Below are 57,671 nucleotides of genomic sequence, written 5' to 3'. Positions count from 1 at the left end.
AGTATATTCTCTTCAAGTAATTTCCTCCCTTGTTAACTAATTGTTTGTTACAATAGCATATTCGAACAAATTTTCTTGAGTATCAATTTATTTATACAGCATATTCTAACCATAGGAAATTAAAATATACAATTGCATCATTAGCAAAAATCACCTCGGAATACTTATAAATAGATCATCTTATTTTATTTATATCAGGAATAAATTTGAACGCCAATTGGTTTGTCCGACATATTTTTACATAATTATATCCAAGATTGACATAAATATGTACCAAATTGTTCACAAATTATCTTTAATCTATCCATAATTTGAACATAAATATTGTCTATAATAAAACCAGAAAGTGATAAAATTTTTCACTCTCCTCCTCCCTACATTATATATAACAAGAGGGTGTCTTTAAAAAGACACCCTCTTATTTTATTCGTAAAGAATGTCCATGCATCAAAAGCAGATTTATGTTTATAAAATTTTCAGTTCTTCATTCTTTTTTTATATTCTCTTCACAAAGTCATCACATTTTATTCTTATAATGAGAGCATAGATCGTGATAAAACACTTTCTACTCCCACCCTATTATACGCTAGTTATACAACTCTCCTGTTGTATAACACAACAAAAAAACCTGCTTATGCAGGTTTTTTTGAGTTCAGTGTGTTTTTCACTGAACAATCGCCGTAGGCGATATTGGGTTAACGAACATTTTGGCTTTTTCAAAATGTGAGTGATCCTAAAACCTGCTTATGCAGGTTTTTTTGAGTTCAGTAATGTTTTAAGCCAATCCAAAAAGACGGGACATAAGTTCCCTACACACACTCGTTGAAGTATATATCCCTTTTATAGTTTGCCTGATTTATACATAAATGTTCGTATCAGACAAACTATGCAAGGAATAAGTTCTCCAAATAGTACATTTAAGGAAATCCTATGTCCCATCTTTTTATTCGTTTCTTCGTCCGCAGTGATTTTATATATACTTAGTTTACTCCATTACTTTTACCGGTTCTGCGATTTCCTCACTTAGTTCCGGAAGCTTGGATATCCTTACTAATTGTATCATTTTGTTCATAGTCTCAAGGATATTAAACCGGTATCCTGCATATTCTAAAATTGCTTTTTCCCCATCCTGTGGAATTCGATCTAATATAGAAATTAATAATCCGTTTAATGTATCAAAATCTTCATGTTCAATGGAAATATGTAACTCATCCTCCAACTCCTCAAGGCTGATTGAACCATTGACAACATAGGAATCATCTTCAACGGATATTACCATCTTTTCGTCTTCATCATATTCATCTTGGATATTACCAACAATTTCTTCTATAAAATCCTCCATTGCTACAAGACCCGCGGTTTGGCCATATTCATCGATTACAATAGCCATATGGATGTTCTTTGACTGCATGTCATGAAATAACATATTAATATTTTGTGTGTCTGGTACAAAATATGGTTCTCTTGCTATCTCATTCAGGGACTTTGACTTAAGCTCCTCCGATATGTATGCACAAATCACATCCTTAAGATGCAAAATCCCAATAATATTATCTCGATTTCCTTCATATAAAGGATATCTGGAATAATTCTCTGAAAGCATAAACCGAAGGGCTTCTTCAACTGTCATTTCAGCACTTACAGCAATAATCTTCTTTTTCGGTGTCATAATATCCTGCGCTTCTTTTTCATCCAATTCTATGATATTCGATATCATCTCTACCTCACCGGCATCAAATACGCCCTGTTCACGGCCCTCGTTAACCATAGAAATGATTTCTTCCTCAGTCACACTTTCGGACAACTCAGAGGGTTTGACTCCGAATATAAACAAAATGATATTCATGGTTTTTTCCAATAACCATACAAACGGACGGAATAAGAAATTTAATGCTCTTAGTAATCCCATCACATGATAGGATATGGAATCGGCATGTTTTATCGCGATTTTCTTAGGTAGAACGGTTCCAAACAAAGTAATTAGGAAAACCAGAAACACCGTAATGAAAACATAAAAAACCGGTGTAATAATATTACTGTCTATTTTTATACTACTTTTTATGATCATTTTATCGATCCAAGGCAGGAAATGTACTACATAAAAAACACCAGCCAAAATACCTGTACCGTTTATAACCAGTTCTGATACATGGATATACTTATCAGGTGTTTTAAGAACTTTTAGAAGAGTAACCGATTTTCTATCTCCCCCTTCTGCCTTCTTTCTTACACCATTTTCATTGACATTATATAAAGCTGTACTTAAACTTGTTATAATTGCTTTTAATATGATTAATAAAGATATAATTGCTATTCCCGATAAGGGGTTGCCTTCGTCCATTGTAAAGATGACTCCTTCTTTCTATTTTTATCTAAAATATGTATCTAAAGAAAAACTAATAATAAGGGCTTTATCAATTTTCTTTAATACATCCCGATCCAAATGACAGACTTTTTCTTTTAACCTGGATTTGTCAATTGTCCTTACCTGCTCAAGTAATATAACTGAATCCTTTACGATCCCATATTTATCTGCATCCAGTTCCACATGGGTGGGAAGTTTGGCTTTATTCATTTTTGATGTAATTGCCGCACATATAACAGTAGGACTATGTTTATTACCTGTGTCATTTTGAATAATTAAAACTGGCCTGACACCTCCCTGCTCAGATCCTATTACAGGTCTCAAATCAGCATAAAAGATATCTCCTCTTTTTATTACCACTTTACTCACACTCCAATATTAGGCTTAACCTTATTATTGCCAGTTTCTTCGTGTGTATTCCATAAAGTGTTATTTGTTCCATAATATTATTCGTACTTTATTTCTGAGTAAACTCTGGGTATTCGTTTTCCAACGGTACATACTAATTCATATGGGAAGGAATGAGACCACTTTGCCAGTTCCTCCACACTGATATATGCCTCCTGATCCTTTCCAAGAAGTGTAACCGTATCCCCCTGTTTCACATCCTTAATATCTGTAACGTCTACCATAAACTGATCCATACAGACTCTTCCGATCACCGGTGCATACTCACCATGTATGATTACCTTTCCGGTGTTTGATAAATTTCTGGAATAACCGTCTGCATAGCCAACCGGGATTGTAGCAACTTTTGTTTTTCGATTTGTTACAAAAGTTGCTCCATAACTAATACCGACTCCTGCTTCTACTTCTTTTACATATATCACACGGGATTTCAGTTCCATCGCAGGACGTAGTTTTATTTCGTTTTTGTTAACCCATTCCGATGGATAAATCCCATAGGTAGCAATACCGCATCGAACCATATTCAAATCAGCATCAGGTGTTTCAATAATTCCTGCGCTGTTAGAGGCATGTTTCATTGGAATATCGATCTGTTCTTCTTTTAGCAGTTGATCAAATTCATTAAACCTTTTTAATTGGTTCAGGGTGTATATTTTATCTGTCTCATCTGCTTTAGCAAAATGGGTAAATAAGCCTTCCATTTCTAACCCTCTTAGTCTAGCAATACGTTTGATTTCAGTAATGCTGTTCGTAGAATCTGAGAACCCTAATCTACTCATCCCGGTATCTATTTTTATATGAATTTTAACTTTTTTTCCCTGTTTTACAGCTTCCTCAGATAGTGCCTTTGCCATATCATATTGGTAAATTGTCTGGGTAACATCATAGGATACCACCAAATTGATAAGCTCCTGGGGCGTGTAACCAAGAATTAAGATGGGTTTTGTAATTCCTGCCTCCCTGAGCTCAATGGCCTCTTCAATGATAGCAACTCCATAGGCATCAATTTGATCATTTAATGCCATTGCAATTGGAACAGAACCGTGTCCGTAGGCATCCGCTTTTACGATTACCATTAATTTTGTTCCATTATTTATTTTCTTTTTAATCTGGGAAATATTGTGACGAATGGCATTTATATCAATATTAGCCTGAACTCTATAATAGTTTGTGACTTGTGTATTCTGTCGGTACTTATTGTTTATTGTATTCTTAAATTCAGAAATATGTTCTTCCATAATATGAGCATCCCCTTCTAGAAAACGTTTACTCTTTTCTTATGATGCATACTAATTCTTTAATACTTTATTGATAGCTTCTACTATATCATCGGCCATAAGGGAATACGGTCCTTTTTCTTTACAGGCTTCATCTCCTGCCAATCCGTGAATATAAACTGCCAAGCAAGCTGCTTCAAAGGAGGGCATACCTTGGGCGATCATAGCTGCAATCATACCGGTCAGAACATCACCGCTACCGCCTGTAGCCATTCCGTTATTACCGGATATATTAATGTATTTTTTATTTTTATGAGCCACAACTGTTCTTGCATCTTTTATAACATGTATCAACTTACTATTATAAGAACATCTTCCTGCAGTGTCAATGATATTATCTGTTATAAATGAAACCTCTTCTCCCAAAATCCGGGATAATTCCCTGAGATGCGGGGTTAAAATCGTTCCATCTGCCAATAAATCATTTACTAATTCAAGTCTTTTTTCTAGGTCATTGCTTTGTTTATCCAACCAACGGGCAAGTATATTAAGTCCATCCGCATCAATGATAACCGGCACTTGGGCCTCATTTATAACGATGGATAACAATTCATTTGCCTTTTCTGATTGACCTAATCCCGGACCGATTACAATAACAGATGCCCATCTCAATGCTTTCAATATTTCTCTGTTCTGTTCACTCTTTTGCATATCATTTCTGTCATAAGCTTCAAATAATGCTTCCGGTAACAATGTCTGAATAATTTCACGGTTATCCGCGCAGGTAAGGACCTTAACAAGTCCAGCCCCCATCCTATATGCTGCCTTAGCGGATAAGAAAGCAGCTCCACTAACTCCCTTACTTCCGGCTATCACAAGAACCTTACCATAAGTTCCTTTATGACTGTAATTGCATCTGATAGGAAGCTTAGCTAAATCCTCTGCTTCATAATAGAATGCATCCGGCTCTGTCTGTTGGATTGCTGCTTCGGGAAATCCGATATCAGCAACGGTAATCCTACCGGCATATTCGGCACCGGGATACAATAACAATCCAAGTTTTTGTACTCCGAAGGTAATTGTCTCATCAGCCCGGACAGCCATGTTTAACACTGCGCCGGTATCAGCCGATATACCGGAGGGTATATCAACGGAAAAAACCAAATTCTTCGTCTGGTTAATTTCCTGAATAATGTTTTCATAGATACCTGTAACCGGCCTGGAGAGACCGACACCGAGGATTGCATCAATTATTATATTATATTCATGGAGCTTGTTGCTGTTTTCAAAAGTTATTCCCAAATTCTTGGCAATTTCTATTTGAACCTTAGTTTGCTCCGTCGCTTTCTCTTCATCAAAAAGTAAAAGAATAGCAACATGATAGCCCTGTAAATACAGAATTCTACCTGCTGCAATTCCATCACCGCCATTATTACCGGGACCACATACTGCCAAAATTCGGCTTGATTTATCTATCCTCTCTTTAATTCGTTCAACAGTTTGAAGCGCTGCCCGTTCCATTAACACAAGGGCCGGTATTTTAATTTCATTGACCGTAATGTCATCCATATGTTTTGTACTCTTAGAATTTAAAGCAAATTTCATACTCCTGCCTCCGTTTCTCCTATGACAAAAGCATTCGCATAATCCTTCGTATTGGATATGGACACATGAATTGTGGCGACTTTTTGTTCCCTTGCAAGTTCAGCTGCTTTCCCATAAAGGGTTACAAACGGTTTTCCAAGTTCATTACGAAGTACTTCAATGTCCGATAGTAAAATCCCTCTAAAACCCGTTCCAAGCATCTTTGAAACCGCTTCTTTCACTGCAAAATTACCCGCCGCCTTATAACGGTCGGCTTTTATCATTTTAACTTCCTCTTGTGTAAAGTATTTGTTAAGAAAACTTTCTTTTTCGCAGGCCTTTAAAACCCGATCCACTTCAATTAGATCTACTCCGATTCCGGTAATCATCCCTGTACCGCTCTTTCTTTTCCTTTACTACTACATTATCCTATTTATGTTCCTGGTCAAATATTTCCATTACTTCAGCACCCAGAAGATTATGCATATTGGTATAAATCAGATTGTTTTTCTCTTCCAGATCTTGCTTTAACAGTATTTTTTCCTTAAGTTCCTCTCGAATTTTGGTAATCCATTCCGCTACCTTGGTTAGCTCAGTTTTGTTATGATTTAGTCGTTCATAGCAGACAGCCATACTCTCTACCATTAATTCTTCATTAACTTCTTTGATCTGATAAGGAATTTCTGATAATTCATCCATGGCTTTCTCAATCTTATCATTTAGTTCTTTGATAAATTGTTTGTTCTTATCCAGTTTTTTTTCCTTTGCTTTCCCAAGTAAATCCTTACCAATATCCATATTAACTACGATATCTTTTAATAGACTGCTTTTTAGCTTTTTCATGTCTTTTATGTCATTAACCAGCTTACCTTGTTTTTTCAGGAGGGTATTTACCCTTTGCTCCAGTTCCCTTATTTTTGCATTTTTTGCTTCGTTCGGGAATACTTCATGCCACCTGGAATCTAAAGTAAGAATAGGTATCTTCTTATTCTTTACGACGGCGTTATAATCAAATTTCTTCTTTTGTTTACCCATATAGGTAACCGCCCTTCTCTTTTTCCAATTGTTTTATTCCTCATCCTCAGGATTGTCCTTTGAAGACAATCGATAAGACAGTTTCATAAGACTCTCAGCCAAATGAACATTTTCTACAGTAACTTCTTTTGGAATTTGAAGATCTGTGGGAGCAAAGTTCCATATCCCCTTGATACCCCACTTTGCTAAATCGGCTGCCAGTTGTGCTGCTTTTGTTTTCGGAACGGTAAGAGCTGCGATATCTACTGAATTAGTACTGATAAATTCTTCCAAAGTATCGATATCCATAACTTCAACTCCTCTGATGGACACACCGATTAGCCTCGGATTTACATCAAATAAGCCTTTCACAAAAAAACCCCTACGCTCAAAATCAACGTAGTTAGCTAATGCTTGTCCCAGATTACCTGCTCCTATAATAATTATATTATAATTTTTGTCAAGTCCAAGTATTTTTCCTATTTCAGAGTGGAGATATTCAACATTATAACCATAACCCTGTTGACCAAAACCGCCAAAATTATTCAGATCCTGTCTAATCTGAGATGCTGTTACCTTCATTTTCTCACTTAATTCCTTAGAAGAGATACGAACAACATCCTTCTCTAATAAATCTCCTAGGTAACGATAATATCTTGGTAATCTATTAATAACTGCTTTGGATATATCTTTTTTTTGCATGGATTTAACCTCCTTCTCAGTATATTCTATTACCATATATTATATTGGATTGTTAAAGATAAGTCAATGTATCTTTACTTTACTTGCCGGGGGAGTATGTGCTAAAATAATTCTTGTTATGTATAATGAGAACCCAGAACATCTCAGTTAGGAAATACACTCCTAGAACCAAATCAAAAGCCAATAAATATCGATTGGTACGATATACTTTCCGGTTAGTTTGCCCCGGTAAATGCCAGTGACATTGATATTAATATATACGAATAATAAAATCTTAACACATAGAAAAAGGAATGAACCTATATGATCTTAGCATGTCAGAATATAAGTAAGACCTTTGGTACAACTCAGATACTGCAAAGTGTCTCCTTTCATGTAAATGAACGGGAAAAAGCTGCTATTGTCGGTATCAACGGAGCAGGAAAATCAACATTATTGAAAATCATTATGGGGGAACTTTCTCCTGATGAAGGCGAGATTATACTATCCAAGGGAAGCACCATAGGTTATTTGTCACAACATCAGAATCTATCCTCCGATCATACTCTCCACGAAGAGATGTTAACGGTAAAGCAGGATATTATCAACCTGGATATGCAAATCCGAGCATTGGAACTGGATATGAAAAATGCCGAAGGCGATAGACTAAATCAGCTGTTAAGCACCTATACCCGCCTTATGCATGATTTTGAAACCCAAAACGGTTACGCTTATCAAAGTGAAGTTACCGGTATATTAAAAGGTCTGGGCTTTTCAGAAGAAGATTTTAGTAAAAAAGTAAATACCCTGTCCGGAGGACAAAAAACCAGAATCGCCCTTGGTAAACTGCTGTTATCCAAACCCGATATTATTCTGCTGGATGAGCCAACCAACCATCTTGACTTAGTCTCCATTGCATGGCTGGAAACCTTTCTGCTTAATTATAACGGTGCCGTGATTGTGGTAGCCCATGACCGTTATTTTCTTGATAAAGTGGTTTCCAAGGTGATAGAACTGGATCATACCAAAGCGACCACCTTCGAGGGCAATTACTCTGCTTATGTTGATAAAAAAGCGATGGTACAAAATGCTTTATTGAAGCAATATCTTAACCAGCAAAAAGAAATCAAACATCAAGAAGAGGTTATCGCCAAGCTACGCTCCTTTAACCGTGAGAAATCCATCAAGCGGGCAGAAAGCCGCGAAAAATTGCTGAATAAGATTGAACGGGTCGATAAACCCACGGAACATACACAGATGCACTTTAGTCTGGAACCCAGAGTTATTAGCGGTAATGACGTTCTAAGCATAACCGGATTATCAAAATCCTATGGAAACTTAAAATTATTTTCTGATCTTAGCTTTGATATTAAGCGGGGGGAAAAGGTTGCTATCATCGGTAATAACGGGACCGGTAAAACCACGATATTAAAAATTATTAACGGACTTGTTGCTGCTGATGCAGGAGAAATCAAATTAGGTTCTAAAGTCCAAATTGGTTTTTACGATCAGGAGCATCAGGTACTTGATCCTGACAAGACTTTATTTGATGAACTACAGGATACTTATCCCCACCTTGATAATACAACCATACGAAATATTTTAGCTGCCTTTTTATTTACCGAAGACGATGTCTTTAAAAGAATTAAAGATATTAGCGGTGGTGAAAGGGGCAGGGTCTCCTTAGCAAAGCTGATGCTTTCCGAGGCTAATCTACTTATCCTTGATGAGCCCACTAATCATCTGGATATCGTCTCGAAGGAAATCCTTGAGAATGCTTTAAACCATTACAGCGGAACCGTGTTATATGTATCCCACGACCGTTATTTTATCAATAAGACCGCTACAAGGATTATGGATCTGACTGAGCAAACTTTACTTAACTATATCGGTAACTATGATTATTATCTGGAGAAAAAACCGGAGATAGAATTGGCCTATCTTGGTAAATCAAAAGATAACCAATCAGTATCTACAGCCAATAAAACCGGAGCTTTTGGTTTTCCTGCTACTACTCTATCTTCCATAGCATCACCTGATTTAGGTTCAGATACGGACTCTATCAGTGATAATAAGCTTACTTGGCAGCAACAAAAGGAAGAACAGGCCAGACAAAGAAAAAGAAAAAGCGATCTAAAAAAGACAGAGGATGAAATTCATCTGATTGAAACGAGAAATGAAGAAATAGATCTTTTACTTACAAAAGAAGAAATCTATACTGATGTTTCTAAGTTAATTGAACTAAATAATGAAAAGAAGGAAAACGAAGCACGGCTGGAGGAGCTGTTAGAGCAATGGGAGCTTCTTGCCGGCGAAGAGTAAATCACTTCTGAGTAATAATATCGCTAGATTTCTATGCTTTCCTAAACTTTCATCGTTGTAAGTTGACTAAGTACTAAGATGAACTGTAAGTAGCTAAATATAACGCTTGTTATTCTAGCAAATAAACTGAATAAAAGATAATAATTCCGAAACCTTAAGTGGCTGTTTCAAAATGAAGATTTTGAAACAGCCACTTAAGGTTTACAGACCCTGTTCACTTATATTTTTAATTGTATTAATAATATGCTCATGAGCCAAAGCCTCTGCCAGTTCACCGTCACGCTTGATAATTGCATCAAGGATTGCTGCATGCTCTTCTCTGGATTTTGCCGCCCGGGAGGGACGGGATAACGTAACTTTACGGACCCTTTCAACATAATGATGGAAATCAGAAAGTACATGATCCAGTATTTTGCTTCCGGAAGCTTTGTAAATCAAATCATGAAATTTATTATCCAGTTCCACCAATTGATCATAATGATTTTTTTTTGCATGGAATTCAGATAAATATAATATTTCGTCCAATGCTTCTATCTGCGCTTGTGTAATATGTTCACAAGCCCATTTCGCACACAAGCCTTCAAGGTAAGATCGAATAATAAAGATATCCTGGATATCCTTTGAGGTAATACCGGTTACATAAGCACCCTTATTAGGGATAATCGTAACCAGACCCTCCAGCTCCAGTTGTCTTAAGGCTTCCCTGACCGGTGTCCGGCTGACACCCAACTCGGCACCGATGGTATTCTCCTTTAGTTCTTCATTCTCTTGATAAACACCTGACAGGATATCCTCTCTGATTTTATTAAAAACCCTGCCTCTCAAGGAATATTTATCCGTCACCTCTTTGTGAAGATATAAATCTTCCAAGGATTTCCCTCCTCATAAATGTCTGAAGTTTATTGGAAAAACCCCAAACAAAAGCTGTGAATTATATTAATTCATATTAGAGATTGTTTCCATTAAGTAATCTGCAAACGCAGCACTGGTAGCACCGGTGTTTCTTCCTGTTATTACCAGCTTCTTTTCTTTTACCGTACAGATTTCAAGAGCACGATAAAGCTTATCTGCTTCTTTGTTATATCCGATATGTGCAAGGAGCATAGCACCTGCACGGATTACGCTGCTGGGATCTGCATAGATATCCCTGCCTTCATCCACCATACGGGGAGCTGAACCATGGATTGCTTCGAACATGGAATATCTTTTACCGAGATTTGCACTTCCTGCGGTTCCAACGCCACCCTGGAACTCTGCTGCCTCGTCAGTTAAGATATCACCATAGAGATTCGGAAGAACCAATACCTGGAAGTCTTTTCTTCTCTTTTCATCTACCAGTTTTGCTGTCATGATATCGATATACCAGTCATCCGCCTCGATCTGTGGATATTCCTTTGCTATCTCACGGAAGATATCCAAGAACTTACCGTCAGTTGTCTTAATAATATTAGCCTTTGTTACAGCAGTTACTCTTGTCTTACCGTTATTCTTAGCGAATTCAAAAGCGGCTCTGATAATTCGTTCGGTTCCCTGAGAAGTTACAACTGTAAAATCCACACCTAGATCTTCGGTTACATGAACACCCTTGCTTCCGACTGCATAAGCTCCCTCCGTATTTTCACGGAAGAATGTCCAATCGATACCCTGCTCAGGAATTTTCACCGGTCTTACGTTGGCGAACAGATCCAATTCTTTTCTCATAGCCACATTAGCACTCTCAACATTGGGCCAAGGATCACCTTTTCTAGGTGTTGTAGTAGGGCCTTTTAGTATAACATGGCATTTCTTTAATTCTTCCAAAACTGCCGTAGGAATTGCTGCATTTTCCGCTGCTCTTCGCTCTATGGTAAGACCATCAATTACTCGGAATGCTACTTTACCTGCTTTTACATCATCTGCAAGTAAATATTCTAATACTCTTTGAGCCTGACCGGTAATCGCGGGACCAATGCCGTCACCACCGCATACGCCGATGATGATCTGATCCAAAGCTTTATAATCAATGAAATCACCTTGGGCTTTCATCTGCTCTACTCTTTGTAACTGCTCAACCAGTAACTGTCCGAATTTTTCCTTTGCTGCTTCAATTCTCTCTGTTGTTATCATAATAATCCTCCAATTCATTTTTTTAAGACAAGACCTTCCTTTACATATCCCTGGTGATTTGTAATTCTGATTTCCTTTCGGATAGTACTTAGCTTGTTTTAAATCCATGTAAAATCTAATGACTACCATATGGAGTTATTAATTCATCCGGAGGCGTCTAACCATTACATGCTTTGACTCCTAGCTAAGACACATTACAAGGGAAGCTATAAATTCAGCTTGTCTTTTTCATTCCTGTCAAGTGAATTGGCCTGCCAATCCATCCTGTTTTCTTCGAGTTTCTTATCTGACAAAGTATCGTTATTATTGTATGTCTTTCCCTATATCTTGTCAACCTTTGAAGAAGTTAACTTTTAAAAAGTTACTATAATAGGAAAACGAATAGTAAGTTAGCGAAAAAATCATTGAATATACAATCCCAGCTCTTCTTGAGCAACCTGAATGATTTCAATTAATTCATCATCGGTTATCACAGTTACCCGTCCTGTTTCATACTCTTTATCAACCCAGGCTTTAATATTCGCTACAATCGGATGTCCCTTATCTACAGTCTTTTCCCCTTTTAATTTAAAGAAGGTATTAATCCAATGGGCAATGCCTGCAAGACCGGAGGTATTAGATACAGCAACCAGCACTGGCCGGTTAAGGAATTTCTCCGTATCGAATATATTATAGATTTCTTCATTTTTTAACAGTCCATCCGCATGGATGCCTGCCCGGGTAACGTTAAAATTCTTCCCGACAAACGGAGTTCTTGACGGTACCCTATAACCAATTTCATTTTCAAAGTACTCAGCCAGCTCTGTAATCACAGTGGTGTCCATACCGTCTAAAGTTCCCTTAAGCTGTGCATATTCAAAGACCATGGCCTCCAAAGGTGTATTACCGGTTCTCTCACCGATACCAAACAAGGAGCAGTTGACACCGGAAGCACCGTATAACCAAGCCGTAGTGGAATTGGTGACCGCCTTATAAAAATCGTTATGTCCATGCCATTCTAACCATTTGGACGGAACATTGGCATGGGTTCGGATACCATAAATGATACCCTGCACCGATCTAGGAATGACGGCTCCGGCAAAATTCACTCCATATCCCATGGTGTCACAGGCTCTAATCTTCACCGGAATATTATATTCCTCGCTAAGTTTCATCAGTTTTGAACAGAAAGGGATTACAAAGCCGTGAATATCGGACCTGGTGATATCCTCCAGATGACAACGGGCAGCAATTCCGGTCTCCAGACACTCTCTGACAATATTCAAATAATGATTCATTGCCTCGCCTCTGGTCATCTTCATTTTATAGAAGATGTGATAATCGGAACAGCTTACTAAGATACCGGTTTCCTTTAAACCTATCTCCTTTACCAGTTCAAAATCCTTCTTACTGGCTCTGATCCAGGAAGTAACCTCAGGAAATTCGTATCCTCTTTCTAAACAACTGTATACAGCATCCCTGTCTTTTTTGCTGTACAAAAAGAATTCACTTTGGCGGATTAATCCCTTAGGTCCTCCTAAGCGATGCAGATAGTCATACATGGTTACTATCTGCTGCGTTGTATAAGGTGCTCTGGATTGCTGTCCGTCTCGAAACGTAGTGTCCGTAATAAAGATTTCCTCCGGCAAGTGATGTGGAACAATTCTGTCATTAAATGCAATCTTAGGTATCTCGTCATAAGGAAATAAATTTCTAAAGGTGTTTGGCTGATCCACTTCCACCAGCGGATAAATCGGCTCTTCTAATTGAAGAAGATTATTATGCGGATTTATAAATACTTTTCTTTGATCCATATGCAACGCTCTCCATTATAATTAAAATTTGTTTTATTGTATACAATTATACTTGTATTGTCAACTATGATTTTCATTACTTTTCCATCCCACACGGAGTAAGCAGACAGAAGCCCCTAATCCAAAGGATATCCATAGGGAGGAGGATAATTCACAGCTCTGTTGTTTACTTCTTTGCTCGTATTCTCCGATATTGTTTTCTAAATGGGCCGACCTTGCAAAAATATTGTTTTGCGGAATGTAATTAAGCATTAAGGTTATCAGAAAAAGCATCACAATCACGGCCAGTTTTATTTTATTATGATTTTTTCGAAACATAATCTTTCACCGACTTTCTAATTTTCAACAAATAACGCTTTTCATATTTACGGTATCTATAATAAATTGGTCTACCATTGTTAGCTTTATTTAATATAGCTCCCAGGATAAGACAGCCTGTCTTTGTTAGCTGATTTTTAATACGTAAAACAAGTTTTGGAGAGCCGCAATTCGCTTCAATCACCATAATTGCACCATCACAATTCTTTGCTATCACCGCACTATCAATGACACTACCTAAGGGAGGCGAATCGATAATAATATAATCATAAGCTTGTTTCAGATGTTCCATTAACTTTAGAAAAAAGTTATTTTGTAGGAGCTCGGAGGGATTCGGTGCTACAGGGCCGGCAAAGATAACGGATAAATTCTTAATATTACTTAGATAAATCACATCTTCCTTCGAGTAGATACCGGAAAGATAATGCGTCAATCCCCGAACGGCTCGGTCTATATGATATCTGCCGGCAAATACGGATTTCCGCAAATCAGCATCAACAAAAACCACTCTCTTCCCATCCTCAGCCATGGATATAGCCAATCGGAAGGAAACCTCCGTCTTACCCTCACCCTGCAATGAACTTGTTATTACAATTGCCTTAATCTGCTTGCCACAGAAAGCAATGTTCGTTCTGATTGCTTTATAAGCCTCGTTTGCTTCATAATCGATTGGCTTAATATTCTCAAAATTGACCCTGATAGGAACCCCCACAATATACTTCCTTTCAATTTATAACGCTACTTATTTTCAATAATTTACATTTTTTAACAATTTATATTATAACAAAGTCAGCCATAAAGTCAATAATGATTACCATTTATTTACATAACCTATACATTTATTGTACGCATTTATTTACAAAAATCGCATTTGTTTCGGTATTAATCACTTCAGTTTTAGTAACTAACTTTAAAGAACACTTCTGTTCGCCTAGGCATAACCATATCAGTAACATAACCGTCAAACAGTGTATCAGGATAAAATCATATTCTCTGTTTAACTATTTTGAAACAGCTCCATTTTTATTTTTTTGATATATGATAAAACAGGATATAGGGTCTCCCCACACACTTGTTGGAGTACACCTCCCTTACTTAGTTTTCCTTCTTCGAACATAAATACTCGTATAAGGTAAAACAAACAAAGTAAGGGAGGTGTTCACCAAATAGTATATTGAGGAAACCCTATATCCCGTCTTATCTTTCAAGCTATTATTACTATAACAGCTACATTTTTTATACCATCTATTATTTTTATTTATTATAATACATTTACAATAATCTCATAGAATACCGGAACCAGTACCGCCGGTAACAGATTACCGCATTTAATCTTTTTCCCAAATATCATATTAATTCCGATGCCAAAGATTAAGATAGAACCCACGAAGGAAATATTCGCGATTAAACGATCACTTAAGAAGGGTTCAATATAAGTAGCTGATAATGTTATAATACCCTGGTAGACTCCAACCGGCAGTACGGAGAAAAATACTCCGATACCCAGAGTGGATGCAAAAAATATGGCAACAACACCATCGATAACGCCTTTTGCTAAAAGCATATTAGGATCACCGGACAATCCGTCCTGCAAAGATCCTATGATCGCCATCGCTCCGATGCAAAATAGCAAGGAGCTGCTTACAAAACCTTCGACAAAACCATGTCCTTTTTCACCTTTTACTTTGAGTGTTTTTTTTATCCACTCCCCAAGATGATCAAGTCTTAATTCCACATCAATAATTTCCCCGATAAAAGCACCTAAGGCCAAAGAAACGATCATTAACATAATATTTTCGGAGCTGAGACTATTGCCTTTTACGATAAACAGACCCTGAAGAGCACCACTGATACCGATGAACATTACCGCAAGTCCCAGAGCATTCATTATATTATCCTGAAAGCGCTTCTTTAAGCCCTCTTTTAATACAATGCCAATCGTCGAACCGATTAAAATAAATGCTATATTACCTAATGTACCTAATCCTACCATAGTTATTTTACTGCCAATTAACCCGAATACGGTGTATTTATTGTATTGTCTCATTCCTCTCCACCAAACCAAATATCTGCTGTAATACAAATAAATGAGATATTACTCTAATCAGCATATCCTCCTTTAATATATCATTATGTCATGAAACACTTTCGTTCTGTATTTAGCCGAACCTGATAACGTTACTACCATTTATAGCACCATTTCTTAATAGACGCAAGTACAAAATAATAAAGCATCGTTACATTACACCAGTCCTGTCGTCTGTTCCACTTCCCGCAGAGCGTAAATCGTCTTCTCCATTAATTCATCCAGTTCCCACCCTAACATCTGTGCCCCATTTGTTATAACCTCCCTCGAACAGCCTGCTGCAAATTTGGGGGTCTTAAACTTTTTACGTACCGAGCTAAGCTCCAGATCCATCGTGCTTTTTGAAGGACGCATGATGGCAGCGGCACCAATTAAACCGGTTAATTCATCCACCGCATATAGTACCTTTTCCATCTCATGATCCGGTTTTATATCCACGCAGATTCCGTATCCATGGCTGGCCGTTGCACGAATGAGTCTTTCATCCAAACCTCGTTCTTTCATAATCTGTTGAGATTTCACACAATGCTCGTCCGGATACATGCCAAAATCAAGGTCATGGAGTAATCCTACCAGACCCCAGAACTCGGTTTCTTCCTCATATCCTAATTCTCTGGCAAAGTATCTCATAACTCCTTCTACTACCCTTGCATGTTTTAAATGAAATTCTTCTTTATTAAATTCTGTCAGCAGCTCCCAAGCTTCCTCTCTGGTCGGCAATTTTCCCATATTAAATCATCCTTTCATAATATATTAATATAAATGATTTGACTTAAGTTTCAAAAGCACCTTCAGTGCTTTCCGGCTGGAAGGTAAGGCTATGCAAGTTTACTTGCAATATCCTTATCTTCCATTCAGAAAATGTAAGCAGTACTTAGAAACTTAATTCGTATTTTTTAAATCAAAACAAATATTTAGAATATAGTAGCTGATACATCACTGCAATGTATAGAAAAAAGTATGATAAAATCATTAGCTATCTCTTATATGTTCTCATACGGCAACTTATGATGAGTTTAACAAAACATAGGAAGCCAGTATGAAAATTCATACACTGTGATATTTCGTAACTTAAATGATTTTAACATACTTTTCAGTAAAATGAAATGTGCGAAGCTATCATAAAATGAATTATACAATCCCAGTAATATCTTTAATCACTTCTCCGGCAATAATAAGTCCTGCCACAGAAGGTACGAAGGAGGTACTTCCGGGAATTTGTCTCTTCTCGGTGCATTTGCGCTCCGCTCCCGGAGGGCAGATACAGCCAACCTTACAGCTATTTGACATATCTTCTATGGGTTTTCTGGCTGGCTCCTTCGAATAAACCACTTTTAATTTCTTAACCCCCCTGACCTTAAGTTCCTTCCTCATCACCTTTGCAAGTGGGCACATAGAGGTTTTATAGATATCAGTCACTTCAAACCTTGTTGGGTCTAACTTATTACCCGCACCCATACAGCTTATGATTGGGGTGTTTTTATCCTGTGCTCTCAGTATCATCTCGATCTTGGCAGATACGGTATCGATTGCATCCACTATATAAGTATAATCAGCAAAGTTAAATTGATCCGCAGTTTGGGCACTATAAAAACACTGATGGGTAGTTACTGTTGCCTTAGGATTAATCTCTAAAATTCGCTCTTTCATAACCTCCACCTTATACTTACCCACTGTTTTTCTTGTGGCTATAATCTGTCGGTTGATATTCGTAAGGCACACTTTATCATCATCGATTAAATCAAAGCTGCCGACGCCGCTGCGGGCTAAGGCTTCCACCGTATAACCACCCACACCCCCTATACCAAATACCGCAACTCTTGCACTGCCTAACTTCTCCATCGCTTCCTTACCTAACAACAGCTCAGTACGGGAAAACTGGTTTAACATGCTGAACCTCCCTTCGTATCATAATCATCAAGAAAATGATACTGCATTGTCTTATCATGATATCCGATTATCGTATCCAGATTCACATTATGGATACTTCGGAATATATTCATATCAATACTTGCATTAGTTTGTCTGAATTTTTTGATTAAAGCCTTCATCTCCTGCCGCTTCGAACCACCGCCACCATTATCACAGAGCGTACAGTTCTCGGTCAGACGGCAGGCACATTGAATAAACTGAAGTTCATTATACTGCTTCCAAGCCAGAATGTCCGCTTCCTTAACCATATAAAGTGGCCGTATAAGCTCCATTCCGGGATGATTGGTGCTATGAAGCTTCGGCATCATTGTCTGTATTTGCCCTCCGTATAGCATTCCCATTAAGACGGTCTCAATCACATCATCAAAATGATGTCCTAGGGCAATTTTATTACAGCCCAGCGCCTGGGCATTCTTATAAAGGTATCCTCTACGCATTCTGGCACACAGATAGCAGGGGGAATCATCCACCTCTGCAACAATATCATATATCTGCGTTTCAAATATTGTGATTGGTATGTTAAGTAGCTTCGCATTATTGATAATTGTCTGTCGGTTTATCTCATTATAGCCGGGGTCCATCACCAGAAAGACCAGCTCAAAGGGTATCTTCCCGTGACGTTGTATCTCCTGCATACATTTTGCCAGCAGCATCGAATCCTTACCCCCGGAGATACATACGGCGATCTTATCTCCTTCTTTTATCAATTCATATTGGTTGATCCCGTCAATGAACTTTTTCCAAATTGGTTTTCGAAACTTCTTAATAATACTTCGTTCTATTATCTGATGTTTTTCCATATCCATAATTATACCACTTTCTAATTATCTGTCTATTTTATGTTAATCTATATCCTCATTTCACTGTTATCTATCTTCTTTATCACCGAAAACGAAGCTTAGGGTAAAGCGAATAATCAATGTATCGGTACGATCAATAAATCTTTTTATTATTTCAAATCTCAACTAGTCAATCTATGATAGCATTTCGTAAAGACCTCTTTAAAAATGTTAATCTCCTCCTCGGTTGTTAGATGACTTAAGCTGATTCGAAAGGAAGACATCGCATTCTTACGATCCTTTGTAATAGCATATACCGGTCTAGAAGGAGAATTTTGAACGGAACAGGCTGATTTAATAGATACACAGATTCCTTCTTTCTCCAATGCATCTGTAAACGTAACCGCCTTTACGCCTTGTATACTGATATTAAGGATATGCGGTATGCAATATTCGGTACTGTTAATACGAACCTTAGAAAATGTTGTGAAAAACTGTTTTAAATCCTCATTCCGTGTTCTTATATATTGAAACCGTTCTTCAAGTTGAACTAGTGCTGTCTCAAGGGCCTTACAAAGAGCTGCAGCCATTGCCAGATCCGGTGTCCCACTTCGATACAAGGTAGTACTGCTTCCCCCATGAATTAAGGGCTCTATGATCACTGACTCTCGCTTTATTAAAACACCACAACCATTTAATCCATAGAATTTATGGGGCGTGAATGTCATTAAGTCAATATTCTCAAAAGAAACTGGGACCTTACCGATTGCCTGAGTAGCATCCGTATGAAAATAACAATTCGGATAATTTAATAATAATGCCCCAATATCTTTTATCTGCTGTAAAATCCCTAATTCACTGTCAACATAACAAATGGATACGAGAACGGTATCTTTTCTAAGTAATTCCTTCAAATGATTGATATCTACCAATCCGTCCTCCGTAATATCTACCAGATCAATTTCATATCCTAAGGATTGCAGATAGGTCAGGGCACCGCTTACGGAGGAATGTTCCAGGCAAGTTGAGATGATATGCTTACCGTTATGCTTATACGCCTGAACCAGACCCTTAATTGCCAGATTATTGGCTTCACTGGCTCCTGAGGTATAGATAATCTCATTCGGCTTTACCTGTAAAAGCTCAGCCATATGCTGCGTGATCTCCTCTAATCTTTCCTTAGCGGTTGTTCCAAGCTTATGACGGGAATTCGGATTGGCAATATTACCTAAACTCTCTTTACAAAAACAATCCAATACCCCTTGATCTACCGGAGTATTGGCAGCATAGTCTAAATATATCATGAAAACACCTCTTATCATCGACTTCATAATGATAAAACCATCATTCTTACTTAACTATAAAGTAATCATTACTATAAAGTAATTATTTATATCACTATCACAACCGATTATACAAAAAACTTTCTTAACCGATTTAACTCAGGGTCGCTTAGGTGTATATTATAAAGCTATATTCCTACTACGTCAATAGAATTTGTATGGTTAACAACGTTCTTGGATCGTTATTGAATTCATGATACAAACATAGTTTGATCCGGGCACGCTCTTGCTTGGATGAAGTAATTATTGGTATATAAGACCGTAAAACACGCGGTCTAAGTACCAACGACTTATACAGTTGCTCACTAAATTATGTTTGCATCACTCTGAAAAATTTTCTTATAACATATAGAAAAAACTGTCCTACCCTATTCTCTTTATGAAAATAGGATAGGACAGTTAGATCAACTTATTTAATTTCTTCGAATTCATCCTTGCCAACACCGCAAACAGGACAAACCCAATCCTCAGGAACATCTTCCCATTTTGTTCCCGGTGCAATTCCGCTATCCGGATCGCCCAGTTCTTCATCGTAAATGTAACCACATGCAGTACATTCAAACTTTTTCATATCAATTACCTCCATATATTTGTATTATTAACATAATCATACACTAATATGTATATCACAGAATGCCATAAATTTCAAATGTTATTATACTTTTTTGGTTATAAATCATACTATCCCCTTACAATTTCTCATAAATATGTTATACTGTGAAGTAAAGCAGATATGGTAAATTTTATATTATAAACTAAATTGAATTTATCTTTTAACAATCTGCTTTCAAAGGAATATATATAACACCAAAATCATATCTTAACTTGGTGTTATAACACACTGTGAATTATCATTTAATTCACCAATCAGAAGGAGGAATGTTTATGAAAGCTTCAATTGATCGTGATGGATGTATTGGTTGCGAACTCTGTGCTGAGACCTGTCCGGCAGTTTTTCGTATGGACGACGATGGGCTTGCCGAGGTTTATGTAAATTCGGTACCGGCAGATTCGGAAGATTTAGCACAGGAAGCAGCAGACAATTGTCCTGTCAGTGTAATCTCAGTTGAATAATACATATGTCTTGAGGTGCAGCTTTACTCCTCAAAAAACATACGAACCCTAAAAAAACGGGGCTGTTTCAAAAAAACAATGGGAATATAATCTACCTCTTACACAGATTGATGGACATATTTTCGATTTTTGTATGCCTTGTGCGAACACTTCTGTTCCCACAAGGCATAACAAAATCAATAACATATCTGTCAAACAGTGTATTACGGTAAAATCATATTCCCCGCTTAACTATTTTGAAACAGCCCAGTCTTTTTACTCTATCTATCCGTAGTTCATAGTTTTATTGAGTGAACTATTTTGTTTCTAAGATATATTGATTAAGAACCATTTCCAGCATTTCCTGTCTACCGGACTTATTCACAGTAGCACCATTCTTAAGTGCATAAGCTTCTAACTCCTTGAAACCTACTTTACCTTCTACGATATCTTTACCAATACCCTCGGTATAGCTTGCATAGCGCTCAGCCTTGAAGTTTTCAAATACTTTATCTTCAAGCAATCTTGCAGCCACTTTTAAGCCTTTTGCAAAGGTATCCATACCTGCGATATAAGCGAAGAATAAATCATCATCTTCAAAGGATGCACGACGAACCTTGGAGTCAAAGTTCAAACCACCTTTTTTAAGGCCACCATCTAATAAGATTTCGTACATAGCCAATGTTGTATCATATACATTGGTCGGGAACTGGTCAGTATCCCATCCAAGCATCGGGTCACCAGTATTAGCATCTACACTACCAAGAACTCCGTTGATACGGCTCATGTTTAATTCATGTTGGAAGGTATGCATAGCTAAGGTTGCATGGTTTGCTTCAATGTTCATCTTGAAGTAATCCTGAAGATTATATTTTCTTAAGAAAGAAAGTACAGTCGCTGTATCAAAGTCATACTGATGCTTTGTAGGTTCCTTCGGCTTTGGCTCGATTAAGAACTGTCCTGTAAAACCGATTTCCTTCGCATAATCAACTGCCATCTGTAATAATCTTGCCAGATTATCAAGCTCTAAGCCTGTATCTGTATTAAGTAAGGTTTCATAACCTTCACGACCACCCCAGAATACGTAGTTTTCACCACCTAATTCCTTCGTAATCTCCATAGCCTTCTTAATCTGTGCTGCAGCATATGCAAATACAGTTGCATTGCAGGATGTTCCTGCACCGTGAACGAATTTGTCATCGCTAAAGGCATTGGTAGTACCCCAAAGGCATTTGATTCCGGTACGTGCCATTTCTTCTTTAATAACAACAACGATTTCATCTAATCTTCTGTTTGTTTCTTCAAGAGTAGCTGCTCTAGGAGCAATATCCTGATCATGGAAGCAGAAGAATGGAATCTGCATTTTCTCCATGAATTCGAAAGCCGCATGTACTCTTTCCTTTGCTTTTTGCATTACATCAGCTGTATTATCCCATTCACGTGTCATTGTTGTGCCGCCGAATGGGTCAGTTCCCATGTATGTGAAGGTATGCCAGTAAGACATTGCAAATCTTAAATGCTCCTTCATCGTTTTTCCCATTACTACTTCCTCAGGGTTGTAGTATTTAAAAGCAAGCGGGTTCTTGCTTTCGGGTCCTTCGTATTGAATTTTACCTACGTTAAAATAAGCCATAATTCATTTCCTCCTTTTAATATTCTTGACAAGGAAATTGTATCAATTTCCTTGTATTCTCACTTGTTTTCTTAAAAATTACTGATACTTAGGCGATACACTTAACGGTATTATTTAAGCTATCATTATCCTTAGCAATTCTAGATTTTCTATTCTTTCTTTCAGATAAAACTTAAAATTACTTTTAAATTATGTATAAAATGCCCGTATCCATATGTAATTATTTAATATTTCAGGAATCTAATTCCTTACTTAATTATAATGCTTTTCCAAAAATAATACAACCACTAATTTGTAAATTTAATAAACTAATTCATATTTCTTAATGAATAGCGTTTAAGTTGCTTCTCTATTCTAAAAGTTTTCTTATATTCAACAATCCCCAGCCTTGTTTTTCCCAATGCTGACCCAAATCAACCGCACTCTCCCTTAGCTTAAGCTTAACCTCCCGATTAGAAAGCCTTGGATTGGCTCCCAGTAATAATGCAATTGCTCCGGATACAACTGGTGTTGCCATAGAAGTCCCACTTTTTATCGTATACATCATTGGTGAATCAGCTGAATGAAACCTCAATCCGTTTCTGTTTCTGGATACGAACCGACTTATGTTACATGATATAATATTAGAACCCGGGGCAACGATATCCGGTTTTTTTATGCAATAAGGAGTCGGTCCCCGCCCCGAATAATCCTTGGTACGATTCCCGAACACTTCTACTGCCACATTATCATCTGAAGACCCGACTGTAATTACCTTGCGACTGATACCCGGAGTTGAAATTGACATAGGTCCGGGTCCGTTATTACCGGCTGCTACTACCACAACAATACCACTGTCCCAGGTTGCATTTACGCCTTGTACCAATAGCGAATTCTCATCGAGACTATCTTTGGCAGAGGTTCCGACACTTATATTCACGACTCTGATATTATATTTTTTTCGGTTGTCAATAATCCATTGCAGTCCAGCCAAAACATCGGATATATTACCATCACCGCGATGATCCAGTACTTTTACCGATATAAAGTTACATGCAGGTGCTACACCCATATATTTACCCTTTGATGAATAACCGTTTCCACCTATGATACCAGCCACATGGGTACCATGACCGTTATCGTCGTATGGTTCTGTATAATGATTTATAAAATCCTTAAAGGCGATAACCCTGTTACCGCCCTCTGTAAAATCCTTATGAAGACTAATTCCGGTGTCAATGATTGCGACACCGACACCCTTGCCATAATATCCATTTTCATGAGCCCAATGACTTTCAATGATATCTCCCACACGGTTCATCTGTGCCGTTATATGGGTATCCATTTCAACAGTGATTAGTCCATCCAATGCTTTAATACTATCAATTTTATCTGAATCTACCTCGATGACATAGGCATCAATCATTGGAAGTCTGTATTTAATATGACCCAATCCTTCCATTGTTTTTAATCTCTTTTCATACTCACTGCAATGTACAATAATCTGGACTTTATTTTGCTTTTCCATATCAAAGCTCCATAGTTTTTGTATTATCCTATTCCGACAGCTTTGCCAATATACTATTCTATACTCGTGTTATCTGAATTACTATCTACATTGTTTACAACATGATTATTATTCTGTTATTTCATCTTATTTCCCCGAAACATCATAAAAATCATACCACCCTTTTATTGTTATTTCCATGACAACTCATAAAAAGTCTTCTGTTTCGTTATTACATATATTAATTAAATACGTTTCGGCTTAATTCTATTAAAAAATGTGGAGCTATTATGGATACAAAACAGGGTGATATACCGGCCGGCAATAGTAGCATAAAATAAAGGTTATAACATTATATTTACCTCTTTGTGATAAACATTAGCTACAACCCTAATTATAATTTATGGTTCATTTAACATCCGCTTTTTATGAATATATTCTTCTTCTGATATTTCTCCTTTAGCATAACGTTGATCTAATATTTCCAGTGCAGCATTTCCTCTGTTTTCTATACGATAATTGCTATTATTTCTCTGTCCGTGTCTTATTACAGCAATAACAATAAGTACAATGACTAATAGAGGTATGAGAATAACTGCCCACATAATTAAAAAAGCAAAACTAAAATTCATTATCATCCATCCTTTCTGTCTTCTCTTTTGTCTTAATCCTTATTCTACTTAGGACCTAATATTTATTGTATTGTATTTTTTAAAAAATATCATGTGATTTAAGTACTTTTTTCACATTTATTCTTTTTTATATGTATCCCACTTGCATGTGTATTCACTAATTTTTCTTACTTATGATTATAGATGCGGCGATATTCTGAAGGTGTATAATTTATTCTTTTTTTAAACGCCTTGCTAAAATAACTAATGTCACTAAATCCGGTCCTTTCACAGATTTCTTCAACGGATAGCTGTGTATCACGAAGCAAGGTCGATGCCATACTTAGCCGTAGCTGTACTAAATAACGATTTATGGAGGAGCCTGTATACTTCTTGAAATCAGTTAGTAAGGTTGTTCGATTGGTATGAAATTCTTCGGTAAGTTTTTCAATTGTAATTTTTTGATTATAACAGGTTTGAAGGTAACATATCACATCAACTGCCAGCTTCGAACAACCATTAAAAATCTGAACATTGCTTACCGTTTCATCCATCCCCTCCTGCCGAACCAGACAAAACAAGATTTCAAATAGATAGGATCTGCTCCTACAAGGCCAATTACTGTTATCCTGCTTCAATAGTTCCTCCTGCATCTGTGATATTCTATGCTCCATAACAGTAGAATCCATTGCCCGAAGAGGAAGTAGCTTCCTATTCAATTGGGTGTCCCATTTAAACTGCTTAAGATAATATAAGTCTTGCATAATGGTGGATGATAGCCTTGATGGATTTGGATGATTGATATAATCCGGATCAAAAGCCCCATTAATTAGCTTTGGTTTAAAAATAATTACTTTTATATCTTGTTTCGGATATTCGTGAAACTCGATCTTATCTTTTTCATTTAAACATATCGCATTAGAGCCGGTGAGAACAATTTCTTTTTGATTTAAGAGAAAATGGCATGTACCTGATTTCATATAGATAATTTTAAAGTACTCTTTCGCTTCATCCACCATACATATGGTAGGATCACCTGAAACGGATAAAGCGAAAACATACCCTGTAAAGTATTGAAATCCTATCGTATCTAACATCAATAAAACACCTGCCATCCAAAATAATATTTTTTATATTATAATAGATAACAGGTGCCATGTAAATGAATAATAGATCACACCAAAATCATATCTTAGCTTTATTTTATTCATAGATTCATTTTATAAACAGCAGATAATATCCATTTTAATAAAAGGTAATTCGTACACTTGATCTACTGATTTTATTGTTTATTTAATAATACTAATATAAATATAAATTATTTATATTTATAGTTATTTAATATGCGATATACTGTCAGGTTTTTTTCCGGTAAATCTTCTGTGGCTATGGCAAGTTTATTCTCAAATTCCGTTATGGGCCCATATTTTTCTTCCAATACCGGCAGTGTATTATCCGTATAATGAGTCGGTATAACAATCTTGGGATTTAATTGTTCTATCAGCTGAAATCCTTTTTTATTCTTTAAAGACATGGATGAATAACTGTTCTCAAACTGCATGAAAGCAATATCAATCTCACCTAACTCCTTCAATTGTTCCTCTGTTAAAAATGTCTGTCCTATATCTCCCATATGAGCAATCCGAAGACCATCTACCTCCAGTACAATCATCACATTGAAATTCTCCGGTATAATGGTATCGTTGTTATGGGACGAAAGGATTGTATACACATGAAAATCATTCAGTTGTATATCAGCCTTTTCATATTTTACCGTAGGACAGTCATAAGCTTGTAAGAAAATCCGATCGTTATGGTCAGGATGCCCATGAGTAATAAAAATACCGGCAGGATTAATATCCACTAAATCGGTATCCGGCATACTTGTAGGATCAAGTACAATACTTTCACCATTCACCGAAGTAATGATATAGGAAGTATATGGATATGCTGTACTTGTGGATACCGTCTGTATTAGCACCTTACCGGTATCATTCACGGTCAAAGGCATTACTAATTCGGGCGTCGGAGTAGGGGTAGAGGTCGGGACCTGGGTAGCTTTCTCAGTTTCCTTCATAGTTTTATTCTCCTCCATATCGGATACCTCCGTTTTATTATCAATAGGATCCTTTTGATCAGAAGTATCATTCATCTCGTTTTCTGTCCCCTCCTGATTCGTTGTCTGTATATCACCGTCGACATAATCCTCACTCTTTTCTACACATCCTTGTAACATAACAACAGCAACTATAATTATTAGAATTATTTTCTTCATCTCATCCCTCCTTATGATATTTCTTCAAATCGAATCATATCATAGCGGAGATTCTTATCCTATGTAATATTTACAATTATATTTGTATTATCATTCATATCTAGCTTAGCTCAAGGACTGTTACATAATAAATATGCCGGGAACATAGTTTCCCTCACACATAAGTTGATGGTATACCACACTCCCGGCTCAAAGATTTACAGTAATCCCTTGTTAAGCATGTATATTTGTTTATAACTAGGCGTATTACTTTACTACCCGAAAACATTTTTATATCACATAATATGGTTAAATGCTATTCTCTAAAAAACAACTGTTAATAACATCTTAAATTGTTCTTCTCCATATACTGCATGAGGAATATTATTAGGCATAATCAAGCTTTCACCTTTTTTTAAGATAAATTCCTCTTCTCCAACCGTAAACTTGCCAACTCCGTCCAATACAGTTACCATGGCATCTCCATTAGAGGAATGGCTGCTGATCTCTTCGTCCTTATCAAAAGAAAACAAAGTAATGCTTACATTGGGATTCTGAACAAGAGTTTTACTTACCACCTGTCCTTTTTGATAGGTTAACTCTTCTTCCAGCCTTAATATAGTTGATTGATCAATGTTCTTTAATTTGTTCATAGTCAAACTCCTTTCTTAAATTCATTCTCTTAATTTCTTCTTACTCATCAAATTAGCATGCTCTTTTTTCCAGCTTACTATTTAATTAACATAAATATCCATCTCTATTATAACAAGTAAATTTAAAATCATTGTAGCCACGGATACAATTCTATTAAACAACTGGATTAATTTGTCGCAAAATCTACAAAAATTTCTATATTTATTTCTGAAAATAGGAAATCAGTCAAGCTAACCTTCATATGATACATTGTAATTAATATTAGGAGGATCAACTATGAGTGATTTAGCAGCAACACATTGCGACGGTGGACTTGGTAATAATAACTGTGATTGTCTTTTGATAATCATCCTTTTATTATGCTGCTGTGGCGGTAATGGCTTTGGAAATGGATTTGGTGGAGGCGGTTGCGGAGGCAACGATGGCTGCAATAGTATCATCTGGATTATTCTTATCCTCTGCTGCTGCTGCGGTAACGGATTTGGTGGCTTCTAAAGCAGTCTTACACACAAAAAACCATTACTTCGAAATCAGAAGTAAGAAAAAGCTGCGTTTTACGCAGCTTTTTTTTGCTGTTTTTTCTTTGCTTTATACTTTCATTATTTTAATTAATTAAAACCTGCATGTTATTGCTTGATTATTTCAATATTACTAATTAATAACATTCTTATTACGTTATATCGATACGTTTCTTCTTGCTTGCTCTTTTCTTTTTATTTTTTAAGTCTTCTCAAGTTACAATCTGTTATTCTCATGTTAGTTTCTTGTCACTTTCTTTTCTTCTGCCTTTTTAACCTTTCATAACATTCTCGATCAATCTCATAGATTGTATTCTCTTCAATGATTAAATCCTCATCCTTTTTTTGTATTTTGTTCCTTTTGTCTGATGTATTATTGGGATCTTTTGAAGTATCATTCATACTGCCATATAAAAATCCGTTTTCTTCACCCGGACGATAAAATTGACCTTTCACTATTTTGCCTCGAAATTTTATTGTCATAACAGTATATGATTTTTTTTTGCAAATGTCCTTAAAAAGATTGAAACTGTTAGGTAATTCCTATATACTATGGATAAGCTATAACGAATGGATAATTATGTAATAATGAATTATCCTGTCAGTCAATGCTAAATATACTAAATCATGGAGTGATGTTATGTCAGGATCCGTTTTCGGAAATCGTTTTAAAATATCCACCTGGGGTGAATCTCATGGTGAAGGAATTGGTGTTGTAGTGGATGGATGTCCCTCAGGCCTTTTCATAAATGAAGAATATATACAAACATATTTAAATAGGAGAAAGCCCGGTCAAAGTGAGTTCTCCACCCCCAGAAAAGAAGCCGATAAAGTTCGAATACTATCCGGTGTTTTTGAAGGACGCACCACCGGTACACCCATTTCTTTAGTTGTATTTAATGAAAATCAGCGTTCCTCCGATTATTCTCAAATAGCATCTTATTATCGTCCGGGTCATGCAGATTATACCTATGACCAAAAGTACGGTTTTCGTGATTATAGAGGCGGTGGAAGATCCTCCGGCAGGGAAACCACCGGAAGAGTCGCAGCCGGAGCTATTGCAGGTGCTATCTTAAAGGAATTAGGCGTAGCAGTATATGCATATACCAAGTCAATAGGTCCTGTATCAATCGATTATCAAAAATGCAGAAAAGACTTGGCCTTAAAAAGTCCACTTGTAATGCCGGACTTAGAAGCTTCTGCCAGAGCAGAAGAATATATATTAAAGCAAAAGGCAGAGGAAAATTCTGTCGGTGGAGTAATCGAATGTATCGTAACAGGGATGCCGGCAGGTATCGGAGAACCGGTTTTTGATAAGCTGGATGCCGCTCTTGCTAAGGCAATTATGTCAATCGGCGCTATCAAAGGCGTGGAAATAGGTGATGGTTTTGAGGTTGCTAAACACACCGGTTTTGAAAACAACGATTCATTTTTTTATGACGAAGATCAAAACCTAACGAAGTTAAGTAACCATTCCGGAGGAATTGTTGGTGGTATCAGTGATGGATTTGAAATTATATTAAGAGCTGCGGTAAAACCTACGGCATCCATAGGTCGATCCCAAAAGACAGTAAATAAATCCAAAGAAAATGTTGATGTTCAGATTGGTGGCCGCCATGATCCGATTATTGTACCCAGAGCTGTTGTAGTAGTAGAATCCATGGTTGCAATTACTCTGGTGGATTATCTGTTCCAGGGAATGACTTCAAGATTAGACAAGATTAAAGAATTTTATAAATAAATATAAGGGATTTCTTCTACTTAGTTTATATAAACTAACTCAAGAAGATTTCCCTTTTATTCTATCCTATCTTACAGATAGTTAATACAACCTTATCCTCCAATCATCTCCTGCTCTGCCTCGATCATACATGAATTCATTATAATGATCAGTTTCAAAGACCTTTAGTAAATCCATAAAATCATTTACCAACGAATACTCATCTAACGAATCTCTGTTAACCCATACCATTTCACCCTCATCGGATGAAGTTAACTTACCCTCATATTGATCTGTTTTAAACAAAAATACGATATAACGCTCATCCTCATCGGTTTGAAATTGTTTTACTCCACATAATTTAGGTTCCCGTATCATTAATCCTGTCTCTTCATACATCTCACGAACAACTGCCTGAACGAAGGATTCTTCTTTTTCGACATGACCACCCGGAAATGTCAATCCACGCCAATCTTTTTTTACTCTATTTTGAAGCAATAGTTTATTGCCATCATATATCATACATAAAACTGTGATAATCGCTTTTTCACATTTACTCATTATATATTCTCCTTAATAATTATGAATTACGATAATGCTTTCTATATGATGTTATTATACATTAGTTTACATTTATTTACCATTTCAATTTTTCGTTAATCTAACAAATACATGGATTCTTAATATATTATCAATAATAGAAATTTATAAATACACATAAATATGGAAAAATTATCATTAATATATTGACAAGCATCGTTTTCCTAGTATAATTTAAGTTGTTTGTTGTTTAGCAAAGCTAAACTCTAAGTTTATTTTTAGTAAGATTTGAAAGGGTGCCTCCGAATGAATATTGGATCAAAAATCAAGGAATTACGAATACAAAAGAGCCTAACTCAAGAGGAGCTGGCTGATCGAGCGGAATTATCCAAGGGGTTTATATCCCAGCTGGAACGAGATTTAACCTCCCCCTCCATTGCAACTTTGATGGACATTCTTCAATGTCTGGGTACGAATCTTGAAGAATTTTTTAGCGGAACCTCTTCGGAACAGGTTGTCTTCAAAAAATCCGATTATTTTGAAAAATATGATGCAGAACTGAAAAATGAAATAAAGTGGATCATTCCCAATGCGCAGAAAAACATAATGGAACCGATATTACTCACCTTAGATATAGGAGGTTCAACCTATCCTGATAATCCCCATGAAGGAGAAGAATTTGGATATGTATTAAACGGAAGCATTACATTGCATATAGGCAACCGGGCTTTTAAGGTGAAAAAGGGAGAATCCTTTTATTTCACGGCGAACAAACAACATTATATTAGCGCGTCTGAAAAAACCGGTGCTACTCTCCTATGGATATCCACACCCCCCAGTTTCTAATTAATATATATTGAATGGATGAACTTCTCCATGATTCCATCATATAAATCCGAGAACATATACTATCTATTTATAAGGAGATATCCCGAATGAATGATAATAAATTAATCAATTTAGTGAATATATCGAAATCCTTTGGTGACACCATGGTATTAGATGAGCTTAACTTATATATACGCGAAAATGAATTTCTCACCTTATTAGGTCCCTCCGGATGCGGTAAGACCACCACTCTGCGTATCATCGGAGGCTTTGAAATCCCGGATAAGGGTCAGGTTATATTTGAAGGAATGAATATAACAAAACTTCCACCCAACGAACGTCACCTAAATACTGTTTTTCAAAAATATGCATTATTCAATCATATGACAATTGCTGAAAACATTGCTTTTGGGTTAAAGATCAAAAAGAAAAGCAAAGCTTACATAAAAGATAAGATTACATATGCTTTAAAACTTGTAAATCTGGATGGCTATGAAAATAGAATGCCCGATTCCTTAAGCGGAGGTCAACAGCAACGAATTGCCATAGCAAGAGCAATCGTTAATGAACCAAAGGTGCTTTTGCTTGATGAGCCTTTAGGAGCCTTGGACTTAAAGCTTCGACAGGATATGCAATATGAGTTAATCCGGCTTAAGAACGAGCTCGGCATTACCTTTATTTATGTTACCCATGACCAAGAAGAAGCCCTCACCATGTCCGATACAATTGTAGTTATGAATCAGGGATATATCCAACAGATCGGAACACCGGAGGATATTTATAACGAACCCAAGAACGCTTTTGTTGCTGATTTTATAGGTGACAGCAATATTATCTCCTCTACCATGGTGGAGGATAAATTGGTTAATATCCTTGGAGTGAATTTTCCTTGTGTTGATGTCGGGTTCGGAAAAAACAAACCTGTAGATGTCGTAATTCGTCCGGAAGATATTGATTTAGTAAGGCCGGAGGAAGGCATCCTAGCAGGTAGAGTTACTTCTCTTCTATTCAAAGGTGTCCATTATGAGATGGAGGTAATGGCAGGGGGACGTGAATGGCTGGTACATTCCACAGATCTTTGCGCCGTCGGAAGTGAAGTAGGAATCAAAGTGAACCCTTATGATATTCAGATCATGCACAAACCGGAGTCTGAAGACGAGCAAGCGGTTGAGCTTGAAGTATAAAGATAAGCGTACTTTTAACTGTAGACAATTTCTATCTGTGCGCGTAATAGTCTGAATATTGTATACTATGACTGCACGTACTTATCCCTACTACACTTAAATAACTATAACTTAATAACTACCTTGAGACATTATAATCTTTGCAATAAGGAAAAGAAGAAATAGATTAAGAAAGGAATTAATCCAATTAAATGAAGCGGATTAAACGATCATTGGAATGAGAATTAAGAATATATCATCTACCCGCGCTGTAAAGGTACCGGCAAGTGATACCGGTCTTCAGATATCCAAGACCAATAAGGTCAAATGGCTTTCCTATCCCTATATACTGTGGATGGCAGGCTTTATCATCATACCCTTATTTATGATTATTTTCTATGGTCTTTCCAATGATGAGGGTCGATTCACTTTAGAAAATATTTCTCTGATTTTAAATCCGGTACATAAAAAGGCTTTATTTTTAGCCTTAGAGCTTTCGTTGACCAGTACCTTGATATGCCTAATCTTAGCATATCCGCTGGCTCTGATATTAAGTAAGTTTAAGATGAAAAGTAACAGTTTTATCGTTTTAATTATCATTCTTCCCATGTGGATGAATTTTCTTCTTCGAACGATCGCTTGGCAGAATATACTAGAAAGAACCGGCATCATTAACACTTTCCTACAATTTTTTCATCTGCCAACTTTAAATATTATCAATACCCCCTCTGCGATTGTTCTTGGTATGGTGTATAACTTTTTACCCTTTATGGTACTTCCTATATATAATGTTCTAATCAAAATTGATAAAGATATCATAAATGCCGCCAGAGATTTAGGAGCAAATTCCAGACAGACCTTTGGTAAAATTATACTACCTTTAAGCCTTCCCGGAGTAATCAGTGGGATAACCATGGTGTTCGTACCCTCTCTTACTACCTTTGTAATATCCACCATATTGGGTGGTAGTAAGATTGTTTTAATAGGCAATGTAATAGAGCAGCAATTTCGCTTAGGAAATTGGAATACAGGCTCCGGCTTATCCTTAGTCTTGATGATATTCATCTTATTAAGCATGGCCATCCTCTCAAAATATGATAAAGAAAGTGAGGGGAATAACATATGGTAAAGAGATACCTAGAACGCTTTTATGTTGGATTAATTATACTTTTTTTGTATGCTCCCATATTAATTTTAATTACCCTCTCCTTTAATCAATCAAAATCCAGAGCAAAATGGGGGGGCTTTACACTACATTGGTATCGTGAACTATTTCAAAATGAAGCAATAATGAACGCTCTTTATACCACTTTAATCATAGCATTGTTATCTGCACTTATTGCTACGATTATCGGTACTACTGCAGCAATCGCCATGAACAGTATGAAACGGACTCCAAGAATGATAATGATGGGAATCACGAATATACCCATGCTTAACGCTGATATAGTAACCGGTATTTCACTAATGTTAATCTTTGTAGCACTAAGATATACCTTAGGTTTCTCCAGTGTTTTAATGGCTCATATAACCTTTAATATACCCTACGTAATACTAAGTGTAATGCCAAAGCTAAAACAGTTAAACCCTCACACCTTTGAGGCAGCCCTTGATTTAGGGGCCTCTCCGGTCTATGCATTCTTCAAGGTTATCCTACCTGATATTTTTCCAGGAGTGTTATCCGGTTTCTTCCTGGCTTTTACTATGTCCCTGGATGACTTTGTTATTACACACTTTACAAAAGGTCCTGAGATTAATACCTTATCGACCAAGATATATACGGAAGTCCGTAAAGGAATCAAACCGGAAATTTATGCCCTATCAACTCTGATGTTTATCACTGTGTTGATTTTATTGATTTTAATCAACCGAAGAAACGCTGAAAAAAAAGCTCCGGTAAGAAAAGCATAAACGTTAAGGTAAAATAAAAGTTTGTTTAGAAAGGTGTTGTTGGAGAAATGAATATTTTAGAAGTATGACTCGCAGCATATTCATTTTACAACATCCCCTTTTTCAAAAGCAAGGAGGTTACTCCTTCACTAAACTGAGGAGGTTTCCTCACAAAAAACATGGAGGAGAAATCCTTCTAAAAGAATGGAGGAGAAATCCTCCGAAAAGAATGGAGGAGAAATCCTCCGAAAAGAATGGAGGAGAAATCCTCCGAAAAGAATGGAGGAGAAATCCTCCGAAAAGAATGGAGGATTAGGATGAAAAAAATAGGATTTATTTTAGTGGTAGTATTTGTCATAGGCCTGATAACCGGCTGCGGCAGTAAGGGCGGTGAAAAGGTATATGTCTACAATTGGGGTGAATATATTGACCCCGATGTAATTGATCTGTTTGAAGAACAAACCGGAATTAAGGTGGTATATGAGGAGTTCGAGCAAAACGAAGATATGTATCCAAAGGTAGAGTCCGGGGCTGTGAAATATGATGTAGTGTGCCCTTCTGATTACATGATCCAGAAAATGATTGAAGCAGATTTGTTAGCTGAGATTAATTTTGACAATGTTCCAAACATCAAAAATATTGATCCGGCATATCTAAAAAGTGCAGAAGAATTCGATCCGGGTAACAAATACAGTGTGCCTTATTGTTGGGGAACGGTCGGAATTCTTTATAACAAAACTATGGTAGAAGAGCCAATTGACAGCTGGGGTGTTTTGTTTGATGAAAAATATTCCGGTAATATTTTAATGATAGACAGCGTACGGGATGCTTTTGGAATTGCACTAACATATCTAGGTTATGATCTTAACACAACGAATGAAAATGAAGTAGAAGAAGCTAAGGCCCTGCTTAAGGGACAATATCCCTTGGTACAGGCTTATGTTGTAGATCAGGTTAGGGATAAAATGATCGGTGGAGAGGCTGCACTGGGTGTGATTTATTCCGGCGAAGCCATCTATACCCATAGAGAAAATTCAGATCTGGAATATGTTGTTCCTAAGGAAGGTTCCAACGTATGGATTGATGGTTGGGTAATCCCCAAAAACAGCAAAAACAAAGAAAATGCAGAAGCATTCATCAATTTTATGTGTGATCCGGAAATCGCATATAAAAACTTCGAGTACATAACTTATTCAACCCCGAATGCTGCCGCAAGGAATATGATAGAAGATGAAGATATCAAGAATAATACTGCAGCATTCCCGGATGAGGAAATTCTTAATCGTTGTAAAACCTTCCGTTACCTTGGAGAAGAAGTAGAATCTATGTACATCGATAAATGGAATGAGGTAAAAAGCGAATAATATGTAAGGGTCTTGTTACAAAATTTATCTGGTAAGGGATATGACTTATTAATTTTGCAACAAGACCCTTTATGAGAGCTAGTATAAATCGGAATGATATAGGTTCATCTACAAAAGATCTGCTGCAAAACAGATAGCAAGGAATATGACTCACCCCTTGTTTTTTATTTTGCAGCAGATCTTTACCGTTAAAAACTTCGCTCTTACATATTTACAATGTTTCTTTTCTCACCCTTGTTAAAGGCTATAATATTTTGATATACCTCTTCTACTACCCTTTGTCTGGCCTCAACGGTAGCCCATGCAATATGCGGCGTAATAATAAGCTTTGTACTGTCTTGTATCTCCATCAACGGATTATCTGCCGCCATAGGCTCAACAGATATTACATCCAATCCTGCCGCTGCTATGGTATCCTCCTTTAAAGCTTTTGTCAGCGCCAGTTCATTGATAATCGGGCCTCTTCCCAAATTCAAAAGTACTGCACTTTTCTTCATCTTCTTAAGCTCAGTCTCACCAATCAAATCTCTGGTATCACTGTTTAAAGGAGCATGGATGGAGACGATATCAGAGGTTCTTAATAAGGTGTCCAAATCCACCTTTTCATAATTCGAATTATCATTTTTTCCTGAGGTAGAATAATATATTATCTTGCATCCAAAGAGCTTTGCTACCTCAGCCACTCCTCTCCCAATCTCACCCAGACCGACAATACCCCATGTCTTACCGGACAGCTCATGAAACTTCATAACAAAATGACTGAATACATCAGAACGGATATACTCACCTGACTTGACGAAGTGATCATAATAACTGAGCTTTTCGTATAGGTAGAAGAACAGAGCAAACGTGTGTTGAACCACCGATTTCGTAGAATAGCTTTTTACATTCGCCACTGCAATATTACGTCGTTTAGTATAATCAAAATCCACAATATTGGTTCCGGTTCCCGTTATACATATCAGCTTCAGCTTATCAGCATTGCCTAATGTCTTTTCATTCATGGGAACCTTATTAACAATTATGATATCCGCATCATCAATGCGTTTTGCATCCAAAGACGGATCGGAACAGGGATACTTTAATACCTCTCCCAACTGATCAAAAGGGGATAAATCCACATCATCACCCAAGGTATCGGTCTCTAAAAATACAATTTTCATATGCTAATATCCTTTCGCCACCGCTAAATTATCTTATCCTTTCAGGAAAACCAACTTTTTTCTGAACCTTGCGTAAGGTTTTATTGGCATAATAATTAGCTTTTTCCGCATTCTGCTTAATTATCCCATCAATGTAAGCTTTATCCTTGCTAAGCTCATCAAATCTATCCTGAATTGGCTTCAGCATACTTACAACAGACTCACCAACAGCCAATTTAAAATCACCGTATCCAATACCGTTAAACTCTTTTTCAATCTCTGCAACCGATTTTCCGGTTGCCGCACCATAAATATCAATCAAATTACTAATTCCCGGTTTATCCTCTCTAGAATAACGAATTTCATTGTCCGAATCAGTCACCGCTCTTTTGAACTTACGGATAATGGTATCCGGATCATCCGTCAGATAGATACTTGCATTGACATTTTCATCCGATTTAGACATCTTTTTTGTAGGTTCCTGAAGGCTCATTATTCTGGCTCCGGTCTTGCCGATATACGGTTCCGGAATCGTAAATACATCTCCATAGATTCCATTAAAACGTTCCGCAATATCCCGCGTGATTTCCAGATGCTGTTTTTGGTCTGATCCTACGGGTACAAGATCCGATTGGAATAAAAGAATATCTGCTGCCATAAGTACCGGATAAGTATACAGACCGGCATTAATATTCTCTGAATGCTTTGCTGCTTTATCCTTAAATTGTGTCATACGGTTTAACTCACCCATATAAGTATAACAGTTCAATATCCAGCTGAGTTCAGCGTGTGCAGATACATGGGACTGATAATAAATACAGTTCTTATCGGGGTTTAATCCCGCGGCAATGTATAAGGTCAAAAGAGCTCTCGCCTTTTTACGAAGCTCTGCCGGATCCTGTCTAACCGTAATGGAATGCATATCTACAACACAATAAAAGCATTCATATTCATCCTCAAGTTGAACCCAGTTTTTTAAAGCGCCGAGATAATTACCAATTTGCAGGGTTCCTGTTGCCTGCATTCCCGAAAATATTGATTTCTTTCCGTCTAACATAATCGCACCAAACCTTTCCTATTACATTCACACTGCAGCTAATATTAATCGTGTGATGAATTTAATTAAAAAAACATATATAAATCCTTAAGATATGATTTATGCTTGCAATTAATACCAAATTTAATATACCCTTCCAATATATTAAGAAAGATAGCAAATGTCAATGTTTACTTTATAATATCCGGTAATTCAGAGAAAGAATCCACATAACGAAGATATTCCTCTACCTTACCAAACCCATATCTTGCATAAATAAATGGTATTCCTGCTTCCTTCGCAGCATTTGCATCTCCCTGCGTATCTCCAACATAGATAGGTGCCTTTAACTGATTTCTTTCTATCACCCTTCGGATGTTCTCCGCTTTTGACTTACCAGTTCTTCCCGGATATTCATAATCAATAAAATACTTTTCCAATTGTGGATGTGCCTGAAAAAAGCATTGTATATATCCCTCCTGGCAATTACTTACTATAAAAAGCTTATAGCTTTTATGAAGTTCCTTAAGAATATTCTCTACGCCAGCATAAAGGTTCGCTCCGTGCTCGGCTAAGTACTTACATTCATATACACAACAATCTTCCATCACTTTTATGGCATGCTCCTCAGAAACACTACGATATAATTTGATTGCAATTTCATCCAAAGGTCGTCCAAATAACCCCTTTAATATATCCCCTGTTACTTCGTCCGTAACTTCAGGATATTTTTCTTCCAGCACCTTATTGAAGGCGATTGCTACTTCATTCGTTGAATCCCACAAAGTTCCATCCAAGTCGAATATTATACTATCATACATGTACATCTCTGTCCTTATTCTTCGTATTTGAATAACCGCCAATACGATAACTATTCTATCATAAGCCATCGGCAGTTCTTCATTATGAATATAATGCCTCTTTCTTCATCAAATGTCAACCCGATCCTATAACATAAAAAATTCCCCGGAAGGTTATTCAATCCTATCTACCTTCCGGGGCCCCCCCTAACACAATAAAATATGGCGTTTTTTACATTTTTCTTTTGTGACAGTTATTTGACCATTATTAAGCTCAAATATATTATCTGCAAAAATCAATATCTCCGGATCATTCGTAACCATAATTAACGTTCTTTGATATTGATGAATATATTCCAACAACAAATCCAGAGCCTCTCTTTTCAAGTGTTCACCCAAATTACCTGTGGGTTCATCCGCAAGGATAATCTGCGGCCGATTGATCAATGCACGACATATAGCTACACATTGTTTTTGTTCATTCCTAAGATTTCTGGAATTATGATATAGTACATCTGAAATCTCCAATCTGCTAACTAATTCCAGAAGATAATCTTTATCATAACGACAATGGTTTAGTATGGTCGACATAATGATATTCTCATACACAGTTAATCCAGATAGCAGATTATAATTTTGATATACATAACCAATATCCTTTCGATAGATTGAAGCTAAATCCGACCCGTTTAATAGGGAAAGTTCCTTATCACCAAGATAGATCTTTCCACTGTCAGGCCGGTCCAAACCGCCAAGTAGTTGAAGCAAAGTGCTTTTTCCCGAACCAATATTCCCGGTAATTACAATAAATTCACCCTGTTCAACCTCAAAACTACAATCGGCAATTACCGTATGCCACTTGTTATGCTGATAAAACCTTTTATTTACCTTATCCGCTTTCACTGCTATCATATAATCTCCACCCCTTCTCAAAGCAATGGAACTGGTTTTTGATCCTTAAGTATCTGCGATGGCAGTCTTTTCTCAATGCTATATATGGTAATTACTCCTGCTATTATACTTGTACTGACTAAAACAGCAGCTGCCAACGGTAAACCGGAGGATAAAAGATTTAAGTTATAACAATGTTCCAAGGACGAAAACTCCTTAATCAGATGTTGAATAAACTCCGCAGATAAAACACCCAAGAATAATCCAAAGGGAACCGTCAATACTAGTAAAAGAAGCGTTTGTAGCATAATCAGACCCCTAAGTATATTTTTGGATGCTCCGAGAGCTTTGATGATACTATAATCCAATATATTTTTTGTCATAATCTTATAATACTGATACATTACGAATAATACAGCGGCTGTATTAAACACAATCTGAAAGCCGCTAAATTTATAAGAAAGATAAAAGGATGTTAAGTGTGTATCCGTATATTGGTTCTTCAGATTGTCACTTAATCCGGTAAAGATTACAATTAAAAACACTGCTGCCAGTAGAATTAAACTACAGTTAATATAACTTTTTATGTTCTTTTTCAGAGTTAATTTTATAAATACTTTAAGTAAATTGATAAAACCCTCTCCTTTCTTTCCATGAATTAAAACGACGCTCTCCCCATTATCTACAAGCACTGATCCTTCAATCTTGGTATTAGTCCTGATCAATCCCAAAATCATCTGTTTAACCGAGGTTTCATACTTAGCGCATAAATGCTTGGAATTGATGTACAATCCCAAGCATCCGCTTATTAAAGAGACCTTGAAAAATAAAGTATATATTCCCCAACACATACTTTAACTTTATGTAAAAATCAACTAGGAAAATAACTTGCTAAGCCAGTAGTATGCAAAAAAAATTGAACCACCCATAACACACCTCCTTTACATTTGAAAGGACTATGTTTACAATGCATATATAACATGTAAACATAGTCCTTTCAATAGGCCGTGACATGAACGTTCGATTTTCCTGTATAAACGACTTATTTCTGAAAATCCTGTCCGTATTTATTCTGTTTTTACCTGTTTATTAATCATATGGATATGTACATAAAACATCTCTTTATCGCTATCAAATTTAACAGATCCACTATACTTCTCTACTCTTTGCCTTATATTAGCTGTACCAAATCCGTGATGGTTTTTGTCCTTTTTAGAAGTTTTTAATTTGCCCTCCGTTACTTTAACTTTTTCACCAATCGGGTTGGATATATCGATAAATAAATCCTCTTTAAAACTTCCGATTTTGATACAGATATCACTCATATTCTTTTCTTCTTTTTTTATCTTTTTAATTGCTTCGACTGCGTTCGTAACTGCATTGGCAAATATTACACACAAATCCATAGAGGCAATATATAATTCATCGGGAAATGTACCGGTTAACTTAATATTGATGCCCTCTTTATAGTATCTGCTCTGAGCATCATTTAATATCGCATTCACGATCCCATTGCCCGTATCAAATAACTCATCCAGGGTGTCGGTTTGGTCAATCACCTGTTTGATATATTCATGCATTTCCCGTAGTTGATTGTTTCTATACAAAGCATCGATGCAGGTAATATGATTTTTCATTTCATGTCGGATACTCCGTATCTCATGCTGTTTCTCCTTTACCATAAGATAATATCTTTGTTGTGCTTCGGCCACCTCTTGATTTATCTGTGAAAGAACCCTGTAGTTATCTCTGGATCTGGTTATATAAACAAGCATTAAGGAACCGCCAAAATTAGCTACACTTACAATAATCATAGATATTAGAGCAGCTTTTCGAACATTATCTCCTGCTCCCGGAAGATTGGTAATCATGAGGCTTCCAACAAAAAATATACCAGTACATACACCGGCAAAAATTAAAGCATAAATTCTTTTTGAAATATGAAAATCAGGTAGTTTATGCGTCTTTCGATACAATGTGATTGCACTAAAGGTTATAATATTAAAAGATATGGCAAGAATGTTAAGCACAGGATGTTCTGTGATTTCAGCCAAAGTAATATGAAAGAAAAGTGACATTACTCCTGTAATACACATATCAAAGAAAATGATACAGAAATGTATTAATATCGTATATAATAGCTTTTTTATCATTTTTCCCTGAAAAATAAATGAGATTGTAATGATAATCAGGATCGGAACAATTGTTCCTAATATATCCACCATATCGGATTCATCAAATATCGCTACAAAAACAATAAACAATAGGGGTAACAAAACTACCGAGTAAGTAATTTTATTCTTTTTTAGCTTAAAACCTATAACCCCCCATAATACAAGAGCAAATTTAAGCATTTCAATCATATATACGAATAACAAATTCCATAGACTATACCCCATAGTATCCACCTTATCCTGCGTTTCTTTTTCTAAATTCTTTACAAGCCTTCTTAAATTTAGGAATTTTCCGAAGAGCCACTTCCACTTTCTCCCCATTATCCATGAGTATTGTTTTATCAATCTGTTCTACATATTGCATATTTACAATAAAAGCTTTATGTACACGATAAAAATCCCCTGTTCCAAGTAAGCTTTCCCATTCCGACATTGTCAAGATGCTTTCATAACAAGAGTGTCTTGTCCTGACCAGAGAAGACCGATTGGCATACTCTATATATAAAATATCCTTTAGTTTAATATAATAGGTTTTTCCTTCCTTTCCTAAAATTGCCTTAAAGTTTTTAGAAAAATCCTGTAATACTTCACTAAAGGTTATCTGAAACTGGTCTTCCTTCAAGGGCTTTATCAGGTAACGAAAAGCTCTTACTTTGTAACCCTCTTGCATAAAAGAGCGGTAACCGGTTAGGAAAATGATATAGATACTATCGTCACTTTCTCTTATCTTTTTTGCCGTCTGCATTCCGTTCATACCCTTCATCTGGATGTCCAGAAACAGAATATCTATCGTCCCCTTATAATCTAACAACTCTTCTCCTGATGAAAACTCTACCAGATCATATTTTATAAGGCTTAACTCATGAAACTTCCTGCATAAACGACTTATTTCACTTCTTATTATATCTTCATCATCACATATTCCGATTCTCAAGTGATTATCCCCTTTTTCTACTTCAATCAAAACCCCATTCATGCTTCATAGTAAAATCCAACTACTTAATACTATTAATATACCAGTATGTTACATATTAGTCAATATATTACATTTTTCGAGTAAATTATTTCTATTTCATTCCATTATTTTCTTTTGCGTAATAAATTAAAAGCTTTATTAATATAAATTTTGTGATTGAATTGTAACAGATTTAATTCCTGTACCATACCAACATTAAGTATGCTATAATAAAAAATACAATACCTATAATAAAATAAAAATCTAATTGAAAGGTACGGTGAAATGAATGAAGCCGATCGCAAGTTTTACGATTGACCATATGAAATTACTGAGAGGAGTCTACGTATCCCGTAAAGATAAGCTTGGAAATGAAATCATAACCACCTTTGATATTCGTATGACAAGACCTAATTTTGAACCGGTGATGCTGACAGGGGAGATGCACACCATAGAGCATCTTGCAGCTACTTATTTAAGAAATCATGAAACCTATGCAGATAAGACCATTTATTTTGGTCCCATGGGCTGTCGTACCGGGTTCTATCTTTTACTGGGGGGCGATTATCAATCCAAAGATATCCTTCCTTTGATGATTGAGATGTTTGAATTTATTCGAGACTTTGAAGGAGATATTCCCGGTGCAACCGCTGTGAACTGCGGTAATTATTCGGATATGAATCTGGACCTGGCAAAGCATTATGCAAAACGATTTTTAGATGAGGTTCTCTATAAGATTGAAGATGTCAACTTAAACTACCCTAGTTAAGGATGTAGAAATATATACTTACGCCAAGCAAGCTATCTTGATGCGTGAGTACTTAATGTAAATAGCGGAGCTGTCGCATATTATTAATTCTATAGCACTTAAGAAATTATTTGATTCATAAAAATGAATAATATCGAATAAAAGTGCGATAAGTGAGACAGCTCCTCCATAATAAAGATAGATTTTATATTTGTAGCTTTGATAGGATAAACATCCCCTTATAATCACCATATGAAAAATTAATAACTCGGTGCAGGAGCTTTTACTACGATTAGCTTTAGCATATTTTCATGCAGGTTCTTGACATTCATTTTCGTATCCTTTGGAATTTTCAATACATTGCCTGCCTTATATTCGTGAATCTCCTGATCATTCAATCCAATGGATAATACCCCTTGTATCACTGTCATATATACATTAGAATTAGAAAAGTGCTCAGGAAGGCCCTCTCCTTTCGGGAAAACCATATGGATATAGTGTAGGTTATCATCTAATATAACCTTTTTCACCTCTTTATTACTACTATTCAATGAGAGTGTATATATTTTCTCTATCATCTATTAACCTCCAAATTTATGATATATTTTGATTTTTAGTTGTAATTTAATTCTGTTCTATCTTTGATGTATACTGTATTGCTCCTACCGGACATTTCTGGACTGTCTTATGAATCTCTTCCACGCTTTCTTCTTCCATGGAAGTAACAGCCACAACCGCTTTTCCCTCTTTCATCTTATACATCTCAGGTAGCATTCTTACACACAAACCACATCCGATACAATATTCCTGTTTAATCATTAAGCTATTTGTATTTTCATCGTTGTCATTATGGGCTTGTAATTCCTTTTTCTTAAGAATGAATGCCGTGATATATGCCATTAACAAGATAGCTACAACAGTTAGTAACCATCTTATAAGCATAAAGTCAACCCCCAGAAACTTGGCTTCATTGGCAAGCATCGGAACTTTTATTACTGCCCAAGAGCTAAGAATTATTACAATGTTTGATATACTTGCCCCTTTCGAGAGTAATGTTTTGCCGATTGGAAACGCCGCATAGATTGGTCCTGCTGATAAACTGCCCAGTAAAAATGCCAGAAAATTTCCCTTTAACCCTGAATTTTTACCAAAGCTTTTTATAATAACGGACTTAGGAATCAGAGCTTCTATCGCTACCGTCAATAAAAAGATAACCGGAAGGATGATAAACATTTCCTTCAAATAATAAATACTGTTATTGAACGCCTCTAAGGCTTTGCCTGGGTTTACAAGAAGTAAACCTATATATAACAGCCCTATCATGATAAAAAGCTTATTCTTCTTTAATTTGCTACACATCATAACAGACCTCCCATCACCCATGCAATCACTATGGCAAAGCCAAAGCTTAACAGATTTCTGGTAAATGCAAATTTTGTACCAAATTCCTTTCTTTCCAGGGGAAATGTAACAACTCCCACCATAGTAAGGGTGGTTAAGAATGCGACTGCCGGTATAATACTTGCTCCGACATCTACCAAAGAGCCTACCAGTGGAAATGCTACAAAGGCAGGAATTAATGTTATGCTTCCTATGATTGCCGCTACAACAGATGAAACAAAGGTATTGGATGTACCTAATACTTTTTTCACTAACTCAGGTGGTATAAAAGTTAGTACAAGACCAATTAACAATATAATGGCAACAATCTCTCCCAACATGCCTCCCATCATACTTTTGGATTTTTTCATGGCTTCCAACGTATTTTTCTTAGATCTGATAATAGATGTGAGAAATAGTAGAACTGCAATAGCCCAAAAGACCATTGTAAATATATCCATTTTGCACCTCCTTCACTTGATATATCTGAATTATATCGATATAATAAGAAAAAAGGTGTTACCTATGTAACACAAAGGAGAATTCTTTATGAACCATATAGATCAAATCAAAGAAACCACCCTATTAAAACATCTACCGGATGAAGACATTAAAAGCAGTCTTTTCTCGGGAAAGTTTAAAGTAATAAAATATAAAAAAAACAGTATCGTTCATTTTGACGGAGAACACTGCAATAAACTGGAAGTCATTCTCTCCGGTAAAGTAGCTGTCGAAAGAATAAGTGAATCGGGAGATCTTTTAACGATTTCTATGTTCTATAGTGACAATATCCTAGGTGGAAATCTCCTATTCTCAAGCAACGCGTACTATCCCATGACGATTTCTACCCGCTCTCCTTCGGTTATATTGGAGATTGATAAAGAGACGCTTTTTGATTTATTATGTAAACACAAGAAATTTCTTAGAACATATCTGGAGCTAGTTGCCGATCATGTTTATATGCTTGGAGATAAGATAAAACACTATGTCAATAAAACAATAAGAGAAAGCATCATAAATTATCTAACATACGAATGTAAAATGCAAAAATCCAGGCAGATTAAGCTTAATATAACAAAAAAAGAACTGGCTGAAAAAATCGGTGTTCAAAGGACCTCCCTATCCAGAGAGCTATCCAAGATGAGAGATGAAGGTCTAATCGTATATGATGCTAAAACAATTACGATATTAAATCTTTAAAATAATACATTAACGGGAGAATAAGTCTATGCGAATTGATAAAAATACAATCCAAGATATATGCCTTACAATAATAAAAAATGAGTGGCTATCGACCGATGACAGTTTTCCTGATTTTCTACCCGAGATATCCTATGAGACAAAAATGCAGAACGAAGCATATGTAAATAATATTCTCACTGAGTTTCAAGCACACTTTCAAAAATTTCCCCGTTTACCCATAGGGCGGAAGCGTTGGAATCAGAAAACCTTACGATTGATCATAACTATACTGAATAAAGAAACTGTTCTTGGAATCCACAGGGCTATGGATGAACCTACAATCGACCAATTTTATACGGAAGTCAAAGACTTTCTTCAACACGCCAGAAGGTTTGCTCCAAAGTTAACTTTTGAGGAGATTGGCCAAGCCCTCAGAAATTATATTGTCTATGCTATGTTTAAAGAAATTCATCAGGTAAAAACAGGCTTTTCTAAGCCCGGATTTGGATATAGCATGCTTTATCCCTTTACGGATAACTATATTGACAGTATCAATTTAACAGATAATGAAAAAGCCGAATACAATCAATTGATCAGGCATAAACTTGAGGGAAAACCGGTGCATCCTCACAATGAGCACCATAGGAAAACCTGTGACCTACTGCAAGCGATAGAGGATGAATATCCGAGGGAGAAGGATACCACCGTTTATACTTTGCTGCTCACGATGTTAGAGGCTCAGGAAGAAAGTCTTCGGCAGCAAAAAAAGAATATTTTATTATCTGGGGAGCAAAGACTTGATATCTCTCTTTACAAAGGGGGTATATCTGTTTTAATCGACCGCTTTTTAGTGAATAAAGAAGTCACCGATAAGGATCTTATCTTTTATCTGGGATTTGGTTTTTTCCTTCAATTAGCGGATGATCTGCAAGATATTAAGGAAGACAGTAGCAATGGTTATCAGACGGTATTTACTGTAGATTTACATGCAAAACAGGAAGAAAAGCTCGTTAATAAGATGTTACACTTTATCTATCATCTTATGGCTTCTTATCAATCAGAAAATGATATTTTTAAAGATTTTGTATTAATGAATTGTTATCAGTTAATATTTACCTCTATTCTTGGTAGCAAGGAATTTTTTTCAAAAGATTATCTAAAACAAATTGAAAAATACCTGCCGGTTTCTCTACCGTATCTGGAGACGATGTTACATAATAGGGTTGAAAAGCAGGATAACAAAAAGCAATCGAAGTATATGAAAATGTTAGACAGTATACTATCTCAGTGATTATAAATAAATTTACTCAAATATGCTTAAAAATTCATCTGCCCTAAAGTTAGTCTGGGAATGAAAGGAATAATTTAATGTTTAGATCATTGATTGTTCAAATTTTTCATAGCTAATATTGCATCTGACTTAATGTAATATTAATAAAACAGGAAGGGGCTGTTTCAAAATAAACAATGGGAATATAATTTACCTCACACACAGATTGATGGACATATTTTCGATTTTGTATGCCTTGTTCGAATACTTCTGTTCGCACTAGACATAACAAAATCAGCAACATGTCTGTCAAACAGTTCATTACGGTAAAATCATATTCCCCTTTTAACTATTTTGAAAAAGCCCTTTCCTGCTAATTCATCCAATTGTTGTATTTCCTTGCTTAAAAAAGGCTTCGCTCAAGTTTTATTATTTATCCTGACTATCCTTTTTCTTAGTTACAAATAACTGACAGGAATTACAGCCTTTCGCAATGGTATCCCCCAGACGGTATTCAAAATTTTCATAGGTACTGACAATTCCACGGTCACCATCCATAGCGATATCACAATACTCTGCAATATCTTCCTCTGAAACACCAAGCTTTTGCCATGCAGCCACCAGAGGACAATAATGAAAAGTAACCGTTAATTGATCTTTGGTAACCTCTGTCTCCATCTCAAATATCTTCTTAATATTCTCAGTTAAAAATGCATCGGTAAATACACCTAAGTCATCCGTTCTAGGTAATTTGCTTTCACCGTGAAAAGCTCCACAACGATAGATAGCATCCCTTGCAAAGGAAAGATCTAATCCCCTTTTTCTTGCTTCCTCTACTAATAAGGCGAACCAGGTAGCACGATGTTCAATTGCTGATCGTAATTCTTCAATGTGAGCTCCCTGCTCTGTTTTTTTATTATTAATCATAGTTTTATCTCCTTTTTTATATGTGATAATAATGCAGCGTTAAATCCACTAACATAATTTTCAACATCATTTGAGTTCTCATTTGATAATAGTAAACTGATATGCTGAAATTGTATTTTGTTAACTTCTTTCTAGTTAGTTATTCATGCACACCCCGGCATATTTGTCCAGCTTTTAGATAACATAGCTGGTACAAACTCCATTTGAATCAGGCTATAAATTCGAAGAAGCTAAGGATTGAATCACCTTTTTGCTCACTGCCGGATCAATGATTTCACCCAAATACGCCTTTCTTACTTCCTTGTTATTCATAAGCTCTTTGGAATGACCATGCAATTTCACCTGACCGTTTTCCAACACATAGGATCTGTTGGAGATACGCATTGCCATATTGGCATTCTGCTCAATCAATAAGATACTGATTCCCTTCCGGTTAATATCTTTAATCATGTCAAAAATGATTTTCACGAGATTTGGTGCCAATCCCAGGGAGGGCTCATCCAATAACAATAGCCTCGGCTTACTCATCAATGCTCTGGCAATTGCTAACATCTGCTGTTCTCCCCCTGACATGGTGCCTGCTAATTGCTTTCTTCTTTGTGCCAGTCGCGGAAACATTTCATACATTTCACTTATTGTAGTTGTTATCTCAGATTTATTTTTTCTGGTATATGCTCCCAGTAACAGATTTTCTTCTACGGTTAGCCTTGGAAAAACGCCTCTGCCCTCCATTGATAAACTAATCCCTAATTTAACAATATCATTCGGTCTATGATGGGTTATATCTTTTTTGTCAAATATGATCTTACCCTTCGCTACAGGAACGGTACCGGTGATAGACGCCAAAAGAGTGGATTTACCTGCGCCGTTAGCTCCAATCAGGCTTATGATTTCTCCTTCCTGTAACTCCAGATTGATTCCTTTTAATGCCGTTATTCGTCCATAGTTTGTATAGAGGTTCTCTACCTTTAAAAGACTCATTACTCCACCTCGCCTTCACCAAGGTAAGCCGCAACAACCTGCTGATTTTCTAATATTTCCTGAGGTTTACCTTCCGCAATCTTTTTGCCATAGTCTAATACATAAATATAATCAGATAAATTCATCACTACATTCATATCATGTTCTATCAACAATATGGTGTATCCCTGGTTTTTCAGTTGTAGAATAAACTGTCGAAGCTCTTCCGATTCCTGCGGATTCATACCGGCAGCCGGCTCATCTAATAGCAAAAGTCTTGCTCCGGTTGCTATAGCTCGGGCAATTTCAAGCTTACGCTGTTCGCCGTAAGGAAGATTATCCGCATAATCATGAATTCTCTTCTCCAATCCAACTGTTTTTAGTAAATCAGCCGCATATCTTATCTTTTCACCTTCTTCAAGGTGAAAGCGCTTTGTACGAAACAAACCGTCAAGAAAACGATATCCGGTCCGTATATGAGTACCTATCAATACGTTTTCAATCACTCTCATATCGTAAAACAGGCGGATGTTTTGAAAAGTTCTTGCCATTCCTAAACTGACAATTTCCTGAGGGGACTTATCCTTAAGATTTCTCCCATCAAAAGTTATTTCTCCCTCCGCTGCTCTATAGATACCGCTAAGAATATTAAATACTGTTGTTTTTCCGGCACCATTAGGTCCTATAATACTCACAATCTGCCCTTTTTCAACCTTAAAGTCAAACTTATCGATGGCAGTAAGTCCGCCGAAACGAATGCTGATTTTATTTACTTCAAGATATGCCATAGTTATCGCCCCCTCCTATTGGCTTCCTTTTCTTCCCGATAAGTTTGAGAACGTTTTAGAACCGGAATTTTGTATGGCAATCTTGATCGCCACCCCAATAAACCCTGTGGCTTAAAACGCATCATCAAAATCAAAACTAAACCATATACAACAAAACGCCATTCCATAAGCGGTCTGGCAACCTCCGGAAATGCTACTAAAATAGCTGCGCCCAAAAACATTCCACGAATGGTACCCATACCACCTAGTATAACGATACTTAATATCATAATCGACACATCAAAGGTAAAGGAATTATGATCAATATAAGACACAAGAGATGCATAATAACCCCCAGCCAGACCGGTTAGTACCGCAGAAACGACAAACGCTCCTACCTTATATCTTGATGAACGGATTCCCATCATAACTGCCGCAAGTTCGTCGGCCTTGATTGCCCGTAATGTTCGTCCCATATTGGAGTTTTGTATTCCTATACAAACATAAGTAACAAGGATAAGCAAAACCAGCATAAGATAGAACAATCCATGATTTGCCAAAGTTAATTCAAATCCAAAAAATGATGGTCTGGGAATATTTCGAATACCTAAAGTTCCATTGGTAACCGTATCAAAATTCATAATGACCATTCTGACAATCTCACCAAAGCCCAAGGTTACAATAGATAGATAGGTACCCGTTAACCGGAGCGTCGGTAAGCCTAGGAGCAAACCGCATATTCCGGTAAAGACCATCGCTATCATTACCGCAATCAGAAAATTCATCTGAAATCGTAGCATTAATATCGCAGTAGTATAAGCGCCAATTGCAAAAAAACCTCCGTGCCCTAGGGATACAAGGCCGGTATAGCCTGTCAGAATATTCAATCCTAAGGCTAACATCGTATAAATCCCTATCATAATAAAGATTCGTGTCATATATTGTGAGAAACCAAACACAGGTAATAGCATAGATAAAGATAAGCCACCGGCATATAAGATAATTCTGTATTTATACACATTCGTTTCTAAGTAGCTAAACCCTTCGGTTAATCGATTTATACCAGTCCTAATTTTCTCCATATCTTATACCTTTTCAATCCCTTTCCGTCCAAATAAGCCTGCCGGTCGAACGATTAATACAATAATTAAGATAATAAATGCAACGGAATCCCGATACTGAGATCCAAACCAAGTTGCAGCCAGTCCCTCCGATACACCAATAACCAGGCCTCCAACGATTGCACCATGCAAAACTCCAATACCACCTAAAACCGCAGCAGCAAAAGCTTTTAGACCTACCATAAAGCCCATTGTAGGATATAATATCTCATAATATCCGCTGATCAGCACACTGGCGATGGCTGCGGATATCCCTCCAAGAAAAAATGTAAATGCAATGATAAAATTCGTATTAATACCCATTAATCCCGCGTTTTTTTCATTTTGCTCCACTGCCCGCATAGCCAGCCCGATTTTCGTACCCTTAATCAGAAAAGTAAGTATCGCCAGTAAGATAACCGATGTCACGAACATGATAATCTGCATGGTACTAATCCTGGCACCCAAGATATGAACAATACGATTATCAAATAACTTCGGAAATGGCTTTTTCTCACTACCAAATCCCATCATCAAAAGGTTTTGTATAATATAGGAGATTCCGATTGTCGTTATTAAGGATGAAATTCCTGGGGATTTTTTCTTTCTAAGGGGATATAGCGCCACCCTGTCAATTAAAACTCCAAGAGCACCTGTTAGTAAAACCCCCAGTAAGATTGCCGGTATTAATCCAAAATGATATCCTATAAAGAATATAACAGCATGGGCACCAAAGGCATATACTGCACCATGAGAGAAATTTACCAAACGCAGTATACCAAATACAAGGGAATATCCCACTGCAATCAGGGCGTATGCCATTCCTAAAGATAGGCCATTGAAAATCTGTTGTAAAATCATATCTAAGCTCCTTTATGATGGCTATCGTTTGTGCCTAAGAATTACTGGGCAGCTTTACCATTATAACGAACGAATTTTCCATCCTTAACAATTAGTTTTGTATATTCTTTCGTGGCATCTCCGATTTCATCGAATTTAGTTTCACCGGTAATTCCTTGATAGGTAATTGAATTTAATGTATCTCTAAGCGTTTCCTTATCCAATGAGCCGTTTTGCTTTACTGCTTCTAAGAGAATACCAATAGAGTCATAAGCTTGCGCTGCCAAAGCTGAGGGCTCACTACCAAATTCTTCTACATACGCAGTAACGAATTGCTTAACTGCTTCCTCATCGGAATCTGCATAAAAACTTACAGGGAATATAATACCTTCCACTGCTTCGCCACCAAGTTCAATTAACTGTTGAGCATATGCATTGGATAACCCGATTACCTGGATATCCGGATCAACGGCTTTATACTGCTTTGCTAAAGGAGCAATCAGGGAATACATACCTACACTGATTACCACTTCTGCTCCAGCTTCTTGAAGCTTAGCAATTGCCAGACTATAATCATCGGATCCTTCCAGAACCTCTTCCTGTGCTACTAATTCAAGTCCAGGATTATTTTTAATCATATCAGCTGCAATAGCTCCGGCGGTTGTACCCCAATCCGTCTTTATTGCTACAATTCCAACCTTGGTTAATGATAGATCATTGGTAATTATATCTTCAATCACTTTAAATTCACTACTAATAACAGAGTTGTTTCTAAAAATATACTTACCTATAGAAGAATAATCCGGATGAGATGCTGTATTGGAAATCTCTATCACCTTATTCTCCTCATAGGTAGGGGCAGCTACCATACTTACCCCTGATGAGAAATGCCCCAATACACCAATGATCTCGGGATTACTTACAATTTTTTGAGCTATGGAGGCTGCTTCTTCACCGGAATTTTTATCATCATAGTTCACCAATTCAATGTTACGCCCTAAAACGCCACCATTTGCATTCCATTCATCTACTTTAATCTGCGCTGCCAACAAAAAGCTCTTTCCGTATTCTGCATTATCCCCGGTCATCGGGAATGCCACTGCAATCTTAATCGGTCCATTGCCAGAATCTTTTTTATTTGATGAAGAGCATCCACCAAGCAAAGATACAATAACTACTGTAATTAATAAAACGCTTAAAATTTTTCTCATGTTTTTTCTACCTTTCGTAATATAATCCTTTCGTTTTTTCCTTCATTACCATTCCGTTTTTACACCATACCGCAACATCGTTCTCTTCTTCTCAAGACTTCATATCTCCTTTCAAATTATTTCATACCTTTTTGGTATGAATAGTATGAATTATGAATTAGATTATAATCGATGGAAATTATAGTGTCAAGAATAAATTAAAAGAAACAATTAAATATTTCGAAAATTAAAAAGGAAAGTACTCAAAGTGAAAAATAAGTTATGATATATAACAACCTTAGTGATATTAAACTCTTCCTACCTTAATAGCGCTTTGTACCATTGATTAGTGCATCATTATTCCATCGGTGAATATACTGTATTGAGTACACTATTGGGGAGAAGCTATGGCAGACAATAATTTTCTACACACAACAGAGATACTGGAAGCTGCAATTCCGTATATTGATGCAAGAACCAGGCCAACTATGATATTAATGCTAAAGCTTTATGATTTAATTGCTTGCTTTCGAAGTTTTAGATCAAACAGTTTGGCTGCCTGTGGCTTTGAAAACCAAAAATTCGACTTAGAAGCGTTATTAAGTGGTATCAGACCGAAATGCAATGATAATGAAAGAGCATTTATTGATAGAATTCTGGGTTTCTTTAATGCAAGAAGAATGTTTGAGATGTACAATTCCTATATGTCTGCAATGAAAGCTATGCAGGAGTTTGAAGGCTTTGCTAACGGTGATGTTAACGAAGCATCCGATGCCGAGAACGTAATGGGGAATTTCTCCGGATTCGATTTTGCTTCTATTTTTGGCAATGGAAACGGACCTTCTTTTTCTGATCTGCAATCGATTTTTGGCAAAGCTTCAGGTTCCGATGCCGGCAATCCAAATGAGGATAACAGTGAAAACTTTGCAGCATATAATAATATGTCATCTATGGATTCTGACGACTTGGATACAACATCTGACATTAATCCTGATATGGATACAAATCAAACTGTTGATCAAGCAGATAATGTATCAGAAGGCTCTTCAAGCAATACCTCGGATTATGCCTCTGCTTTCCAACAAACCGCCAAAGAAAAAGATTCTTCCAAAGGCTCTTCCAAAGAAACTGGTTCACAGTCAGGTTCCGGCAGCAATTCCAACAAAAGTATGCTGGAAATGCTAAAGGCTATGATACCACCGGAGCAACAAAGTACTTTCGAAAACTTAAGCATGCTTTTCAATTCGATGTCATATGATGATAATAATAAAACTGATTTAAGTTAGGAGTGATTTCATGGCGGATACCTCATGGACGAATAATCCTAAATTGAAAAATGTAGATCCCCGAAAACTGGCTATTTTAATGGAATTAATGAAAGAAGCGGAAGGAAAACCAATGGATAAGTTAATTCCTCTTTTAATGAATACAAACAAAAGGCTTCAAGAGCAGGATCTGACATTTACAAAAGATGAAAGTGATATGATGATAGAATTAATCTCTAAAAATCTTACTCCCAAAGAAAAAATGCAGTTTGAGATGATTCGAAAGATGATGCCAAAGAAATAATATGATAAACCGTTTTACTTGTCATAAAAAAAAGACGGTAACCGGAGAGTTTTAAAATGCTTTATCTATATAAAAACGCACCCCATAGGATAAAAATAGAATCTATCATCCGGGGTGCGTTCATGTTAAAAATCACTTGTAACTTCTGTTACTTCTTTACTTTTGGAATTTGCAGATCTCTTTTTCTGTTGTAATATATAGGATGTTTTCTCCAAACTCCCCTTTGCCAAAATTTAATCCGATATAATTCGTACTATTGCCTTCCATCTTATAGATATTGGAATTTAATGTATCATACTCCACCTCGATTAGCGTATTAGCGGTATCAACATACACATTACCCTCTGTATCTATCGCTAGGCATCGAAGATCTGTTTCAGCCTCATAATAAGGTTCCCCGATACCCTCTTCTGTATTTGTAATCGGATGTTTATAGACATTCGTCCCATAGGCAATGTACAAGCAATCATCTTTGGGACTATATTCGATACCATCCAGTTGAAAACGTCTCCCTGATTTAGGAGTGAAATCCAGAAATACTTCCTTCTCTCCGGTCGGTAAAATCTTATAAATGATTTCATCGGTTTCATCAGCCACATATAAATTATCTTCCTTATCTAGGGTCACATCAAAAGCATTTTTAAAGCCTTCTGAAATTAACGCTTCGCTTCCATCCACACTATATTTTTTAAGTGCCCTTCCAACCGTTATATAAATCTCGTCCTTAGAATTGATTGCAATGCCGGGACCTATGAATTGACCTTCCACTGTACAGATTTCTGTCATTTCACCTTCTGACGATACACGAAAAAGGGTACCGTTGCCAACAGATGGGGCACATACAATATACATCTGTCCCGATTCTGTGAATTCCACACCAAAGGCTCTTTGATTTGGCATTTCAAGAAAAGTTTCCAACCGAGCTGTTATTTCTTTTCGTTCCCCTTCCACCATGGTCTCCACTTCCTTATCTATAATTTCTTCCTGATTACCGTCGCCATCAGCTGTTCCTACATCAATTGCATTCTCACGATCCGTACCATCTTTAACTGCATCATTTTCTGAATTGCTCCCGCGTTCATCATTTAACGCTGTGTCATTTTGATTACCTTGTTCTTCCTTTTTCATGTTTTCATCTATTGCGACTACTGTTTGACCTTTTGTGGAATTTTCATTTGATGTCTTATTCGTACAGGCAGATAAACCCATCACTGCAATCGTAATAAACAGAATGAAGCATATGCTCTTTCTCATCTTATCCTCCTTATTGCATCTAACTATCCGTTGCCAGTACAGACCCCTATCTGGGATTACTTTTCTCCCAGAAATCTTCCAAACAAAACGCAGGGTCCCTGATAAAACTCAGATTGGTAATCTGATCCTTTTTGATATAAGCTAAGTTATAAGCTCTAAAAATATTATGAATATAACAATAGCCGACGAGATACCAATATCCAACCTTGTTCACCAACCCATAGGGTGCAACGTACCCATCCGTAGATAAATGTTCGCAAAAAGGACTCTCGTATTCAATATGAATTAAATGACCTTTTTCGATTGATTCCTCAAAGCAATTCAATTTTTGCAGTAATTCATTTCCCTGGAATTTATAACTCATATCAATTAATATCCGGGGCTGCGTTTCATTGCTATATGAAATCTCAGGAAAAAGTGTAGACAGCTTGCGATAGAGTTCTCTTGCTTCTGATGAAAATTTAGCTTGACCAAACTTACCCATACATAAACTGTTAAAGATTAGCGTTCTCCACTCTTTTTTATCTAATAACAGCTGATCCATGTTAAAATTCTTAGATAAACGTATCCCTCCTTTCATCCCAACGAAGCTGTCAATCTCAACACCTGCTGTCCTTAGCATCTCTAAGTCACGATACGCAGTCCTTTTGGATATCTCCAAGAGTCTGCAAAGCTCATCAATCTTAACCATATCATGGGATGATAAATAAAACAGAATGATTAATAATCTCTGAATTTTCATGAACTCTCCTTTTCCGAGCATTTCCTACGCTCTTTTAGTTTAACAAAGAAATACTGCCATCATTATGGCAGTATTTTAAAATCAGTTTTCTTTTTTTTCAAAAAAGTTACAACCGGCATATGGAAGTACTTCATATTCATAACATTTCCCTTTTAAATCGTCGGTAGGCGCATAGTGCTTACAATTCTGACAGCACCTTTCGGACTTCATCGGCGCTAAGTTATATCCACTATATACAACATCCGGTGAACTATGCATATTCATATCAACCTCTCTACTACGAAACAACAGTTTTAGTATTCGCTAATCTTGTTGTCCGAATCATTCCTATATAACTCCTTGTATCTTACTGCTCTGCTAATTTCGTCTCATGGTACATTCTAAGATATTCCCTGATATAAAGCAAAAAAGATAACAATAAAAATCCACCACATACCAGCATCAAGATATTAATAACAGATATCTCCAAATTCGGTACTGCAACCAGTACGAGCATAACAGCGTAAAACACCGTAGTCGATACCTTACCAAACCACTTGGCCCCGTTTAATCTTTTACCCTTTCTCAGCATAGCAATACCGGCGCCAAGCATAAATAACTGCATTGCTATAAATAGAATTAACAGTAAAAACATCCACTTAATCTTTACAACCAGAACAAAAATCAAGGATGCTTGTGTCAGTTTATCCGCCAAAGGATCGATCAACTTCCCAAACTCTGTAACCATGTGAAAGGTTCTGGCTATAAAACCATCCAAAAAATCAGTTAATCCGGAAATCAACACTACTGCTGCCGCCTGCAGATACTCACCGGGCTCATCCGCTTTGATATACAAAATAACAAAAGCCGGAATTAGTAAAAACCGAATATAGCATAATATATTCGGAATGCTCCATAAATCTTTCTTATTAAATTTTGCCAGTATTTTCATGTTATATACCCCCTTGTACCAGAGGTTAGTGTAAAGTATTTTACACTGATTTTTATTTGATCCCTTTATTTTTCAAGGGTTACAGAGCTTTTTAAAATAAAAAAAACAATGACCCCCTATTTTCAGTTATAATTGGAGTTACCACACAACA

General features: G+C 36.6%; 59 protein-coding genes and 2 pseudogenes (1 of these 61 running past the window's edge). 14 read left to right on the top strand and 47 right to left on the bottom strand.

The window, feature by feature from the left end; genetic code table 11:
* The 8 genes from I5677_RS15110 to I5677_RS15075 all read right to left on the bottom strand — a co-directional run.
* Positions 1-16, bottom strand: the 5' portion of a protein-coding gene (locus I5677_RS15110) for an extracellular solute-binding protein (protein WP_197662481.1). It extends 1,730 nt beyond the left edge of the window; 16 of the gene's 1,746 nt are visible here — the first part of the coding sequence; the start codon lies at positions 14-16; its stop codon lies beyond the left edge, outside the window.
* A 969-nt stretch (positions 17-985) separates the two neighbouring features.
* On the bottom strand, positions 986-2,341 hold the full coding sequence (locus tag I5677_RS15105) for a hemolysin family protein (protein ID WP_197662480.1): 1,356 nt from the start codon (positions 2,339-2,341) through the stop codon (positions 986-988).
* Positions 2,342-2,368: 27 nt separating this feature from the next.
* Positions 2,369-2,725 carry a type II toxin-antitoxin system PemK/MazF family toxin gene (locus I5677_RS15100; protein WP_197662511.1) on the bottom strand — a complete coding sequence of 119 codons (357 nt, stop codon included), beginning with the start codon at positions 2,723-2,725 and terminating at the stop codon, positions 2,369-2,371.
* Between the two features lie 86 nt (positions 2,726-2,811).
* Positions 2,812-4,011, bottom strand: coding sequence for an alanine racemase (gene alr, locus I5677_RS15095; protein ID WP_197662479.1), 1,200 nt, complete (start codon positions 4,009-4,011; stop codon positions 2,812-2,814).
* Between the two features lie 51 nt (positions 4,012-4,062).
* Positions 4,063-5,595: an NAD(P)H-hydrate dehydratase gene (locus I5677_RS15090; RefSeq protein ID WP_197662478.1), complete on the bottom strand. Its 1,533-nt coding sequence runs from the start codon at positions 5,593-5,595 to the stop codon at positions 4,063-4,065.
* Positions 5,592-5,963 (bottom strand): holo-ACP synthase, encoded by a 372-nt coding sequence (acpS, locus tag I5677_RS15085; RefSeq protein ID WP_197662477.1) that lies wholly within the window; start codon positions 5,961-5,963, stop codon positions 5,592-5,594. Before acpS ends, I5677_RS15090 begins: the two co-directional genes overlap by 4 nt.
* A 40-nt stretch (positions 5,964-6,003) precedes the next feature.
* Positions 6,004-6,609, bottom strand: coding sequence for a hypothetical protein (locus I5677_RS15080; protein WP_197662476.1), 606 nt, complete (start codon positions 6,607-6,609; stop codon positions 6,004-6,006).
* Positions 6,610-6,642: 33 nt separating this feature from the next.
* Complete coding sequence (locus I5677_RS15075; RefSeq protein ID WP_197662475.1) at positions 6,643-7,290, bottom strand: redox-sensing transcriptional repressor Rex; 648 nt, start codon at positions 7,288-7,290, stop codon at positions 6,643-6,645.
* Between the two features lie 303 nt (positions 7,291-7,593).
* Between I5677_RS15075 and abc-f the strand changes: the two genes are divergently transcribed.
* Entirely contained in the window at positions 7,594-9,591 is a 1,998-nt protein-coding gene (abc-f, locus tag I5677_RS15070; protein WP_197662474.1) for a ribosomal protection-like ABC-F family protein, read from the top strand.
* A 201-nt stretch (positions 9,592-9,792) separates the two neighbouring features.
* Here abc-f and I5677_RS15065 read toward each other — a convergent pair whose 3' ends face one another.
* From I5677_RS15065 to rd, 11 genes are all read right to left on the bottom strand, one after another.
* Complete coding sequence (locus I5677_RS15065) at positions 9,793-10,461, bottom strand: GntR family transcriptional regulator (RefSeq protein WP_197662473.1); 669 nt, start codon at positions 10,459-10,461, stop codon at positions 9,793-9,795.
* A 66-nt stretch (positions 10,462-10,527) separates the two neighbouring features.
* On the bottom strand, positions 10,528-11,697 hold the full coding sequence (locus tag I5677_RS15060) for an isocitrate/isopropylmalate family dehydrogenase (protein WP_197662472.1): 1,170 nt from the start codon (positions 11,695-11,697) through the stop codon (positions 10,528-10,530).
* 401 nt (positions 11,698-12,098) lie between these two features.
* Complete coding sequence (locus tag I5677_RS15055) at positions 12,099-13,490, bottom strand: beta/alpha barrel domain-containing protein (protein ID WP_197662471.1); 1,392 nt, start codon at positions 13,488-13,490, stop codon at positions 12,099-12,101.
* Positions 13,491-13,550: 60 nt separating this feature from the next.
* Entirely contained in the window at positions 13,551-13,808 is a 258-nt protein-coding gene (locus I5677_RS15050) for a hypothetical protein (RefSeq protein ID WP_197662470.1), read from the bottom strand.
* The gene (locus I5677_RS15045; protein WP_197662469.1) at positions 13,789-14,520 is read right to left on the bottom strand and encodes a CpsD/CapB family tyrosine-protein kinase; all 732 of its coding nucleotides are present in this window, start codon (positions 14,518-14,520) and stop codon (positions 13,789-13,791) included. Before I5677_RS15045 ends, I5677_RS15050 begins: the two co-directional genes overlap by 20 nt.
* Positions 14,521-15,069: 549 nt before the next feature.
* The gene (locus I5677_RS15040) at positions 15,070-15,855 is read right to left on the bottom strand and encodes a DUF554 domain-containing protein (RefSeq protein ID WP_330617940.1); all 786 of its coding nucleotides are present in this window, start codon (positions 15,853-15,855) and stop codon (positions 15,070-15,072) included.
* A gap of 195 nt (positions 15,856-16,050) precedes the next feature.
* Positions 16,051-16,623, bottom strand: a complete 573-nt coding sequence (locus tag I5677_RS15035) for a hydrolase (protein WP_197662468.1) — start codon at positions 16,621-16,623, stop codon at positions 16,051-16,053.
* A gap of 402 nt (positions 16,624-17,025) precedes the next feature.
* Entirely contained in the window at positions 17,026-17,784 is a 759-nt protein-coding gene (locus I5677_RS15030) for a tRNA threonylcarbamoyladenosine dehydratase (protein ID WP_197662467.1), read from the bottom strand.
* Positions 17,778-18,632, bottom strand: a complete 855-nt coding sequence (locus I5677_RS15025; RefSeq protein ID WP_243456617.1) for a tRNA 2-thiocytidine biosynthesis TtcA family protein — start codon at positions 18,630-18,632, stop codon at positions 17,778-17,780. The genes I5677_RS15030 and I5677_RS15025 overlap by 7 nt, the downstream gene beginning before the upstream one ends.
* A 155-nt stretch (positions 18,633-18,787) precedes the next feature.
* The gene (locus tag I5677_RS15020; protein WP_197662466.1) at positions 18,788-19,909 is read right to left on the bottom strand and encodes a cysteine desulfurase family protein; all 1,122 of its coding nucleotides are present in this window, start codon (positions 19,907-19,909) and stop codon (positions 18,788-18,790) included.
* A gap of 448 nt (positions 19,910-20,357) precedes the next feature.
* Entirely contained in the window at positions 20,358-20,519 is a 162-nt protein-coding gene (rd, locus tag I5677_RS15015) for a rubredoxin (protein ID WP_197662465.1), read from the bottom strand.
* A gap of 314 nt (positions 20,520-20,833) precedes the next feature.
* On the opposite strand from rd, the gene I5677_RS15010 reads away from it, so the two are divergent.
* On the top strand, positions 20,834-21,022 hold the full coding sequence (locus tag I5677_RS15010) for a ferredoxin (protein ID WP_197662464.1): 189 nt from the start codon (positions 20,834-20,836) through the stop codon (positions 21,020-21,022).
* A gap of 295 nt (positions 21,023-21,317) precedes the next feature.
* Here the strand turns inward: I5677_RS15010 and xylA are convergent, their stop codons facing one another.
* The 6 genes from xylA to I5677_RS14980 all read right to left on the bottom strand — a co-directional run bounded on the left by xylA (position 21,318) and on the right by I5677_RS14980 (position 27,638).
* Complete coding sequence (xylA, locus tag I5677_RS15005) at positions 21,318-22,634, bottom strand: xylose isomerase (protein ID WP_197662463.1); 1,317 nt, start codon at positions 22,632-22,634, stop codon at positions 21,318-21,320.
* 349 nt (positions 22,635-22,983) lie between these two features.
* Positions 22,984-23,934: a S8 family peptidase gene (locus I5677_RS15000; protein ID WP_197662508.1), complete on the bottom strand. Its 951-nt coding sequence runs from the start codon at positions 23,932-23,934 to the stop codon at positions 22,984-22,986.
* A 587-nt stretch (positions 23,935-24,521) separates the two neighbouring features.
* Entirely contained in the window at positions 24,522-24,752 is a 231-nt protein-coding gene (locus tag I5677_RS14995) for an SHOCT domain-containing protein (RefSeq protein WP_197662462.1), read from the bottom strand.
* 167 nt (positions 24,753-24,919) lie between these two features.
* Entirely contained in the window at positions 24,920-25,828 is a 909-nt protein-coding gene (locus I5677_RS14990; protein WP_197662461.1) for a helix-turn-helix domain-containing protein, read from the bottom strand.
* A 221-nt stretch (positions 25,829-26,049) separates the two neighbouring features.
* On the bottom strand, positions 26,050-27,006 hold the full coding sequence (locus I5677_RS14985) for an MBL fold metallo-hydrolase (RefSeq protein WP_197662460.1): 957 nt from the start codon (positions 27,004-27,006) through the stop codon (positions 26,050-26,052).
* A 302-nt stretch (positions 27,007-27,308) separates the two neighbouring features.
* Positions 27,309-27,638 (bottom strand): cupin domain-containing protein, encoded by a 330-nt coding sequence (locus I5677_RS14980; protein WP_197662459.1) that lies wholly within the window; start codon positions 27,636-27,638, stop codon positions 27,309-27,311.
* 277 nt (positions 27,639-27,915) lie between these two features.
* Here I5677_RS14980 and I5677_RS14975 point away from each other — a divergent pair, with 277 nt between their 5' ends.
* Entirely contained in the window at positions 27,916-28,134 is a 219-nt protein-coding gene (locus I5677_RS14975) for a chorion class high-cysteine HCB protein 13 (protein WP_197662458.1), read from the top strand.
* Between the two features lie 272 nt (positions 28,135-28,406).
* Here I5677_RS14975 and I5677_RS14970 read toward each other — a convergent pair whose 3' ends face one another.
* Positions 28,407-28,613, bottom strand: coding sequence for a hypothetical protein (locus I5677_RS14970; RefSeq protein WP_197662457.1), 207 nt, complete (start codon positions 28,611-28,613; stop codon positions 28,407-28,409).
* Between the two features lie 184 nt (positions 28,614-28,797).
* Between I5677_RS14970 and aroC the strand changes: the two genes are divergently transcribed.
* Positions 28,798-29,898: a chorismate synthase gene (aroC, locus tag I5677_RS14965; RefSeq protein WP_197662456.1), complete on the top strand. Its 1,101-nt coding sequence runs from the start codon at positions 28,798-28,800 to the stop codon at positions 29,896-29,898.
* 81 nt (positions 29,899-29,979) lie between these two features.
* Here aroC and I5677_RS14960 read toward each other — a convergent pair whose 3' ends face one another.
* A complete protein-coding gene (locus I5677_RS14960; RefSeq protein WP_197662455.1) occupies positions 29,980-30,438 on the bottom strand; it encodes an 8-oxo-dGTP diphosphatase in 459 nt (152 codons plus the stop codon).
* Between the two features lie 285 nt (positions 30,439-30,723).
* On the opposite strand from I5677_RS14960, the gene I5677_RS14955 reads away from it, so the two are divergent.
* From I5677_RS14955 to I5677_RS14935, 5 genes and pseudogenes are all read left to right on the top strand, one after another.
* Positions 30,724-31,263 (top strand): helix-turn-helix domain-containing protein, encoded by a 540-nt coding sequence (locus tag I5677_RS14955; RefSeq protein ID WP_197662454.1) that lies wholly within the window; start codon positions 30,724-30,726, stop codon positions 31,261-31,263.
* A gap of 89 nt (positions 31,264-31,352) precedes the next feature.
* On the top strand, positions 31,353-32,429 hold the full coding sequence (locus I5677_RS14950; RefSeq protein ID WP_197662453.1) for an ABC transporter ATP-binding protein: 1,077 nt from the start codon (positions 31,353-31,355) through the stop codon (positions 32,427-32,429).
* Between the two features lie 334 nt (positions 32,430-32,763).
* Complete coding sequence (locus tag I5677_RS14945; protein WP_243456619.1) at positions 32,764-33,537, top strand: ABC transporter permease; 774 nt, start codon at positions 32,764-32,766, stop codon at positions 33,535-33,537.
* Positions 33,531-34,310, top strand: a pseudogene (locus tag I5677_RS14940) (ABC transporter permease); the annotation flags it as partial. The gene I5677_RS14945 and the pseudogene I5677_RS14940, both read left to right, overlap by 7 nt.
* A gap of 323 nt (positions 34,311-34,633) precedes the next feature.
* A pseudogene (locus I5677_RS14935) lies at positions 34,634-35,662 on the top strand (ABC transporter substrate-binding protein); the annotation flags it as partial.
* Between the two features lie 203 nt (positions 35,663-35,865).
* On the opposite strand, the gene I5677_RS14930 reads toward I5677_RS14935, so the two are convergent.
* The 7 genes from I5677_RS14930 to I5677_RS14900 all read right to left on the bottom strand — a co-directional run bounded on the left by I5677_RS14930 (position 35,866) and on the right by I5677_RS14900 (position 42,639).
* Positions 35,866-36,825, bottom strand: coding sequence for a D-2-hydroxyacid dehydrogenase (locus I5677_RS14930; RefSeq protein WP_197662449.1), 960 nt, complete (start codon positions 36,823-36,825; stop codon positions 35,866-35,868).
* A 28-nt stretch (positions 36,826-36,853) separates the two neighbouring features.
* Positions 36,854-37,861 (bottom strand): tryptophan--tRNA ligase, encoded by a 1,008-nt coding sequence (trpS, locus tag I5677_RS14925; RefSeq protein ID WP_197662448.1) that lies wholly within the window; start codon positions 37,859-37,861, stop codon positions 36,854-36,856.
* Positions 37,862-38,031: 170 nt separating this feature from the next.
* Positions 38,032-38,730, bottom strand: a complete 699-nt coding sequence (locus tag I5677_RS14920; protein WP_330617938.1) for an HAD family hydrolase — start codon at positions 38,728-38,730, stop codon at positions 38,032-38,034.
* A 117-nt stretch (positions 38,731-38,847) separates the two neighbouring features.
* Complete coding sequence (locus tag I5677_RS14915; protein ID WP_197662447.1) at positions 38,848-39,552, bottom strand: ABC transporter ATP-binding protein; 705 nt, start codon at positions 39,550-39,552, stop codon at positions 38,848-38,850.
* A gap of 17 nt (positions 39,553-39,569) precedes the next feature.
* On the bottom strand, positions 39,570-40,262 hold the full coding sequence (locus I5677_RS14910; RefSeq protein ID WP_197662446.1) for an FtsX-like permease family protein: 693 nt from the start codon (positions 40,260-40,262) through the stop codon (positions 39,570-39,572).
* Positions 40,263-40,598: 336 nt separating this feature from the next.
* A complete protein-coding gene (locus I5677_RS14905; RefSeq protein WP_197662445.1) occupies positions 40,599-41,930 on the bottom strand; it encodes a sensor histidine kinase in 1,332 nt (443 codons plus the stop codon).
* Between the two features lie 10 nt (positions 41,931-41,940).
* Positions 41,941-42,639, bottom strand: a complete 699-nt coding sequence (locus I5677_RS14900) for a LytR/AlgR family response regulator transcription factor (protein WP_197662444.1) — start codon at positions 42,637-42,639, stop codon at positions 41,941-41,943.
* Positions 42,640-42,949: 310 nt separating this feature from the next.
* Between I5677_RS14900 and I5677_RS14895 the strand changes: the two genes are divergently transcribed.
* Positions 42,950-43,429 (top strand): S-ribosylhomocysteine lyase, encoded by a 480-nt coding sequence (locus tag I5677_RS14895; RefSeq protein WP_197662443.1) that lies wholly within the window; start codon positions 42,950-42,952, stop codon positions 43,427-43,429.
* A gap of 239 nt (positions 43,430-43,668) precedes the next feature.
* On the opposite strand, the gene I5677_RS14890 is transcribed toward I5677_RS14895, so the two are convergent.
* Genes I5677_RS14890 through I5677_RS14880 form a run of 3 tightly spaced genes read right to left on the bottom strand, consistent with a single transcriptional unit; the run spans position 43,669 to position 45,249 of the window.
* A complete protein-coding gene (locus I5677_RS14890; RefSeq protein WP_197662442.1) occupies positions 43,669-43,986 on the bottom strand; it encodes a cupin domain-containing protein in 318 nt (105 codons plus the stop codon).
* 46 nt (positions 43,987-44,032) lie between these two features.
* The gene (locus I5677_RS14885; RefSeq protein WP_197662441.1) at positions 44,033-44,770 is read right to left on the bottom strand and encodes a permease; all 738 of its coding nucleotides are present in this window, start codon (positions 44,768-44,770) and stop codon (positions 44,033-44,035) included.
* Positions 44,767-45,249 (bottom strand): permease, encoded by a 483-nt coding sequence (locus I5677_RS14880; RefSeq protein ID WP_197662440.1) that lies wholly within the window; start codon positions 45,247-45,249, stop codon positions 44,767-44,769. Before I5677_RS14880 ends, I5677_RS14885 begins: the two co-directional genes overlap by 4 nt.
* An 88-nt stretch (positions 45,250-45,337) precedes the next feature.
* Between I5677_RS14880 and I5677_RS14875 the strand changes: the two genes are divergently transcribed.
* Positions 45,338-45,988 carry a Crp/Fnr family transcriptional regulator gene (locus tag I5677_RS14875; protein WP_197662439.1) on the top strand — a complete coding sequence of 217 codons (651 nt, stop codon included), beginning with the start codon at positions 45,338-45,340 and terminating at the stop codon, positions 45,986-45,988.
* A gap of 28 nt (positions 45,989-46,016) precedes the next feature.
* A complete protein-coding gene (locus tag I5677_RS14870; RefSeq protein WP_197662438.1) occupies positions 46,017-47,261 on the top strand; it encodes a hypothetical protein in 1,245 nt (414 codons plus the stop codon).
* 408 nt (positions 47,262-47,669) lie between these two features.
* On the opposite strand, the gene I5677_RS14865 is transcribed toward I5677_RS14870, so the two are convergent.
* The 6 genes from I5677_RS14865 to I5677_RS14840 form a co-directional block, all read right to left on the bottom strand.
* Positions 47,670-48,167 (bottom strand): L-2-amino-thiazoline-4-carboxylic acid hydrolase, encoded by a 498-nt coding sequence (locus I5677_RS14865; RefSeq protein WP_197662437.1) that lies wholly within the window; start codon positions 48,165-48,167, stop codon positions 47,670-47,672.
* Positions 48,168-48,380: 213 nt separating this feature from the next.
* Entirely contained in the window at positions 48,381-49,148 is a 768-nt protein-coding gene (locus I5677_RS14860) for an ABC transporter ATP-binding protein (RefSeq protein ID WP_197662436.1), read from the bottom strand.
* Complete coding sequence (locus I5677_RS14855; protein ID WP_197662435.1) at positions 49,148-49,915, bottom strand: ABC transporter ATP-binding protein; 768 nt, start codon at positions 49,913-49,915, stop codon at positions 49,148-49,150. The genes I5677_RS14860 and I5677_RS14855 overlap by 1 nt, the downstream gene beginning before the upstream one ends.
* Positions 49,916-49,917: 2 nt before the next feature.
* On the bottom strand, positions 49,918-50,976 hold the full coding sequence (locus I5677_RS14850; RefSeq protein WP_197662434.1) for a branched-chain amino acid ABC transporter permease: 1,059 nt from the start codon (positions 50,974-50,976) through the stop codon (positions 49,918-49,920).
* 3 nt (positions 50,977-50,979) lie between these two features.
* Positions 50,980-51,855, bottom strand: a complete 876-nt coding sequence (locus I5677_RS14845; RefSeq protein ID WP_197662433.1) for a branched-chain amino acid ABC transporter permease — start codon at positions 51,853-51,855, stop codon at positions 50,980-50,982.
* Between the two features lie 41 nt (positions 51,856-51,896).
* Positions 51,897-53,045, bottom strand: coding sequence for an ABC transporter substrate-binding protein (locus I5677_RS14840; RefSeq protein WP_197662432.1), 1,149 nt, complete (start codon positions 53,043-53,045; stop codon positions 51,897-51,899).
* Positions 53,046-53,431: 386 nt separating this feature from the next.
* Between I5677_RS14840 and I5677_RS14835 the strand changes: the two genes are divergently transcribed.
* On the top strand, positions 53,432-54,310 hold the full coding sequence (locus I5677_RS14835; RefSeq protein WP_197662431.1) for a hypothetical protein: 879 nt from the start codon (positions 53,432-53,434) through the stop codon (positions 54,308-54,310).
* Between the two features lie 10 nt (positions 54,311-54,320).
* Positions 54,321-54,593 (top strand): hypothetical protein, encoded by a 273-nt coding sequence (locus I5677_RS14830; protein ID WP_197662430.1) that lies wholly within the window; start codon positions 54,321-54,323, stop codon positions 54,591-54,593.
* A 156-nt stretch (positions 54,594-54,749) separates the two neighbouring features.
* On the opposite strand, the gene I5677_RS14825 is transcribed toward I5677_RS14830, so the two are convergent.
* The 4 genes from I5677_RS14825 to I5677_RS14810 all read right to left on the bottom strand — a co-directional run bounded on the left by I5677_RS14825 (position 54,750) and on the right by I5677_RS14810 (position 57,520).
* Positions 54,750-55,847, bottom strand: a complete 1,098-nt coding sequence (locus I5677_RS14825; RefSeq protein WP_197662429.1) for an NHL repeat-containing protein — start codon at positions 55,845-55,847, stop codon at positions 54,750-54,752.
* A 46-nt stretch (positions 55,848-55,893) separates the two neighbouring features.
* The gene (locus I5677_RS14820; protein WP_197662428.1) at positions 55,894-56,589 is read right to left on the bottom strand and encodes a helix-turn-helix transcriptional regulator; all 696 of its coding nucleotides are present in this window, start codon (positions 56,587-56,589) and stop codon (positions 55,894-55,896) included.
* Between the two features lie 81 nt (positions 56,590-56,670).
* Positions 56,671-56,853, bottom strand: coding sequence for a hypothetical protein (locus tag I5677_RS14815; RefSeq protein ID WP_197662427.1), 183 nt, complete (start codon positions 56,851-56,853; stop codon positions 56,671-56,673).
* Positions 56,854-56,935: 82 nt separating this feature from the next.
* The gene (locus I5677_RS14810) at positions 56,936-57,520 is read right to left on the bottom strand and encodes a CDP-alcohol phosphatidyltransferase family protein (RefSeq protein WP_197662426.1); all 585 of its coding nucleotides are present in this window, start codon (positions 57,518-57,520) and stop codon (positions 56,936-56,938) included.
* Positions 57,521-57,671: the final 151 nt, after the last annotated feature.

Origin of the sequence: Mobilitalea sibirica (genome assembly GCF_015999265.1) — a bacterium.
Taxonomy (GTDB): domain Bacteria; phylum Bacillota; class Clostridia; order Lachnospirales; family Lachnospiraceae; genus Mobilitalea; species Mobilitalea sibirica.
Note: the sequence above shows the minus strand (reverse complement) of the source record. Positions and strands in the feature narration are given on the sequence as shown.

Coding starts and splice junctions, on each gene's coding strand:
- alr (WP_197662479.1), bottom strand. CDS start 4,011: ATGGAAGAACATATTTCTGAATTTAAGAATACAATAAACAATAAGTAC.
- I5677_RS14905 (WP_197662445.1), bottom strand. CDS start 41,930: ATGGGGTATAGTCTATGGAATTTGTTATTCGTATATATGATTGAAATG.
- I5677_RS14950 (WP_197662453.1), top strand. CDS start 31,353: ATGAATGATAATAAATTAATCAATTTAGTGAATATATCGAAATCCTTT.
- I5677_RS14825 (WP_197662429.1), bottom strand. CDS start 55,847: ATGAGAAAGAGCATATGCTTCATTCTGTTTATTACGATTGCAGTGATG.
- I5677_RS15025 (WP_243456617.1), bottom strand. CDS start 18,632: ATGGATATGGAAAAACATCAGATAATAGAACGAAGTATTATTAAGAAG.
- I5677_RS14955 (WP_197662454.1), top strand. CDS start 30,724: ATGAATATTGGATCAAAAATCAAGGAATTACGAATACAAAAGAGCCTA.
- I5677_RS14855 (WP_197662435.1), bottom strand. CDS start 49,915: ATGGCATATCTTGAAGTAAATAAAATCAGCATTCGTTTCGGCGGACTT.
- aroC (WP_197662456.1), top strand. CDS start 28,798: ATGTCAGGATCCGTTTTCGGAAATCGTTTTAAAATATCCACCTGGGGT.
- I5677_RS15080 (WP_197662476.1), bottom strand. CDS start 6,609: ATGGGTAAACAAAAGAAGAAATTTGATTATAACGCCGTCGTAAAGAAT.
- I5677_RS14975 (WP_197662458.1), top strand. CDS start 27,916: ATGAGTGATTTAGCAGCAACACATTGCGACGGTGGACTTGGTAATAAT.
- I5677_RS15055 (WP_197662471.1), bottom strand. CDS start 13,490: ATGGATCAAAGAAAAGTATTTATAAATCCGCATAATAATCTTCTTCAA.
- I5677_RS14930 (WP_197662449.1), bottom strand. CDS start 36,825: ATGAAAATTGTATTTTTAGAGACCGATACCTTGGGTGATGATGTGGAT.
- I5677_RS15105 (WP_197662480.1), bottom strand. CDS start 2,341: ATGGACGAAGGCAACCCCTTATCGGGAATAGCAATTATATCTTTATTA.
- I5677_RS14985 (WP_197662460.1), bottom strand. CDS start 27,006: ATGAAGAAAATAATTCTAATAATTATAGTTGCTGTTGTTATGTTACAA.
- I5677_RS14810 (WP_197662426.1), bottom strand. CDS start 57,520: ATGAAAATACTGGCAAAATTTAATAAGAAAGATTTATGGAGCATTCCG.
- I5677_RS15020 (WP_197662466.1), bottom strand. CDS start 19,909: ATGATATATTTAGACTATGCTGCCAATACTCCGGTAGATCAAGGGGTA.
- I5677_RS14860 (WP_197662436.1), bottom strand. CDS start 49,148: ATGAGTCTTTTAAAGGTAGAGAACCTCTATACAAACTATGGACGAATA.
- I5677_RS14840 (WP_197662432.1), bottom strand. CDS start 53,045: ATGAGAAAAATTTTAAGCGTTTTATTAATTACAGTAGTTATTGTATCT.
- I5677_RS14830 (WP_197662430.1), top strand. CDS start 54,321: ATGGCGGATACCTCATGGACGAATAATCCTAAATTGAAAAATGTAGAT.
- I5677_RS14835 (WP_197662431.1), top strand. CDS start 53,432: ATGGCAGACAATAATTTTCTACACACAACAGAGATACTGGAAGCTGCA.
- I5677_RS15090 (WP_197662478.1), bottom strand. CDS start 5,595: ATGAAATTTGCTTTAAATTCTAAGAGTACAAAACATATGGATGACATT.
- I5677_RS15040 (WP_330617940.1), bottom strand. CDS start 15,855: ATGAGACAATACAATAAATACACCGTATTCGGGTTAATTGGCAGTAAA.
- I5677_RS14980 (WP_197662459.1), bottom strand. CDS start 27,638: ATGAACAAATTAAAGAACATTGATCAATCAACTATATTAAGGCTGGAA.
- I5677_RS15035 (WP_197662468.1), bottom strand. CDS start 16,623: ATGGGAAAATTGCCGACCAGAGAGGAAGCTTGGGAGCTGCTGACAGAA.
- I5677_RS14995 (WP_197662462.1), bottom strand. CDS start 24,752: ATGAATTTTAGTTTTGCTTTTTTAATTATGTGGGCAGTTATTCTCATA.
- I5677_RS14990 (WP_197662461.1), bottom strand. CDS start 25,828: ATGTTAGATACGATAGGATTTCAATACTTTACAGGGTATGTTTTCGCT.
- I5677_RS15050 (WP_197662470.1), bottom strand. CDS start 13,808: ATGTTTCGAAAAAATCATAATAAAATAAAACTGGCCGTGATTGTGATG.
- I5677_RS14915 (WP_197662447.1), bottom strand. CDS start 39,552: ATGATAGCAGTGAAAGCGGATAAGGTAAATAAAAGGTTTTATCAGCAT.
- I5677_RS14945 (WP_243456619.1), top strand. CDS start 32,764: ATGGCAGGCTTTATCATCATACCCTTATTTATGATTATTTTCTATGGT.
- I5677_RS14870 (WP_197662438.1), top strand. CDS start 46,017: ATGCGAATTGATAAAAATACAATCCAAGATATATGCCTTACAATAATA.
- I5677_RS15060 (WP_197662472.1), bottom strand. CDS start 11,697: ATGATAACAACAGAGAGAATTGAAGCAGCAAAGGAAAAATTCGGACAG.
- I5677_RS14875 (WP_197662439.1), top strand. CDS start 45,338: ATGAACCATATAGATCAAATCAAAGAAACCACCCTATTAAAACATCTA.
- I5677_RS15000 (WP_197662508.1), bottom strand. CDS start 23,934: ATGAACCGTGTGGGAGATATCATTGAAAGTCATTGGGCTCATGAAAAT.
- abc-f (WP_197662474.1), top strand. CDS start 7,594: ATGATCTTAGCATGTCAGAATATAAGTAAGACCTTTGGTACAACTCAG.
- I5677_RS14920 (WP_330617938.1), bottom strand. CDS start 38,730: ATGGCTTATGATAGAATAGTTATCGTATTGGCGGTTATTCAAATACGA.
- I5677_RS14895 (WP_197662443.1), top strand. CDS start 42,950: ATGAAGCCGATCGCAAGTTTTACGATTGACCATATGAAATTACTGAGA.
- trpS (WP_197662448.1), bottom strand. CDS start 37,861: ATGTTAGACGGAAAGAAATCAATATTTTCGGGAATGCAGGCAACAGGA.
- I5677_RS14880 (WP_197662440.1), bottom strand. CDS start 45,249: ATGGATATATTTACAATGGTCTTTTGGGCTATTGCAGTTCTACTATTT.
- I5677_RS14960 (WP_197662455.1), bottom strand. CDS start 30,438: ATGAGTAAATGTGAAAAAGCGATTATCACAGTTTTATGTATGATATAT.
- I5677_RS14890 (WP_197662442.1), bottom strand. CDS start 43,986: ATGATAGAGAAAATATATACACTCTCATTGAATAGTAGTAATAAAGAG.
- xylA (WP_197662463.1), bottom strand. CDS start 22,634: ATGGCTTATTTTAACGTAGGTAAAATTCAATACGAAGGACCCGAAAGC.
- I5677_RS15030 (WP_197662467.1), bottom strand. CDS start 17,784: ATGTTAAACCAGTTTTCCCGTACTGAGCTGTTGTTAGGTAAGGAAGCG.
- I5677_RS14885 (WP_197662441.1), bottom strand. CDS start 44,770: ATGATGTGTAGCAAATTAAAGAAGAATAAGCTTTTTATCATGATAGGG.
- I5677_RS14820 (WP_197662428.1), bottom strand. CDS start 56,589: ATGAAAATTCAGAGATTATTAATCATTCTGTTTTATTTATCATCCCAT.
- I5677_RS14815 (WP_197662427.1), bottom strand. CDS start 56,853: ATGAATATGCATAGTTCACCGGATGTTGTATATAGTGGATATAACTTA.
- I5677_RS15075 (WP_197662475.1), bottom strand. CDS start 7,290: ATGCAAAAAAAAGATATATCCAAAGCAGTTATTAATAGATTACCAAGA.
- I5677_RS14845 (WP_197662433.1), bottom strand. CDS start 51,855: ATGATTTTACAACAGATTTTCAATGGCCTATCTTTAGGAATGGCATAC.
- rd (WP_197662465.1), bottom strand. CDS start 20,519: ATGAAAAAGTTTGAATGTACTGCATGTGGTTACATTTACGATGAAGAA.
- I5677_RS14850 (WP_197662434.1), bottom strand. CDS start 50,976: ATGGAGAAAATTAGGACTGGTATAAATCGATTAACCGAAGGGTTTAGC.
- acpS (WP_197662477.1), bottom strand. CDS start 5,963: ATGATTACCGGAATCGGAGTAGATCTAATTGAAGTGGATCGGGTTTTA.
- I5677_RS14865 (WP_197662437.1), bottom strand. CDS start 48,167: ATGATTAATAATAAAAAAACAGAGCAGGGAGCTCACATTGAAGAATTA.
- I5677_RS15010 (WP_197662464.1), top strand. CDS start 20,834: ATGAAAGCTTCAATTGATCGTGATGGATGTATTGGTTGCGAACTCTGT.